This window comes from Rhizobacter sp. P2_G4 (assembly GCF_056403575.1).
Genome location: NZ_JBFUFG010000006.1, coordinates 56,050 through 113,720 on the forward strand (window position 1 = coordinate 56,050; position 57,671 = coordinate 113,720).

Below are 57,671 nucleotides of genomic sequence, written 5' to 3' on the forward strand. Positions count from 1 at the left end.
CTACCTCGAGAAGTTGATGGCCAAGGACTGCACCGGTGCGGCCGCCATCGCCCACGTCAACGACGGCTTGTCATGGTTGCGCGACCGCCGCGCCGCCGGCTTCGAGGTGCCGATCCGCATCGAGGCGGCCATGATGCTCATCGCACGTGGCGCGCTGCGCGGAGCCGCGGACTTGCTGGCCCAGCTGACCTTCAACGAACAGCAGGTGCATCGCAGTCGTTACGCGCAGGAGCTGCAGTACTGCCTCGCCAAGATGCACCAGCACCAGGGGCGGCACGCCGATGCGCTGCGCCTCTACCGGCACCACACGCAGCAAGTTGTGCAAGCCCTCAAGGGCAATGCCGCACCCGGCAGGACGCCGAACTTCCTGCAGCAAGCCCAGGAGGCGGGGCAGGGCGATGCGGCCCGGGGGCGCCTGCCACTGCGCTACCGCCGCGCTTATCAGTACGTGATGGACCACCTCAGCGACGAGCACCTGTCGGTGCGCCAGATCGCCGCCCATGTCGGCGTGACGGAACGGGCGCTCCAGCTCGCCTTCCGTGCCCACCTGGGCATGACGCCGGCCGAGCTGATCCGCACGCGGCGCATGGAACGCATCCAGGGCGAGCTGCGCGAGCACGGTGGCCGCGAGGGCGTGCTGGAAGTGGCGTCGCGCTGGGGCATCACGAACCGCTCCACGCTGGTCCACAACTACCGCAGCCAGTTCGACGAGACACCGACGCAGACGCTGCGCGGCGGCGCCGACGTCTGGACGATCAAGCAGTAACGGGTGGTGCCATGAACGCTTCGTCAGTCAAACCGGCCCTGAGCGCATTGGCATTGCAAGCAGTCGCCCAGCCGATACTGCGTTTGAAGTTTCTTTTGTCCCAGCACCTCAAGCGCAAGAGCGCGAGCGGCCCCGTCCGCAGCGGGCGCCACCGGCCCGGCAGGTCGTACGCAATCCCTTCGCCGCGCGTGCGCCGCATGCGGCATGAGCTCAGCGAGCTGCTCGACCGCTTTCCTCCGTCGCGTCTGGCCTTGCGGCACCTGGCGCACCTGGAGCTGGCCCTTCAGCGTGGGGACGCTGCATTTGGAATGTTGTCTGCCGGTGCACTCAACCAGGCGCTCACGCAGCTCGAGTCGCTGGTCACCGACTGGACGCCGCCCGGCATCTCGGGCCTGCGGGCCAGGTTGGTCGTTGCCATCATGGGCCGCGAATCCGTCGGCCCCGATGCCAGCGGGTTCCGTGCGCTGTCGCAGTTCTACGAAGAGAAAGGGCTCGAGGTGGAAGAGGTCAGCGACTCGGTCTTCATGGAGATCGACGAATCGTGGACACGCACCGCGGCCAAGGCAGCCCAGAGCGCATCGGCATGACACTGCACCGGCAGGGCGTTCAGTGCGCCGTTCTCACGGCATCTTCGTTGGCAGCAGCGGTGTGAGAGGCAGCGCGGGGATGGCGGAAGGCTGCGTGTCCGCGGCAGCGGCGTAGATGGCCGCCAGCTCGGCGCGGTAGGCCGGCGTCTCGCACTGGATGGTGCGCGCGTAGCGCTGCTGCGCTTCGTGCGCGGCAGCGAATTGTCCAGTGGCGAACTTGAAGCGCGCATCCACCGCCATGCCGGCAGGGTGCTCGGTGAGCCAGGGGTCGAGGTCGCGCAGCAGCCGCTGGGCGGCGTTCACGTTGCCGCCTTCCAGCTGCAGCCAGGCCGCGTCCAGGCAGGCGTGGGCGCGCCACACGCCCATCGGTGCGGTGTCGGCGGCCTCGGTCAACAGGGCGAGCGCCGCTTCGGTGTCGCCCCGCAGATGGGCTTGCTGGGCTTGGCAGTGCAGCAGGCCACCGCGCAATTCGGTGTCTCCGGCATAGGTGGGGAGCTCGCGCGCTTCGGCCAGAACCGCTTCGGCTTCGCGCAGGCGCCCGCACTGGATGAGCGAGGTGGCCAGCCAGGGCAGCTTCTCATGGGCGATGAGCCAGGAATGCGCGCTCTTGTGCGTGTCCACCGTCATGCGCATGAGGTTCGCCGCCCGTGCATGCTGGCCCTGAGACGCCGCGTCGTTGCCTCGCGCCATCACCAGCAGCTGCTGCAGCACCGGAGGCAGTCGCGGTTCGAATGCCTGCATGCTCGCCAGCACGCGGGCCGACTCGCGCGTCGCACGAAGTTCCCGGTAGAACCAGCAGAGCGAATCGGCGGCGGCGGCGACGTAGCGCAGTTCGGAGGACGACTGGGCCTTGGCGAACGTCTCTTCAGCATGCGCGATGGCCGCCGACCAGAGCCCCACTTCAGCGCAGGTGTGGGAAAGATTCAGCGAGCCGACGATGAAGAGGCTGTTGAGCCGGTATTCGCGGCTCAGCGCGACCGCCTTTCGCCCGAGCTGAAGCGACTGAAGAGGGTTGCCGCTCTTGGTGTGCGCGAGCGCGGTGTAGATGCTCGACTGGATGCCATGGACCTTGTTGCCGGCTTGCTCCTGGAAGCCGCGGACAAGGTCGAGGTCTGCAAACGCCCGCTCGAACTGGCGCTGCATCATGGCATTGCCCGCGCGCTGGATGAGTGACTGCACGAACCAGTCGTGGGGTCCGTAGGGAGCAGCCTGGCGCAGCGCTTCGTCCAGGTGGTAATTGGCCGCCTCGTACTGGGCGTTGCTGTTGCAGGCGATCGCCATGGCATGGTGAGCCATGGCCTTCAGATGCGCATCGCCGGTCGTCTGTGCATGGATGAGCAGGCGCCCCGAGATGCGCATGGCTTCATCGTCGCCAAGGTGGGCGAGTACCCGCGCATGTTCGAGCTGAACGCCGATGTTGTCCGGGTCGATGTCGAGGACGACCTGCAGCAGGTTGACCGCGATCTTCCACTTCTGCTCGCCGGCGGCTTGCATGGCGCGGGCCAGGCTCTGGTTGGCCAGCGGGTCGCTCGAGTCGAAGCTGATCTCGTCGGCAGTGTCTTCGGGAAAGAGCGCCGTCGCCACCTCGCGGGCCAGCTGATGGCCGAGTTGCGTGATTTCCACGTCGAGCAGGGTCCCGATGCCAACGCCGCGCGGTGGCGGTGGGTCGATGCCGTAGTCAAGGCGGAACTGTTCACCATCGCGGCTGATGGCCACGTGCACCACGTGGTGCACACCGAGCAGCCGGTGCACGACGCTCACGCGCTCTTCGAGCGTGGCTTTCGAATTCAGACTGCCGAGTGCCGTGAGCAGCGAAGGCGTGGACGCCATCGCGACGCGCGCATCGGCGCTCAGTGCCTTGGCACTCAGGGACATCAGCCCCAGCTCGATCCAGTCGAACTCGGCCTGGCCGGTGCGGTTGCCAAACGGCAGCAGGGCCACCGAGACCGTGCCGGCCGCGAACGTCGGTGCGACGGGCATGGCTTCGACATCCGCTGCGTGTTCCAGCTCGCCGACGAAGTGATAGCCCCTGCGGTGCACCGTGCGGATGAGCGCCGGCTCCTTGTTGTCGCCGATGGCCAGGCGGGCCTTCATCACGGCGCGCGCGACGACGCTGTCGGAGACGAACTCGTGCTGCCACAGCTTCTCCAGCAGCTCGTCCTTGGTGACGACGCGGTGGCGTTGCTCGATAAGGTAGACCAGCAGGTCGAAGGGCCGCGGCTCCAGCACCTGCGGGTGCCCGTTGAGCAGCACTTCTCTGCGGGTGGTACTCACCTCGCAGTCCTTGAATCGATACACGGTAGGTTTCACTTGGAGATGTCGATCGCCCTGATATGTCGGCCGCACGCGGCGGGAATCACATCACCGTTGAGAGCAACGGCACAGCCGCAAGTATCGGGCTGGAAGAGGGCACCTTCCGGGCTGCTGCCGAATAGAGGGTGGCCAGTTCGGCATGATCGACCGGCATCTCGGTCTGAATCGTGCGGGCGTAGCGCTGATGCGCCTCGTGGGCGGCAGCGAATTGTCCGGTGGCGTACTTGAAGCGCGCATCGACGGCCATGCCCATCGGGTGCTGGTTCAGCCAGGGGCCGAGGTCGCGCAGCGTCCGCCGCGCGGCGGGTACGTTGTCGGCTTGCAGGTGCAGCCAGGCGGCGTCGAGGCAGGCGAGCGCGCGCCAGAGGCCCATCGGTGCGATGTCGGCGGCCTCGGTCAACCGGGCCAGCGCCGTCTCGGTGTCACCGCGCAGCTGGGCATCGGTCGCTTGGCAGTGCAGCCAAGCGGCTTCGAGTTCCGGGGTCCGTTCGATGACCGGTGGCGTGCCCATGTCACGGTGCAAGGCTTCGGCGTCGTCGATGCGGCCGGCTTGCACCAGCGATGCAAAGAGCCACGGCAGCGTGTCGTGGAGATTCAACATGCTGTCGGAGCGGCGGTGGATGGCAATCGCTTCGCGCAGGCACGCGGCCGCGGCGGCGTGGTCTTGTGCCACGGCGGCGAGATGGCCGCGTGCTGACATGAGATGCGCATGGCACACGGTCAACTGGTCATCGTTCAGTGTTTCCATGGTCGCGACGACGCGGGCGATGTTCTGGTGGTCGCGCATCTCGCGGTAGATGCGGCACAGGGTCTCCCCTGCCACCATGGCCCAGACCGCGAAGCCCAGCGATTTCGCTGCAGCGAGCGCTTGTTCGCCGTACTCGGCGGCAGCTTGCAGCAGACCCATCGCCAGGCTGATCTGCGCCAGGTTGACGGATGAAGCGATGGAGGTGCTGGTGGGCGGGCTGTGGCGCAACAGGTCGGCGGCCTGGTGCGCCAGGTGCCAGGCCGTGACGAGATGCCCGGTCCTCGCGGCCATCAAGCCCCGGTTGTTGTGCATCAGCGTCAGCAGCACCTGGTTGCCGACTTGCTCGCTCAGTTGCTGCAGGCGATCCAGCGCCTGGCCGGCGAGCACAAAATTGCGCCGCAGCAAGGCGATCGCCGAGAGGCGCACCAGCAGCTGTTGCAGCCAGTCTGCGGGGGGCCGTTCGCCGGCCAGCCGCAGCGCCTCGTCGAGATGGCACTGCGCCGGTTCGAGCATCCGCCTGGAGAAGTGAAACCGGCTGATGACATCGTGAGCCATCGCGGCCAGCAGGTTGTCATGCGTGGCTGCCGTCTGGTGGAGCAGGCGTTCGGCCATGCGCAGGGCCTCGTCGTCACCGAGGTGGGCGAGGGCGTGTGCCCGCTCGAGCTGCGCGCCGAGGTTGTCGGGGCCGATGTCGAGAACCACCTGCAGCAGGTTGACCGCGAGCTTCCACTTTTGCCTGCCAACCGCTTGCATGGCCCGCGCGAAGGCTTCGGTGGCCAGGCGGTCGCTGGAGCCGAGGGGAACGGCGACGGTGGCGTCTTCCGGGAAGAGGGCCGCTTCCACGTCGCGGGCCAACAGCTGGCCGAGCTGTGTGATCTCCACGGCCCGCAGGGTCCCGTTGCCGACGTCGCGCGGCGGCCTCGGGTCGATGCCGTAGTCGAGGCGAAACCGTTCGCCGTCGCGGCTGATGGCCACGTGCACCACATGGTGCACGCCGAGCAGCCGGTGCACGACGCTCACGCGCTCTTCCAGCGTGGCCTGTGGGCTCAGGCTGCCGAGCGCAGTGAGCAGCGAGGGCGTGGACACCATCGCCAGGCGCGCGTCGGCGCTCAAGGCCTTGGCGCTGAGAGACATCAGCCCCAGCTCGATCCAGTCGAACTCGGCCTGGCCGGTGCGGTTGTCGAAAGGCAGCAAGGCCACCGAGACGACGCCGGCGGCGAGCGCCGGTACGGCCATGAAGCTGCGTGGCTGAGGCGCGGCTTCGTCGTCAGAGACTTGTTCTACCTCGCCGACGAAGCGATAGCCCTTGCGGTGCACCGTGCGGATGAGCTCGGGCTCCTGGTTGTCGCCGATGGCCTGGCGGGCCTTCATCACGGCGCGTGCCAGCACGCTGCCGGAAACGAACTCGTGCTGCCACAGCTGCGCCAGCAGCTCGTCCTTGGTGACGACGCGGTGGCGTTGCTCGATCAGATAGATGAGCAGGTCGAACGGGCGCGGCTCGAGCACCTGCTGTTGCCCCTGCAGCAGCACTTCTCTGCGCGAGGTGCTCACCTCGCAGTCCCGGAATCGATACACGTTGCGGTTCATTCTTTTCCGCTCTTTGCACAGAGGCTGAACTCAGCCGCGCAGGCGCGGCGCATCAAGGATCGAGGGCCTCGCCGGCCTACGCGGCGGATATCGTGACCCAGTAGCTTGTGCGCTCGAGGATGCGCACCGGCTGGGTCTGAGCCAACGCGCGCAAGGTGCTGTCGGTGTCGTCCAGCGAGAACACACCGCTCACGCGGATTCCGGCCGCTTTCGGGTCGATGCGAAGCACGCCGGTGCGATAGGGCTGCAGCGCAGCGACCAAGTCACCGAGCGGCTCGTTGTCCATCGCAACCAGGCCTTGCGTCCACAGCGCTTCGGTTCCGCGCGCTGCGAGTGTTTGCGGCGCTACCGACGCGCTGAGAAGAATCTGGCGGTTCTCGGTGGCCTGCACTTGCTGACCCGCGTGGGTCGTGGCGACCACGGTGCCCCTGAGCACCGTCACACGCGTCTGCCGATCGAGTGCGTGGGCCACGAACCGGGCACCGTCTCCTTGTATGCGGCCTTGCGGCGTCTGCACGAGCAGCGGAAGCGTCTTGTGAATCGTCGCATCGGCAAGCAAGCGGCCTCGGCGCAGCGTCACGGCGCTCTGCGTGTCGTCGAGCGCCAAGTCGACGGCCGTGCGGGCGTCGAGCAGCAGCGTGCCGCCATCGGGCAAAGGCATCTGCCGGCGTTGTGCGATGCCGGTGCGCTGGTCCGCCAGCACGTCGTATTCGCGAGCGGCCTGCAGGCCGAGCAGGCCGCTGGCACCGATGCCGGCGCACGCGAGCGCGGAGCGCAGCACCGCGCGCCTGCCGGCGCGCGAAATGGTTTGCTGGATCACGGCGCCACGCACGCCGTGCTGGGCCAGCCGCTCGAACGGGCCCAGCGCCTGCGCGATGCGTTGGGTGGCTGCTTCGTGGCTCGGGTGGCTGGCGCACCAGGCCTTGAAGGCATCGATCTGATTGGGGCTTGCTTCGCCGGAGCGCAGCAGCACCATCCATTCCACTGCTTTCGCGACGCTGGGGTCTAGGCTGGCCATGGATTTGTCATCCTTGCTTGCGGGAAAGTTTTTGTATTCAGGCGGTGGCTGCCGCGATGGCCGACAGCGCCTGCGTCATGTACTGCCGAACCATGCTGGCCGAGACGCCCAGCTCCTTGGCAATCTCGGCGTAGGTCATGGCGTCGAGCTGGCTGTAGAGAAAAGCGCGCCGAGCTTTGACGGGAAGCAAATCGAGTGCCGCCTCAACGGCGAGAAGCGCCTCGATGATCAGGGCACGCTCTTCGGGCGAGGGGTAGGTGGGTTGCGGCGCCAGTGCGAGCGTCTGCAGGTAGGCCTGCTCCAGGTCACGCCGACGCCAGGTGTCGAACAGCACCCGTTTGGCAATGGTCGTGAGCAAGGCGCGCGGCTCTCGAACCTGATCGAGCTGACGGTGCTGCGCCAACTGCAGGAAGGCCTCGCTCGCCACATCTTCGGCGCCGTGCACGGAGCCGGCCTGCCGGCGCAGGTGGTCGCGCAGCCAGGCGTAGTGCTCACGAAAGATGCTCTGAAGTTGACCCCGCATACGGCTTGTTCTGGGTGAGGCGAATGGAAGTTGCGAAGGTCTGGCGCCTAACCAGTTCGAGAGAAAAAATGCCGTAACCACGTGACTGTCGAGCTGGCGAAACGCGACAAAGAAAACCGTTCACAGCGGTAATCTTGTTACGCCGTATTGTTGCCGCCCGCTCTGTCAGAACGAAGTCAGTGCGAACCCCGAACCGCGCATTTCTTGTGCGATTTGTCACCAAAGGTTGCTGGGGACGTTTCCGATGTGCCGCACTTCGTCACTCCACTGACTGGACCTCGAGAGTGCAATTTCTTTGCCTGGACCACTGTCACTTTTTGAGTCTCGTTTCACATCCCTCATGAGAGCCCATCATCAACTTTGTCGGAACGGGGATTTCAGTGAAGCTTGCAACACTGTTCGTTAACAAGGCAAAACAATTGACCATCGCCAGGGGCCTTGGGTCCCAGGGCATCGACGTGGTCCCGGCGCAGTCGGTCGGCGGGTTGCTGCAGCTGCTCAGGCGCTCGGACGTGCAGGCGGTGCTGCTCGAAGACGCAGACACCGAACTCATCGACTGGCTCGCGATGCTGGAGATGCGAATGGCCGGCGCGGTGCCGGTCATCGTGGTCGGGAGCTCGGCCGGGCTGGGCATGGCGGAGGCGCTGCTGCACGGCGCCACCGACTACGCCGAGTACGACGGCTCGGTGGACCAGCTCGTTGCGCGACTGCGCGCACGCGTCGGCACGCGCACCGCACCTGCCAAGCAGGCCATGGAGATCGGGCCGTACTCCCTGTGCTCGGTCAGTTCAGCCGTGTGGCGCGACGGCGTGGAGATCAATCTGACCGCCCGAGAGTTCGCGCTTGCCTGGGTGCTGTTTTCGAATGCCGGCCGCGTGGTCAGTGCCGCCAGCCTGTCGGCTCGCGTGTGGGGCCGATCCAATGACGTGTGCAAGCGCACGCTGGAGCAGCACATCTACAAGCTGCGCCGCAAACTGTCCGCCGAGTCATCGCGTGAACTGCTGCGGATCCATGCGGTCTACAGCGTCGGCTACCGCCTGGACCTGATGGTGCAAGGCACGATGTGGGAACCGCCGGCTGCGCGCGAAGTGGACTGGGAGCCGCCGCGTGTGCGTTATGCAGACCCGATGGCGCCTGCTGCGGGGGCGATGACGCAAGACGAGTTCACCGAGGGTCCGATCTCCCAATGGGCGTCGTAGTCGGAACATTGACTCGCGTTCGGCGAACGAATTTGCAAACCCGATTACCGGCTGCGCGAAATTACTACGCGCGAATCCAGAAATAGTCTCCGGCGCAGATGCCGGCGAACATCTCGTCTGTGGAGCTCAAGATGTTGTTCTGCCAGTAGCGGCCGTGTTCTGCGTAGTGGGTGAGCGTCTCCGCCAGCCATGTGCCGTTGATTGAATCGCTCATCGGCACCCGCACGATCAGCACGATGCCGCCTGTGTCTGCGTTGAGGCCGAGCTGTGCCTGGTCTTGCGCGTAGATGCTGAGGTTGGCTTCCAGCAGCAAGCGGAAGATTCGCAGCGTGCGGCCGGCAGTGACGATGCCGTAGTAGAAGTTAAGGTACATCGCGCCCGGGTCGTTCTCGAAGTTGGCGAACTGGACTTCGAAGCCTTCGATCTCCATCGTGCCGCGCTTGAGTACCGCCGCCGTGTCCGGCAGGCCGGTGGCCTCGCACAGTTCGCCGATGAGCGATTGATAGCGCTCGTAGCTCATGAACGCGTCGCCTGCATGTGGCGCGATGAACCGAGCAGCTCGAGGCGGTCGCACGCCTGGTCGCGCTGCTCGTCGAGCCTGGGCCGATCTGCGTTGAGCAGGGTGAGCGGCAGCAGCAGGTGGCGATCCTGTTCCTTCTCGCTGATGGGAGTGGCTGGCGTGGTGCGTGCGCTTTGGGAGCCCTTGCTTTCCGATTTTTCTACCAGCACCTGCTTGACGCGTTCGAGCGTGATGAAAGTACCTCGCTCGCGACTGCGCAGGTAGGCACGAACCGCCGTCAACTGGAGTGCCTGGGCGGATGCCTTCGTGTCGCCGGTGGCCGCGTCAGGAGTGATCGCCTGCAGAACCTCGAGCAATGCGCGGACGTGTTCCGTGCCGGCCGTACCGGCGCCTGTTCCAGCATTCGTGTCGCTGCTCCTGCAAAGCACTTGCGCGGGCGAGCCGCAGACTTGCTCCAGCACCGTCTCCAGCGTCTTGGCCGACGGTGTCGGCTCGGGCATCAACCGCACCTGCGGCCGCGATCGTGATCTACGCTGCCCTGTCTGGTCGTGGCCAGCGTCATCGGGCATGCCGTCCGTGTTCGCGCCGCGAGTTCCCTCGTCTTCATCCATGGCGCCGGTGCGGGTCGACAGGGTCGCCGATGGGTCGAACTGCTCCGGCTCGTGTTCCGCAGCGCCGTTCTGCGCCGTGCGTGGTCTCTGCCGCGGGCGCAGTGGCACGGGCCGCCGCGGCGCCGGAGGTGGGCCGTTGCGCGGGTGGCGGAACACATAACCGCCGAATTGCCCGTGGCCGGGATTCGCGTGGCCCTGGTTCGCGGTGTGCTTCGGCTCATGCTCGGCGTGCCGGGTGGCCGCAGCATGAGCTGTCGATCCATGGCGAATCGGAGTGTGGCTCATTGGAACATCGCACCCAGCAGGTTGTCGGCGAACCGCAGCAGCGTGGCGCCGGCCCACGGAGCGCAGAGGGCCACGACCACCGTCACGGCCAGCAGCTTCACGCCCTGGGAAATGCTCGAATCCTGCAGCGAGGTGACGGCCTGCACGAACGAGATCAGCAGGCCGACGATGGCCGACACAGCCACCGCGGGCAGTGACAGCAGCAGGCACATCATGAGCGCTTCCGAGGTGAGCCGGATGATGTTTTCGTAGTGCATGTGCCGGCCTATCGGTAGGTGAGCACGAGCCCGTGGATCAGCTTCGACCAGCCGTCCAGCACCACGAACAACAGCAGCTTGAAAGGGATCGCCACGTTGGTCGGCGTGACCTGCGACAAGCCCATCGCAAGCAGCACGTTGGCGATCACCAGGTCGATGACGATGAAGACCAGGTAGAGCAGGAAGCCGATGCGGAACGCCGCGGCGAGCTCGGTCAGCAAGAAGGCCGGTGCGAGCACGAGCAGGTCGTCCTTCTTCAGCTGCTGTGCTCGTTCGGGTGGCCATACCGCGGCGGCCGATTTGAGGAAGAACGCTTTCTCGTTCGCGTTGGCGTGTTTTTCCAGGAAGCGGCGGAAGGGCTCACGCGCCGCGTCGGCCGCGCCGATGATCTGCTGCGCGTTCGATGGCGCGTTGGCACCGGATGCGAGCTGGATGTGGTCCGAGGCTTCCATCAGCACCGGCGCCATCACGTAACAGCTGACGATCAGTGCGATGCCGTTGAGCACCATGTTCGGCGGCACCTGCTGCACGCCGATGGCGTTGCGCAACAGCCCCAGCACCACGGCGATCTTGGTGTACGACGTGACCACCATGGCCGCGAACGGCAGCACGGCCATCGCCACCATCACCAGGAACAGCGAGATCGGATCGGCACTTGGCAAGGGCATCATGATGCTTCTCCTCTCGCTTGCTCTTGCGTGGCCTTGCCCGCAGCGAGGCCCATGCGCCGGATGCGCACGCCGAGCTGGTCGCCGATCGCCACCAGTTGGCCGATGCCCAGCGTCTGGCCATGGCAGACGAGGCGCACGCTGGCGTCCAGCAGGGCCACATCGAGCTCGATCACCGAGCCTTCGCCCAAGGCCGCGAGTTCGCCCAAGCTGACACGTGCGCTGTCGATCTCGAACGCGACGGGCACCTGCAGGTCGGCCAGCCCGTCGGTGTCGAGCGGCGCGCCGTGGCGCGACGAGGCCGCGTCTTCATCGACGAGGCGCGGCGCCGCGGTGACGTGCACCCGGGATTGTTCGACGTCGACGTCAGCGTGTGCTTGCATGGTGATTCCCAATCCGAACGAGAGAGAGGCGCGCCAGCGTGTGCCGGCGCGCTGTGTGGGGCTGCACAGAACGAGATCCCCGGGAGCGATGTCGCGCAACCGTTGCGAACTCAGGCGCCGCTCGAAAAGCCGCAGGCGTGTGGGCACCTGCAGGGCACGAAGTGGTTCGAGATCGGAGGCGACGCCCTGGCGCAGTTGCGTCTCCAGGTGCGTGGCCAGCGTGGTGTCCAGGCGCACGAGCGCCAGGTCACCACGGCCCGACGCCATGGCGGGCACGTCGCAGGTCGTCACCGCTTGCGGTGCGTAACGGCGCACGGCGCGCACCTCGACACCGGGCAGCACGCCGGTCAAGCGTGCGAGCAGTGGGGCGAGCAGCGCGGCGGTCACGTCGCGGGCCAGGTCGGTGTCGGGCAACTCGGTGGCCATCTGCAAGCCAGGCCACAGTTGCGGATCAAGCGCCACGTCGGCGCTGCCGTAGGCGCTGTTGAGGTCGATCGACAGGCGCTCGGTGCGTGGCCGGCCGCCGAATACGCGGCTCGGTGGTTGGTTCAGCACGCGGGCCAGCCAGGGCGCGAAGCGGCGATCGAAGCCGACGCGTGCGGCGCGGGCCACCGACGGCAGCATCGACGGCAGGCGTGGCGCGATGCTCGTCACGCGCACTGCAGGCCTGGGCTTCACCGACTCCTCAACTTTCATATGACCTCGATGTCGATCCCGTGAGGCAAGTTCGCCATGTGCTCGAGCTGTGACTGCAGCCTCGGCCGATGCAAGGAGATTAGGCGGGCCGCCCGCTGCGACTGCGTGGCGAAGCGAAGCGACAGCCAGTGGGGCGAAAGGTGCAGCCGCAGCTCGGTGTCCGGCAGCACTTGCGGGTCCATGGGCACGGTGACAGTCCAGGTCACGAAGGCCGGGTCGGCGCGGGTGCACAGCCCGGCAATCATCTTGGCCATCTGATCAGGCCAGGCGTCTTCTGCGGTGGTGAGGGCAGCACCGGTGCCGAGTGCGTCAGCGTCGTCGACGCGGTCAGGCTCCTCCTCTTCCGCAGAGAACGCGGGTGATGTGGCCTGCAGCGGTGCGGCGCGAAGAACGGCCTGCGGGTCTTTGGCAGAACGGGTGGGCGCGGTGCCGGCGCGCTGCGGCGTGTCGCGTGCTCGCCCGCCGAGTGCAGAGCCTGTCGTCGATGCGCTGCCAGCAGACGACTCTCGCGGCGCGGCGGGCGAAGAACTCGGCGCGGTGATGCTGCCGCGGCGCAGCGGCGCGCTCAGCGTGCGGCGAAAGCGATCGGCCGACTGCGCCATCGCCACGTGGTTGTCGCTTTGCGACTGCGGTGCCAACTGCGCGAGTTCCGACACCGCCAGGAAGCGGATCGGCCGGCGAGCATCGGTGCGAGACATGGAGGCCCGGCGTCAACGCGTGGCTCGTCAGGCGCTCACGCGGCCGATGGGCCGAAGCTCGACGAGGCTGCCCAGTTCCTGGAAGGAGTAGACGCGCAGCCAGTCCAGTCGCGCCTCGATCATCTTGCGCACGTAACGGCGGATGTCCATCGAGGTGACGAGCGCCACACCCTGCGATGCATCGCCCGCGATCTCGGCGATGCGCTCCGTGAGCGCCATGGCGTTCTCGGGCGGCATGGCGAGGTAGTTGCCGGCAGGCGTCGGCTTGATGCATTGGCGAATGGCCTGCTCGATGCCCGGGTCGAGCAGGATCGCGGACAGGTGGCCTTGCCCTGCCGACGCCTCGAAGGCCAGGTAGCGGCCGAGGTCTCCGCGTACGTATTCGGTCAGCAGCAGCATGTCTTTTTCTTTTGGGCCCCAGACGATCAGGCTCTCGAAGATGCTGCGCACGTTGCGGATCGGCACCTGTTCTTCCAGCAGTCGCCGCAGCACCTCGGCGATGCGCTGCAGCGGCAGGATCTTCTGCACTTCTGCCACCAGCCCGGGGTACTCGGGCGCCACCCGGTCGATCACCCACTGCACCTCTTGCACGCCCATGAACATGTGGGCATGGCGGCGCAGCACGCCGAACACCTGCGCGGCAATCACCTGCTCCAGGTCGAGGCAGCGCGCGGCGCGTTCGGCCTCCGGCACGGCGGAAAGAGGCAGCCACAGCGATTGCTCCTGGCCGAGCAGCGGGCCATGGCGCTGTGCATTCGCGGCGAGAGGTGACGATGTGTCGGTCAGCAACAGCAAACGGCCGGGCACCGCCACCTGGCTCACCGGGACGTCGTTGAGCAGCACGTCGAAGCGGTGTTCCGTCAGGTCTGACGACACCCACATCGCGGCACCTGGGAAGGGCAGCCCGAGATGCGCCTGCAGCTTGTGGCGCTCGCGTTCGAGTGCATCGTCCAGGCGGTCGGCCTCGAGCAGCCCGCCCAGCGGGCGAGACATGCGGATCGCCAGGGGCTTGGCGAAGTGCGGCGGGTTCTGCAGGATGGCCGGTGCCTCACCCTTGCCGCCCTCGCGGTGCAGCGCACTGATCGGCTTGGAGATGGCGCTGGCTTCTTCCTTGCGCTGGCGCTTGCCGAGCATGTACGCTGCGCCGGCCAGCGCCGCTGCCAAGCCGATGAATTGCAGCGTCGGAAAACCCGGAACCGCGGCGAAGGCCAGTGTCAGGGCGCCTGCGAGGTACATCGCGCGCGGGGTGCGCGTCAGCTGCGCGCTGATCTCCTGGCCCAGCGATCGCGGCTTCTTTTCGTGTTCATCGGCCACGCGGGTGATCAGCACGCCCGCCGCCACGCAGATGAAGAGCGAAGGGATCTGCGAGACCATGGCGTCGCCGATGGAGAGCACGGCGAAGCGGTTCGAGGCTTCGCCGGCCGTCATGCCGTGGTAGAGCACGCCAACGACGATGCCGGCGAGCAGGTTCACCATCGTGATGATCAGGCCGGCGATCGTGTCGCCCTTGACGAACTTCATGGCGCCGTCCATGCCGCCGTGCATCTGGCTTTCCATCGCCAGCATCGCGCGCTTGCGTTTGGCTTCGTCGCCGGTCATCAGGCCGGCGCGCAAGTCGGCATCGATGCTCATCTGCTTGCCGGGCATCGCATCGAGCGTGAAACGGGCGCCGACCTCGGCCACGCGCTCCGAGCCTTTGGAGATCACGATGAACTGCACCACCGTGATGATGATGAAGACCACGATGCCCACGACCAGGTTGCCGCCCACCACCAGGTTGCCGAAGGCCTCGATCACATGGCCCGCGTCGGCGTGCAGCAAGATGGCCTTGGTGGAGGCGATGTTCAGCGACAAGCGGAACAGCGTGGTGAACAGCAGCAGCGACGGAAACGAAGACAGCGCCACGGCGTTCGGAATGAACAGCGTCGTCATCAGCAGCAGCACGCTGACCGCCATGTTCAAGGCCAGCAGCGAATCGATGACCAGCGTGGGCAGCGGCAGGATCATCAAGGCGACGATGGACACGACCAGCGCCGCCATCGTCAGGTCATTGCCGAGGGTGGCGTTGAAGCGGAATGCCATGGGGTCTCCAGGAGTGCAGCGGGCGGCCCGATGGCCGGCTACCGCCTCGAAGCGTTCAATCTAGGGGGCCGGGGCGAGCAGCGCAGCGCCCATGCGAAGGCCGGCTTGCTTGAACGAAGCGCCCGTGCTGCTTGCGGTGTGCCGTTCATGGGGCGCGCCTTGGCGCCCCGCCTGCGATCACGCCGACTTGCCGTCGTCGACCATGGGTGCCTTGCCTTTGTCCGAGGCCGAGGCGGGCTGATCTCGCACGGGTTGTTCCTGGCCTGCCGAGGATGACTCCACGTGATCGCCCTTTTTCGGGGACAGGGACTCCATGTCGATGGCGACGTGCCCGGCTCCGGCCGGAGTGGCGTGGCCAGGGTGCAGCTGCTGAGCCGCTTCGTCCAGGCTCATCACGTGTGCCGTGTTTTCGGGCAGCGGTACGGAGCCGAAATGCCCCTGAACGGCTTTTGCCAACTGCAGCGTGGCGCCAGTGGAGTCTTGGCCCAGCTTCTCGTTCATGTCGCGGCTCGCCTTTTCGCCGCTTCGTTGAGCGAAGTATTCGATTGCACCGCCCCCCACGCCGCGCTTGAACTGTGTCCATGCGCTGATGTTGGCGTCCGACTCCCGCCGGTTGTTCTTTACGGAGATGGCTGTGTGCTGGTTCTTGGCTCCCACGAAGGCCATGCCGCCCGACAAGACGGCAATCCCCGCCGTTTGTCCGGTCGGCGCGTTCCTCGTGCCTCCGCTGGCGGCCGAGACCACCTTGCCGATGACCGAGGAGGCCGCACTTCCCAGTACTCCCAGGTGAAACGCCTGGCCGGCGCGCTGGATGGTCTGTGAAGAAAACTCCTTCATGGTGTACTTGGCCTTCACGTCTTGCAGCAGTTGCTGCGACAGCACGGACTTGTCAGACGCGATCAACAAGGTTTCGGCCATGCCGCCGGAACTCAGCTCCGAGAGCTTTCCGTCCTTGAGTTTGGCCGCGTCTGCCGACAGCGAGTCATGAAGACTTTGGAGGGTGGCCCTGGCCTCTGTAGACAGCGGCTTTGAAGGTGTATCCGCAGGAGGATTGAGCTGGCTGTCGATGGTCTTGATCTGCCTTCCCAACTCTGCCGAGACATGCTTCACGAGGGATTGCTCCCGCGATTGGGTGAAGCCGCGCAGTTTCTTGGCGTCGATGTCCCCACCATCGACCGGCTCGCCGCGCGCGAGTTTCTCCTTGCCGCCGTCGGTGAAGAGATCGCCGTACAGCAGGTTCAGCTTGTTGTTGTATTCCTGCTTCGCTTTTTCGTCGAAGCCGGCCGCTACGTGTTGACCAACCGTCATGACCACTGCGGCAACGGTCTGCATGGTCGGCGACAGTACTTTCGCGGCCAGGCCGGCTGCGGCCGTCGCCACGGCGGCGGGCCCAGGCGCCGGCGCGCTGGCTGGTGACTGGGCTTCCGACGGCGACGGACCGGTCTTGCTCACGAGGCCTGTCAGTCCAGCGACGGGCGCGCGCAAGGTTCGCGGAATGGCCTGCCACTTGTTGCCGCTCCATTGCCGCTCGTGCGCGCCTTGAGTCATGAGGAAATTGCGTTGCGTCTCGTGCAGCTTTGCTTCGGCGTTGAGCAGCCGCTCTCCTTGTTGCCGGAGCTCCTGCAGGTCATTGGGAGGGAGTGCCTCGAGCAGGGGTATGAGGGTGGCCTCGGTGTGGTCGTCGGCGCGAGCGAGGCCGAGCCGGCTCAGCGTGTTGCTCACTTCGCTGTGCAAGGCGCTGAACTGATCCACCTGCTGCTGAAGGTCCTTCGACAATTCGGGAAGCCAATGCTTGTCGTTGATGCTGGCCTTGCTATTGGCGATGACCGGGCCACCATGTTCGCGGATCGACTCACCGAGTGCTACCACCGCTGACTGCTGGAAGGCATTCGCCGCCGGGGTGGCCAGCATGGTCGCGATGCCGAGTCCGGTACCTGCCCAAGGAGTGCCTGCGGCGAGGGTGACAAAGGGCGCTGCGATGTACTGAACGGCATTGGTGGCGAAGCTGCCGGTCGGGTTGGGCAACCCGGAAAGAAGGGCGGAGCGGCGCAGTGCGCTCACGTCCTGATCACTCAGCCCTTGGGCGCTGTACCACTGTTTGACGTGGTCATCCGAGATGCCTTTCATCAGGTCCGCATTGGTCGCGGCGGCGGCTGGGCTCCCGCTGGAATGTGCGCCCGGTCCCGTGAGCCGCAAGCTGTTGACCAGCTGCGCCGCCACGTCGGTATTCACCTCACGATTCGTAGCCGTTTCGATCTTGGACTGCAACCGTTCCAAGGTGGCCGTTCGCTCGGTCCGGCTCACGTTCTCGACGACCGTCAACTCCCGGCTCACAGGCGATGTCGTCCCGATCTCTTCAACGCTGCCTGTCTCGTTGTTCTTCGGCACACTGCTCATGCGACGAGTCGGCGAGCCCGAAGACTCGGGGATCGGGTTGCTCTGGGACTTCAATCCCGGCAGGCTGCTGTCCGGTGATTTCGTCGGGGGCGGCGAAGATGCACCCTCGTCGTGGATGTGCACGGTGTGTTCGTGCAAAGAGGACGTGCTGGCGGTGTCGATGCGGGTCATGTCGGTGTCCTTTTGAGTGGCACCGAAATAGTGCCCAGGACTGAGCTACCGCATCGTCCTTGGCATGAAATGATGTTTATTGGTGCGAAGTTCGGTCGGGTCCTCGACGATGACGGCGGCGTTCGCGACGGGTCGCGCCGGTCGCACTCAGAACGCTAAAGTGGTCGCGATGCAGAAGCTACGTCGAGGCTCCAGCGGTATGGAGCCGGGCTCGGACTGGGGACCGTACAGCTGGCGGTCGAACAGGTTCTCGACCGAGAGGCGCAGTGACCAGCGCTCGGTCGCTCGCGTCCACGACAGGTCGAGCTGTGCGCCGCCGGGCAGGCTGAGCTGCCCTGGGTCCATGGCCGGATACGGTGCCAAGACCCAGCTGGACGAGTAGGCGCGAAACGAGATGCCCACGCTGTCGAGCGCCGGCTCGGCACCTGGCAGCCGATAGCGCGCCAACAGGTACATCGAGCGTTTGGGGACACCCGCCGCCGGCAATTCGACGCCCTGCTGCGGCGCAGAGTCAGGCCCCGGAACGACGTCTCGGGTGCGAATGAAGTTCAGGCCGAGGTGCATGTCCAGCGCGGGCGAGACGCGCCCCGACAACTCGGCCTCCACCCCGTTGGACGATCGGCCCGGGAGCGTGAAGAGGCCGGTGTCGGGCAGTTCGGCGGAGCTTTGCAGCGTGGTCAGCTGGCGCAGGCGGAAGGCTTCCAAGGTCAACGCCAACCTGCGGTCCAGCAGCTCCAGCTTCGTGCCCGCTTGCGTCTGGCGCAGCTTGCGCAGCGGTGCGGCGGTACCGTCATAGAGCAGGTAGTCGGTGCCCCGGAGATCGACCTCGGCGGAATACTGCGTGCCGGCATAGACCGACACCGTGGGCGTGATCTGGTACAGCAAGCCGGCATCCCAGTTCGTGACCTTCGGCTCCTGCGTTTCCAGACCGTAGTAGGAGTTGGTCTCCGATGACCGGCTGCGCTGCGCAGCCAGGCGGGCGATCCAGTTGCCCAGGTGGATCTGGTCCTGCAGCAGCATGGAGCGCTTGTGTACCCGCACGGCCGTGGGTTCGCTGTCTTCGTAGTACGCCGCCGGCAAGGGAGTGGTTCCGGGTTCGAAGGCGTGCGGATCGACATCCCAGCTCGCAGATCCCAGATCGCTCTGCGCGTGTCCGCGGTCCAGATCAACTGCCATCAGGAGCTTGTGCTTCAGTGGCCCCGTGGTCACGTCGCCGAGCAACCCCCATTGCATGCCCAGACTGCGTGCGACGGTCCGGTCGCTCACTCGGTCGACGCCGGCTGCTTCGTCCCCGTCGGTCCAGTAGAAGTGGCGGCGATAGTCGCTGTCCACGCGCTCGTGGCGGCCTTTCCATGTCATGCGCCATTGCGCCGACAGCTGCCAGCTGAGGTCGAGCTCGACGTCGGTGGAGTGCCAGCGCCGCCCATCCGTGGCGTCGATCGCGCCGAAGTGGCTCGGCTGCACAGGCGAGTAGGTGCCGTCCGCGAGCTCCATGCCGCCTCGGCTGTTCGGGGCGGGTGCCAGGCGTTGGTTGTCGGCTTGCAAGGTGAGCGTTGCCTTGAAGTCTGCGCCGCGGTAGCCGAACACGCTGAGCAGGCCGTCGGCGTATTGCGCGTCGTAGCCACCGTCGGTGCGGCCCGTGTGGCTGCTGTACGCCATGGCGCGCCAATAGGTTCGTGGTGCCAGTTCGCCGGCGGCATCGAGGTCGGTGCGCAGCGTGCCGCCGTTGCGAGAGCTGAACCCTTGCTTGACCTCTGCGAAGGCCTGTGTCTCGATCGACCTGCGCACGAGATTGACGACGCCGCCGCGCCCGCCGAACTCGGCCGCGCCGCCGATGGCGCCGCTTGGGCCCTTGAGCACTTCGATGCGTTCGATGAAGGCGTTGTCGATGGACAGCCCGCTGCGCGTGGTTCGCATGCCCGACAGCAAATACTGCGCAGGGAGGCCGCGCACCATCAGCAAGGGCGTCATTCCCTCGCCCACGTCGGTGACGCCGGCCACGTGGTGCAACGCGTCCGTCGTGGTGGCGTTGAGGCCTTGCAGGTCCAACGCGTCCCGGGTGATCACAGACACGGATTGCGGCAGCTCCGAGAGAGGCGTGTCGCTGCGCGTGGCCGTCGAGGAGGTCGACGCTCTCAACCCGTCTGTGTGGGATGCCTCGGCCGAGGCGAGAACGAGCACCGCGTCCAGTTCGTAGACGGGCGTGTCCTGCGGTGCTTCTCGCTGCGTGTCTTCGGTGGGCGGTGGCGTCTCGCGTGCCACAGAGGTTGGCTGTTCGGTCGTCGTTTTTGCCGCCGGCTTCGCGGCAAGGTGTGGCTGCACTGTCACTGCGCCGTTCGGCGTCACGTCGATCGAGAGGCCGCTTGCACTGAGCGCCTGCATGAAGGCCTGCATGGGCGTGAACTCGCCTTGCACCGGCGCAGCCGCCACGCCTTCGACGAGGCTCGGGTTGAACGACACGATGGTGCCGCACTGCTTGCCGATCTCGATCAGCGCGTTGCCCAGTGGCCCGCCCGGGACGTTGAACGCGATGGGTTGCTGCGCCATGAGGGCGAGAGCCGGTGGCGGACACGATGCGCAAAGAGCGGCGACCACGGCCATCTTTGCGAGCGCTTTGTGCAGGCCCGCCGGCAAGCAGATGGCGGCGATGTCCGCCAGCTCGTGTGCGTCGACGATCGCATCACGCCATGCATTGATCTGGCGGCGCGGCGGCAGGGCATCGGTGGTCAAGACCTCGGGCATGGCATGCCCGTCTTGCGTTGCAGTGTTCATGGCTTCGCTGCAGGGGATCAAGGTCGGCATCGCTGGGAAGAAGCTGTTTCCCACACCACGGCCGACTCGGTGCACAGCGTAGGAGTTCAGCCCGACCAAGTTCTCTCGCAACGATGATCATTCGATGACGCAGTCATCACGCTCTGCCCAAGATGCAGCGATTCGTGAATGAATCATGACCAAGCCGAGGTGCGGCCAGCCGGTGCTCTTGACCGGCCGCGCGTGGCGCTTCAATTCATGAAGCTGGCGGTGACGCCGAGGTTGCGTCGAGGCTGCAGCGGTATGTAGCCCGGCGCCGACTGCGTTCCGTAGAGCTGGCGGTCGAACACGTTCTCGACCGAGACGCCCAGCGACCAGCCGTCTGCCGCGCGCAGCCATGACAGGTCGAGCTGTGCACCGCCCGGCAGGCGCAGCTGCGCCGGACCGACAGACGGATTCGGCGGAACGGCCCAGCTTGAAGAGTAGGCGCGGAACGCGAGACCCACGCTGTAGCGGGACGGTTCTGTGCTGGAGAACCGATAGCGGCTCAGCAGGTACACGGAGCGCGCTGGGACACCCGTTGCCGGTACCTCGATGGCTTGCGGCGCCTCGGACTCAGAGCCCGGCACCACCTCATGCGCACGAATGAAGTTCAGGCCGAGGTTCATGTCGAGCGCGGGTGTGACCCGACCCGACAGCTCGGCCTCCATCCCATTGGCGGAACGGCCGGGAATGCTGAACACGCCGTTGCCAGTCAGTTGCGAGGAGGTTTGCAGCGTGTCGAGCTGCCGCAGCCGAAAGGCTTCGAGCGTCAGGGCCAGTCGCCGCTCCAGCAGTTCGAGCTTGGTGCCGGCTTGCGTCTGGCGCAGCTTGCGCAAAGGTGCTTCGGTGCCGTTGAAGAGTTGAAGGTCTGCGGACCGGCCGTCGACCTCGGCAGAGGACTGCGTACCGGCATACACCGAGGCCGCCGGCGTGATCTGGTACAGCAGGCCGGCGTCCCAGTTCGTGACTCTGGGTCCCTGCCGGGGAACGATGTCGTAATACTCGGGCGACTCGGCTCGTTGAGCCGCGAGCCGGGCGATCCAGTTGCCCAAGCGGATCTGGTCCTGCAGCAGCACGGCCCGGTTGCGTTCGCGCTTGTCGCGCGTGGTCAGGGTTTGCGCGTCGCCGGTGTCCGGCGTCGCGGGCAAGGGTGTGGTTCCGGGTTGGTAAGTGGCTGGGTCGACGGCCCAGCTTGCGAACCCGTCACCGAACTGCGAGCGCCAGCGCGAGAGATCGAATGCCACCAGGAGCTTGTGCTTGACCGGCCCCGTGGCAACGTCGCCGACCAGCCCCCATTGCATGCCGGCGCCGCTTGCGTCGGTCTGGTGGCGATGCAGATCGACGCCTGCCGCCGTCTCGTCTCCGACGATCCAATAGCGGTGGTGGTTCAGGTCGCTGACCAACTTTTCCTGTCGGCCCTTCCATGTCATGCGCCATTGCGAAGACAGCTGCCAGCTGAGGTCGAGCTCGATGTCACTGGAGCGCCAGCGCAGACCGTCTTTTGCATCGACTGCGTCCACATCGCCCGGTGCGACCGGGGTGAAGCCGTTGCTGCTGGGCATGCCGCCCCGGCTGGTGCGTGCCGGCGCGATGCGTTGGTTGTCGGCTTGCAGCGTGAGCGTTGCCTTGAAGTCTGTGCCGCGGTAGCCCAGCACGCCGAGCAGGCCACCGGCGTGCTGAGCGTCATAGCCGCCGTCGGTCTGGCCGCTGCGGCTTGCGTAAGCCACGGTGCGCCAGTACGTGCGGGAGGCGAGCTCGCCTGCAGCGTCGAGGTCCGGGCGCAGCGTGCCGCCGTCGCGAGAGCTGAGTCCCTGCTTGAGCTCCACATAGGACTGTGTCTCAATCGACTTGCGTACCAGGTTGACCACGCCGCCGCGTCCGCCGAAGTCAGCCGTGCCGCCGATCACACCGCTGGGTCCCTTGAGCACTTCGATGCGATCGACGAACGCGTTGTCGATCGACAAGCCGCTGCGCAGCGTGCGCATGCCCGACAGCGAGTACTGTGCGGGAAGGCCGCGCACCATCAGCGACGGCACCAACCCCTGCCCCGAATCGTTGACGTGCGCGGTGACGCCCGTGACGTAGCGCAAGGCATCCGTTGTCGTGGCGTTGGGGCCTTGCAGGTCGAGCGCGTCGCGCGTCACCACCGAGACGGCCTGCGAGAGTTCCGACAGCGGCGTGTCCGTGCGCGTGGCCGTGGAGGCGGTCGACCCTCTCAGGCCGTCGTCCTGGGAGCCGGCCGATGCGACCACCAGCACCGGGTCCAGCGTGTAGCGCGGCGGGTCTTCGGTGGGAAAGGGCTCGTGCATGAGCTGGGCAGATTGCGCCGCGTTGGCTTTCATCACCGGCTTCGCGAGGATCGGGAACACGGTCACCGTGCCGTTCGGTGTCACGTCGATCGACAGGCCGCTCAAGCCGAGCACCTGCATGAAGGCCTGCATGGGTGTGAACTCGCCCTGCACGGGTGCGGCGGTCTGCCCGTCGACCAGGCTGGGGTTGAACGACACCATGGTGCCGCTGCGCTTGCCGATCTCGATCAGCGCGTTGCCGAGCGGCCCGCCCGGGATGTTGAAGGCGATGGGCTCCTGACCCATGGCCGCACGCGCCGCCGGTGCAAACGACGCACACAGCGCGGCGATGAGTGTCATCTTCGCAAGCGCTCGGTGCAGGCCGAGCGGGAATCGCTCGCACGCAACCTGAGGCAGGGCATTGGGCACAACAAGCCCGGCTGGATATGCGGTGTTCATGGTTGGGCAGCAGTGAGTCAAGGCTGGCACGGCAGGGAGAGGGGCGGCCTCCACAGCCGGCCCGTTCAACACAGCGTACGAGGGCGCCTTGTTTCACATCTGACCCAAATATGATGATTCCTTGACGAACCGATCACGGCGCAAAATTTGCCGACTCGCCGGTGCCAGAACGCGGCCGGCCTCAGTCCGGAGCGGGTGCGGTCAACGGCCGGTGTTCTCTGCGGGCGACAGCGTCTTCAGGTAGCCCACCCAGCGCAGCACGCCGGCCACGGCCTCGAACAGTTCCTCGGGCACCGGGTCGTCCACGTTGAGTTTGTGCAGTGCGCGCGCCAGCGGCGGGTTGCCGACGATGGGCACGCGAGACTGCTCGGCGATCGCGCGGATGCGCATGGCTTCGGCGTCCATGCCTTTGGCCACGATGATGGGCAGCGGCGTTTCGCCGGGCTCGTAGCGCAGCGCAACGGCGTAGTGCGTCGGGTTGGTGACGACCACCGAGGCGCCCGGCACGCGCTTCTCGGGCGGCGAGGTGGCCATCTCGCGTGCGAGCTGCTTGCGCTGGCCCTTGAGTTGCGGGTCGCCGTCGCTCTCCTTGTGCTCGCGCTTGATCTCGTCCTTCGACATCTTCTGGTCACGCTTGAACAGCCAGATCTGCAAGCCGAAGTCCACCGGCCCGATGACGATGAACACGACGCAACCGGCCGCCAGCAACTTGAGCATCGACTTCCACGCAAGCACGCCGACGCCGGCCGGGTCGAAATAAGTGGCACCGACCAGCAGCGGGATCAGGCCGACGATCAGCTCCCACAGCACCGCGCCGAGCGCCACCGCCTTGGCGAGCATCTTCAGGAAGTCGATGATCGAGCGCACCGAGAACATCTTCTTCAAGCCCGATGCCGGGTTGAGCTTGTCGAAGTTCGGCGACAGCGGCTCGAACGAAAGGTTGAAGCCGACCTGGCCGAAAGACGCCACGAACCCGATCGCCACCGATGTCGCCACCAGCGGCAAGATGGCGATGAAGCCGGCTTTCAGCAGCTCCGTCATCACGGCGAAAAGTTCGGAATCGCTCTTCACGAGCACGCCTTGCCGCAAGGCGAGCTGCATCGAGTTCGACAGCTGGTCGAACATGGAGTCGCCGGTCACGATCAGGCAGATCAGCAAGCCCACAAGGCTGGCCGCCGCGTTGACGTCCTGGCTCTTCGCGTTCTGGCCTTTCTTGCGCGCGTCGTCGAGCTTCTTCTGTGTTGGCTCTTCGGTCTTTTCGCCGGACATCTCAGGTTCCCGTGGCCCTCGGGCTCAGGCCGTCAGGTCCAGCCCGAGGATCAGCATGTCGAGGCTGCAGCCTTCGGCCCACACGACGCCGGGCAGTGAGCCCCAGGCTGCAAAGCCATGGCTGCGGAACAAGCCGCGGCTCGCATCGTTGTCGTGCCAGATGTAGGCCATGAGCCGGTCGATGTGCCAGCGCGGCGCTTCGCGCATCGCATGGCGCAGCAGCGCGCTGCCGATGCCCTGGCCGCACCGGCCGCCCGCAACGTACACGGCCACCTCGGCCGCATAGCCGCAGGCCGGGCGGTCCGAGAAGCCGAGCAGGCTCAACCAGCCGACGGTGTCTCCATTCACCGTGGCGACCCACAATGGGCGGCCAAGGCGGCGGTGCTGCTCCATCCACGGCACGAGCGCGCCCTCGTTGAAAGGGGCGAGCCGGCTGGCCGCCAGCCGCCGGCCATGCACTCGGGCCTCGCCGTCCGGCTCCGCAGGCGCGGCCTGGGGCAGCGAGTCGTTGTAGATGCGCGTGATGGCCGTGACGTCGTCGCTGATCGCGGGGCGGATCGAGACCGCTGTGGCGGGTGCCAGTCCGCCGCGCGTTGCTGCGGATGCGGTGTCCGCGGGGCCGGCAGGCAGCAGCAGTTCGTGGTTGCTCATGGCGTTCATGGGGCGAGGCTTGAATGGCTGGAAGCCTGGGTGAGCGTGTGCGCATGCCATGCCGGCGGTGCGCTCAGCAGCGCTGCGCGCCGCTGTGGTTGCACGCTCAAGATGGACACCTCGCCCTGGGTGATGAACACCTCGAGCAAGGCACCGAGCGAGTTGGCGGCCGTGAGGCGAACCATTCCTTGCTCTCCCGTGGATCGGACGAACTGGGCGACGAACGTCTGCATGGATTTCCTCCTGGGGCAATGAGGCCAATCTATGCAGCACGAACGCAGCGAGCGGGTGGATCTGCGAAGCCGTCCACCGCGTCGCGAAGAACGCGCAGCGCGGCGTTGCCGATGGGCCCAGGTGCACGGCGCATCGCACGAACGGCATCTCGGCCTGCCTGCTTCGTTATGTGGCGTGCGGCTTCGCCGATGCAACGCTGCCGCTGCAGGGGCTCTCCTAGGCTGCTATGCGAAGGAGTCCCGGGCGCCGGCGCAGTCGGTCCTGTTCATCGGAACCATCCTCGATGGTGGTTTCACCCACAAGGAGAGCACACATGTCCATTCAATCCATTGACGCAATCTCGAGGCCGGGGTCGATCGACCGCTGGCAATACGCCAACAGCTTCTCGAACATGCCGCCGCAGATGTCATCGCCGATGTCGTCACAACTCGGGCCTCTGATGCAGCAGATGATGATGCTGATGCAGATGGTGCTCGGGGCGGCGCAAAGCCTGGGCGGTGACGCAGGAGGCGATCCCTATGGGGGCGGCGGCGCGAACCCCTACGGTGGCGGAGGCGCGAACCCTTACGGCGGTGGCGGTGCGGACCCGTTTGGAGGTGGCGGTTCCAATCCATACGGCGGCAGTGGTGGCATGAACCCGTACGGTGGTGGCGGCGGCATGAACCCCTACGGCGGCGCTGGCGGCATGAACCCGTACGCCGGCAATGGCGGCACGAGCCCTTTCGGTGGAATCGGCGGCGCGGACCCGACACAAGGCCTCAACGGCGCAAACGGGTCCAACCCGTTGTCGGCCCTGATGGCGAGCTTGACCGAGCTCTTCAATGCGCTTGCGCCGCTGTTGCAGGCACTGAGCCAGAACAACGCCCTGAAACCCAACGATGCGGCCAATGACCTGGCCAACAAGCTGGGCGGTGCGGGTGGCGCCGGTGGCGGTGGCAACAGTGGGAGCGGTGGCGGCAGTGGGGGTGGCAGCGGCGGCGGAGGCGGAGGCAGTGCGGGCACCGGTGGCAGTGGGCATGCTGGTGGCAGCGGCCATGCCGGCGGCAGCGGCGGTTCGGGCGGCAAACACTCCGGCACCACCGCGGCACCGCCACCTGGCGGCACACACGCGTCGCCCCCACCGTCATCGAGCAGCCCGGTCGGTTCCGTCAAGCCCACGGAGATTCCGCCGGCCAAGGGCACCGTCGTCGTCAACGAGCCCATCGTCATCAAGGCCGGTCAGACTTTCGACGGTGGCGGCAAGCTCTACCAGGCGGGCCCCGCGCTCGGCGATGGCGGGCAGAGCGAGACGCAGAAGCCGGTGTTCATTCTCGAGCCGGGTGCGACGCTGCAGAACGTCCAGGTTGCAGGCGGCGACGGCGTGCACACCAAGGGCGACGCGACACTGAAAGACGTGTGGTGGAAGGACGTCGGCGAAGACGCGATGACGATGAAGGGCCCCGGCAACGTCAAGGTCATCGGCGGTGGTGCCTACAACGCGACCGACAAGATCTTCCAGATCAATGCCGGTGGGTCGTTGTCCATCGACGGCTTCACTGCCGACACCTTCGGCAAGGCGGTGCGCACCAACGGCGGCAAGGACTTCCCGATCACCATCGACGTCCGGAACTCGGTGTTCCGCAATGGTGACGAGGCTGTCGTGCGCACCGACGCAAGCCAGGCGAAGGTGAACCTGGAGAACGTGACGGTCGACAACGTGCCCAACGACGTTCTGACTTCTTCGTCCTCTACCGAGGTGACCGGCGCCCAGACCCCTGGGCACAAGGCCTATACCGGCTGATTTCTTCGAGAACCCCCCATGTCCATCACTGCAATCGACGGCGTCTCATCGGCGCGCCCCGCCAACAAGGCCTACGAGCTCTACGCCGCCAGCCTGGCGGAACAGCCCTCACCAACTCAGGATTTCAACTCGCCCTTTCAACAGATGATGGCGATGCTGATGCAAAACTTGCTCGGCGGTGCCGGGCAGGGCACAGGCAACGGGAGCGGCTACGGCAACAGCTACGGCAATGGCTACGGGCAGCCGGGTGAAATCGGCGGCACGCCGGGCCTGGGGGCACCTTCGTTCAACGGCATGGGCAACGGCAATGCGCTCCAAGGCCTGCTGAGCAGCTTGCAAGAGCTGCTGCAGGCCCTGGCGCCGCTGCTGCAGGCCTTGGGCGGCAATGGCATGCAACCCAACGGCCCGGCCGCCGATGTAGGCTCCAAGCTGGACGGCAGCGCAGGCGGGGGCGGCGGCATGCCTTGGGACCAAGCGCCCGCCCCCGCACCCGATCCGGCGCCTGTGCCTCCGCCCCCACCACCGCCGCCTGTACCAGCACCAGCACCATCAAGCAGTGCTCCGCCCAGCAGCGCACCGTCTGGCAGCGCGCCTTCATCGAGCACCCCGGTGTCGGCCAGCAGCCGCCCAGGGCCCGTGTTGCCGCCGCATGCGGGCGAGGTCGAGGTGAACAAGCCCATCATCGTGGGGCCGGGCGAAACCTTCGACGGCAAGAACCAGCTCTTCCGCGCGGGACGGGGGCTCAACGGCGGCGGCACGGCCGAGTCGCAGGACCCGATGTTCATCGTGGCGCCTGGCGGGACGATCAAGAACGTGCAGTTCGACGGGCGCAACGGAGGGCAACTCCTGGGCGATGGCATCCACCTGATGGGTGACGCCAAGGTGGACAACGTCCACGCCGTGCACGGCGGACCTGACGACATGATCACGATCGACGGTCCTGGAAACAGGGCGCGCGACGCCCAGCTGGCCGGCCTCGACGCGAAATCCATCCCGTCCGGGCCTGCTGCTGTGGAGATCACGAATTCTTCGTTCCGCCACTCGCACGACAAAGCGATCCAGATCAACGGCGATGCGAACCTGAAGATGAAGGGCATCTACGCCGATGACGTGGGCCAGCTCGCGGTCACCTTGGGCGGCAAGCCGATCACGGCGCATGTGTCGATCGAAGACTCCACCCTCAATGGCGTGCGCTCGCACACCTTCCGCTTCGACTCGCGCAACTCGACCCTCGACATCAGGAACGTCGACACCGACAACGGCCGCATCCAGGTGATGGCAGGTGACCCGAGCAAGGTGAGCGGCGCCACGACGGTGATGGCTTCGACCGATCCGGCCTGAACGCGTGCGAACGCCAAGGTCACGTTCGATAACGTGGAGCTGAACAACGTGAACTTCGATGCACGCGGGCCGCGCGGCATGGAAGTGATCGGCGGCGAGAAAGTGGGCAGGTTGTAAAGATTTCGTGCTGCAAGCATCGAGATGCGCGCGGCGATCGCAAAGTCGGGTGATCGCTGCGCCGATGTGAAGCACACTGGCGGCCCTTCAGCAGCGATTCCCTCGAACAGACCGACATGCCGCAAGAAATCTTTTCCCAGCGCCGCCGCCTTTTGTTGACGGCGGCATGCGCCGGTTTCGTGTCCGCCTGCGGCAGCGATGGCGGCACCGATGCATCCACCGATTCGGCCGCAGCGCGCAGTTCGGCCACCGACATCACCGCGGCCATCCTGGCCAACCTCGACGTCACGCTGGCCGGCGATTCGATCATCCGCCTGCCTGCAGGAACCACCACCTACACCGGCGTCATCTCGGGCAAGGGAACGCTGATCCTGGCGGCGCAGGGCGGCACCGGCAGCCCGAGCACGCTCGTGATCACGAAGACCAGCACCTTCACGCTGCCCGACGCGCTGCAGGTGCAGACCGTCACCAAGACGACCTACGCCGGCATGGGCTATGCGCTCAGCATCACCGGCAGCAACCCACCGGTGCTCACCATCGACCCCAGCGTCACGCTGCAGATCGGCACCAACACCAGCGCCGACAACAACCCCAACATCATCGCCACGTCGGACAGCAAGAACACGGCGAGCTTGATCAATGGCGAGATCAACCTCAACAACATCCTCAACAACGGCACCATCGCGCTGAGCAGCGCTCAGTTCATCCTGCTCGGCGAGATCAGCGGCAGCGGCTCCATCAAGCAGCTGGCTGACGTGTGGGGCGGCAACTCGATGCGCGGCGTTAACCCGTTCTCGGGTGTCCTGTCTCTGGCTCCAGGGCAAGACTTCGGCAGCAACCATGTGGCGGCTTCGCTGCCCAACGCGAAGGCGGTGCTCAACGAAGGGTCGTGGCTCGTCTGGAGCCCGCCGGCCAGCGTGGTCACCGTCACACAGAACATCTACGAAGCGTCGTTCGGCAACGACATCAACTTTCACCCGATCGGCAACTCGACCATCGTGATGTCCGGTGTCTACAGCCACACCGACAACAGCCCGCACAACAGCCCCAACCTGGTCAACCCCGGCTTGAGCGATCCGGGCCTGAACCTCGCCAAGGTGATCTACCGGGGCGGCGCGAATGACGTCAACGGCAACGACGGCAGCTACCGCGGCGTCAACATCGAAGCCGGGGGCACCGTGCAGTGGGGCGACGGCACGCACAGCCGATTCTTCCTGCCGTCGGCACCATCACCGGCCGAAGTGGACCCGGCTGCGGGCAAGAAGAACGCTTACATCAACCTGCACCGCGGCGGCACGCTGGCCTTCAACTACAACGGCCCGGTCACCTTGAACGTCGGCATCACCGGCGGCGGCGGTGGGCCGAACCGCACCGGCAGCACCGGCTTGGGCAACGTCGCGATCGTGTCCACCGCGGGCAACGACGTCACCTTCGCGCAGCCGCAAAACTACAACGGCACCACGACCATCGGCGCCAACGCCATCTTGCGCCTGGGCACCGGCGTGCCGGTGCCGCTGAACTACATCACCGTCAACGCGACCAACAACACCAAGACGACGGTGCGGCAAGCGACCTACAGCGGCGACGCCAGCCTGTTGACCGCCGAGTCTGCCAACGGCGTGTCGACGAACGCGATCGTCAACAACGGCCAGCTGATCGTGCAGAACACGTCGACGGCCATCACCCTGTCGCAGATCAGCGGCGCGGGTTCCTTCAGGCACGACGGCGCGGCCACCACCACGCTGCTGAACAACACCTACAGCGGCGGTACGGCGATCAACGCCGGCACCGTGCTGGCGAGCAGCGCCAATGCGTTCGGCACCGGCCGGGTCACCAGCAGCGCGGGCCTCGCGCTGACGGCTGCACAGCATGAGCTGGCGCTGGGCGGCTTCACGCAAGGTGCGGGTGGCGCGCTCACGCTGGCCATCGGCGGCACGAGCGCGGGTGTCGACCACGACCACCTGACGATCACGGGCACCGCCGTGCTGGGCGGCAAGCTCACGCTCAATTTCACGGGCAGCTATGCGGCCGGGCAGAAGTTCGTGCTGGTCAATGCCACGGGCGGCATCACCGGCGCGTTCAGCTCGGTCGTCAGCAACGGCGCATCGGTGGTGAGCGGCCAAGACGGAACGAGCTTCTACGTGACTGTGCAATAGCGTGGTTGCTGGCTGAGGGTGATCTCGCCCTTGCGCTGGCGCGGCAATTGACTAAAGATGGTGCCCACTTGCAAAGCGCATGGGCGGCCACCACGGATGCGCCCTGAACAGGGGAGAAGGGTGGATGTCATTGCGTTGGCGGATCGCAAAGGCTGCGCTTCGGTGGCCTGACCTGCGATTGCGTACCCGCTTGGCGGCATTGCTGGTGGCGGCATCTCTGCTGCCGCTGGCGCTTTCCGCCTTTCTCGACATCCGGCAATCGCAAGCCCAGTTGCTCGACAGCACGAAGAGCCTGCTGCGCTCTGGTGCCGAGCAGATCGCCCGAGAACTCGACGAATTCCATCGGGGCCGACTGCAGACGGTCGAGCGCATCGCGCGCTTTCCCGAGACCAACGCGTTCTGTCAGGCCGACGCCGCGCACCGTGCCGAAACGGCCCAGGCTCTCTTCGGTTTTCTGTCGACATTCCCGGCCAGCGATTCGGGCATCAGCGGTGCGGCGCTGCTTGATCGCAGCGGGCGTGTCGTGGTCGCGACGAACCCGGCGATGAACGGCTCCGACCTGTCGTTTCGCCCCTATGTGCAGGGCGCGCTGGCAGGTGCGACCTCGCTGTCGGGCATCTACCTCACGGTGGCGAAAGGCGGCGAGTCGCCGTCGATCGCCTACGGTGCCCCGATGCGCGGGCCCGATGGGCAGGTCGCTTGCGTGGCCATCCTGCTGGTGCGTGCCACGGCGATCTGGGAACGCATTCGCGCGTCGCATGGCATCGCCGGCCCGGGCAGCTACGCGGCGCTGTTCGACAACCAGGGCGTTCGCATCGCCCACAGCTACAGCGACGAGAGCGTGTTCCACCCGGCCGGGCGGCTGGATCCGGCGGTGGTCAACAAGATGGTGGCGGAGCAGCGCTTCGGCGCGCGCACGCGTGCGCTGCTCGAAGATGTGCGCGCTTTCCCCGAGCAGTTCCAGCGCGCCCGCTCCGATGTGCTCGACCGAGAGATCTTTCTCGGCTTCGCGCCCGTCAACCAGACGATGAACTATGGCGTCGGGCGCCGCTTCGAGACGGCGCCGTGGACGCTCTTCTACATGGTGCCCGAGGCCAACGTGCAGGCGCAGATCTCTCGCCACACGTGGCTGCAGATTGCGCTGGCGCTGGCCATCATGGGGGTGGCCTCGGCCATCGGCCTGCTGTTCGCGCGCAGTATCGTGCGGCCCGTGGCTGCACTCAGCGCAGCCACCTCGTCGATCGCGGCGGGTGACTTGTCGGCACGCGTGAGCGATGTCGGCGAGGGCGAGCTGGGTCAGCTTGCCGGCAGCTTCAACACCATGGCCGCGCGCATCCAGGAGCAGTCGCGTGACCTGCAGAGCTCGCGCGATGAACTCGAACAGCGCGTCACCGAGCGCACCGCCGAGCTTGCGCGCAGCACCGAGCAGCTGCGCGCCGAGATGGTCGAGCGGCGGCGCGCCGAGGCCGCGATCCGCGAAAGCCAGGAGCTGCTGCAGGCCGTCATCGACAACACGGCGGCCGTGATCTTCGTGAAAGATCTGCAGGGCCGCTACCTGATGGTCAACCGCCGCTACTGCGAGCTGTTCCAAGTGAAGGAGGCAGACGTCGTCGGCAAGAGCGACCTGGAACTTCACACCGCCGAACAGGCCGCTGCCGCACGTGCAGTGGACATGCGCGTGGCCGCCGCACAGGCGCCGGTGGTCACCGAGGAGACGGTGCTGCTCGATGGCGACCCGCGCACCTACCTCTCGGTCAAGTGCCCGCTGCGCGATGCCGGAGGCCAGGTGCACGGCGTGTTCGGCATCTCCACCGACATCAGTGACCGCAAGAACGCCGAGCTGCGTCTGCAAGCGCAGCTCGAACGGATGGAGCTGCTCGATCAGATCACCAGTGCGATCGGCGAGCGGCAAGACCTTCAAAGCATCTACCAGGTGGCGATCCGCAGCCTCGAAGAGCGCCTGCCGGTGGACTTCAGCTGCGTCTGCCGCTACGACCCGATGGACAACCAGCTGACCGTCACGCGTGTCGGCGTGCACAGTGCGGCGCTCGCGCTCGAACTGGCGATGCCCGAGAACGCCACGGTGCCGATCGACGAGAACGGCCTCTCGCGCTGCGTGCGCGGCCACCTCGTCTACGAAGCCGATCTGGCGGAGGTGCCGTTCCCGTTCCCGCAGCGCCTGCTGAAGGGCGGCTTGCATTCGCTGGTGGCGGCGCCGTTGCAGTCGGAGAGCCGTGTCTTCGGCGTGCTGATCGCGGCACGCCGCAAACCCGATTCGTTCAACAGCGGCGAATGTGAGTTCCTGCGCCAGCTCAGCGCGCACGTCGCACTCGCGGCCAAGCAGGCCGAGCTGCATGCATCGCTGCAGCGCGCCTACGACGACCTGCGGCAGACCCAGCAAAGCGTGATGCAGCAGGAGCGCCTGCGCGCGCTCGGCGAGATGGCCAGCGGCATCGCCCATGACATCAACAACGCAATCTCGCCGATCACGCTCTACACAGAGAACCTGCTCGAGCGCGAACCGAACCTGAGCGCGCGCGGGCGCGAGCAGTTGCAGACCATCGCGATGGCGATCGACGACGTGGCGGCCACGGTGGCGCGCATGCGCGACTTCTACCGCCAGCGCGAGGCGCAGACCGCGCTGAACCCGGTGCAGCTGAACGAGATCGTCGGCAACGTGGTCGAGCTCACGCGTGCCCGCTGGCACGACATGCCGCAGCAACGTGGCGTGGTGGTTCAGCTCGACATTGATCTCGCCGCCAGGCTGCCCGACGTTCTGGGCGCCGAGTCCGAGCTGCGCGAGGCGCTCATCAATCTCGTGTTCAACGCGGTCGACGCGATGCCGGCAGGCGGCACGCTGACGCTGCGCACGCGTCGCCCAGCCGCAGACGGTCAGCCGGTGTTGCTCGAGGTCGCCGACACCGGCGTCGGCATGGACGAGCCAACCCGCCGCCGCTGCCTGGAGCCCTTCTTCACCACCAAAGGCGAGCGCGGCACCGGCCTCGGGCTGGCGATGGTCTATGGCGTCGTGCAGCGCCACGGTGCCGACATCGAGATCGACAGCGCGGTCGGGCAGGGCACGACGATCCGCATCGCCTTGCCGCCCGTGTCGGGCGCTGTGCAGCCGCGCGTTGTATCGCCTCCGGTGGCTGCCCCCACGGCGTCGCTGCACGTGCTTCTCGTCGACGACGACCCGATCATGCTCAAGACGCTCAGCGACACCTTGGGGTTGGACGGCCACACCGTCACTGTCGCCTCGGGTGGGCAGGCCGGCATCGATGCGGTGCTGGCCGCGCGCAGTGCAGGGCGCGGCTTCGATGCCGTGATCACCGACCTGGGCATGCCTTACGTCGATGGGCGCCGCGTCGCCGCGGCCGTGAAGGAGGTCGACTCCGCAACGCCGGTGATCATGCTCACCGGCTGGGGCCAACGGCTGGCTGCCGACGGCGACATTCCGGCACACGTCGACCAGATGCTCGCCAAGCCGCCCAAGCTGCAAGACTTGCGCGCGGCGCTCGCACACGCGACCCGGCCTCAACCCGAAGACTCGTGATCGCACCGGCACTGGGCCTGTCGATCAAGCGGCTCCGCGCGTTCGGTTTGGATTGAGCGCAGGGCATCGCCATGCGCCTGCAGCAGGGTCCGTGTCTACAGGGTTATTTCTGACTTCTTGCTGCCATCTCTGAGGCATAGGCTCTCGCGCTTGCCTGGTTCCGGTCCGGCAACACCCGAGCCGATTTCAACAACGACAGAGGAGACTCCCATGCGGAAATTCATGCGTGCTGGCCTGTGGGCGCTCGGTGCCCTGATGGTCACCCTGGCCTCGGCCGCGCTGGCCACCAACTACTCGCTGTGGATCAACGGCCGCACCGGCGGAGGCGTGCTCGGCAACTACGCCGACTTCAGCTACTGGGGCCCTTCGTCCACCGAGGCCGGCGTCAACAAGAAGTCGGTCAACTGGGACGGCCGCAGCCACGTCTCCGACCAGAACTACCTGGTGCGCAACGCGCTCGACTGCCACTGCACCGGCACCAACTGGTGCTATGTGGCGGCGCACAGCGCAGGCGACCTGATGATCGGCTACACGCTGTCGATGTACGGCGGCAGCACGCGCTACAAGAAGACTGCGGTGGCCGGCGCAGACGGTGTGTGCAGCAACAGCGATGGCAGCACCCAGACCGGCTGGAACATCAAGTGGGTCGACGTCGCCGCCGGCGCAGGCGGCGGCAGCGAGCTGGCCGATGCCGGCGACTGGGCCGTGTCGGAGCCGCTGGTATCCGACCTCAAGACCAGCACCGCGCGTGCTCTCTACGACCACAACAACACGCGCGCCGCGTGGTTCTACATGTACGCCGGCGCGAAGGGCACGCTCTACTCGTTTGTGTTGCCTGGGCAAGACGATGAGGTGGTGGCCTACCACTCCAGCGGTGGGGTCTCAGGCAGCTCCGGTGGCAGCTATTGCAACCCCGGTGACTGGTTATGCAATGACTTGACCTTGGGCACCGCCGCCAACCAGGGCGGCCGCGCGAAGTGGAGCAACCATTCGGTGGTGTTCCGCGACGACGCCGAGGCCTACAACCACTACACCAACAACGCATGGGGCGGCGTGGTGTCGAAGGTGCGCGCCGACATGGTGGCCAACGCACGCTGAGGTTGGCATGTCGCGGCCTCTTCTCTTCGTCGTTGCGGGTGCCGCGGTGGCGGTGCTCGTCGGTGTACTGCTGCCGGGCGGCGACACCACGGCAGTCGTTCCGTCGAAGCCCGTGGCCGTGGCCCAGGCGACAGTGCCTGCATCGGCCGCGAGGCCGGGGCCTACACCATCGTCGCCCTACACCGTCGACGGTCTGCGGGCTCGGCAGGCGCTGCTCACGCTCTGGCAAGGCCGCCTCAAGCGCGCCGAAGACACGCTCGTGAGCTACCAGCGTTCCACCCGCTACCCGCATGAGGCGAGGCCTCTGTCTGAGCACCCCGACCAGGTGCGCCCCTTCGACCCGATTGCCGATGACATTCCGCTGCGCACGCCGGGCGGCGAGCCAGCCAAGGGTGTGCGCGTGCGGACCACGCAAGACCGCGTGTTCGCGAGCGGAGCCGAGTCGGTGCGCTTCACCGTGCGCGCGGTCGACAGCGAAGGCAAGCCCGTGCCGCTGCTCGTGACCCGCGCCGCGGCCTTCGATCTGCCCGACCCACGCCAGGTGGCAGGCAGGCCGCAGGCTCCCGTGAACTTCGTCGACGCCGGCAGCGGAGACGGCACGCTCAGCGCCGTGCTGCAGCCGTCCACGCAGGGCTTTGCCGACTTCGCCGGCACCATTCGCCTGCAGGTCTACCTGAACCAGGATGGGCAGCTGGGCAACGTCTACTTCGACGTGGTCTATCAGCCGCTGGTGCCGGCCGAATGGGCTGGCGCGCGCGAGTCGCTGAGCAACGGGTCGCTCGATTTCTACCTGAAGGCCCGCGTGGCGCAACCCGGCCGCTACGTCGTCAGTGCGCGCGTCGACGACGCAAGCGGCAAGCCCTTCGCGCTGTTGAGCTTCAACGACGAGGTGGGCGTGGGACCGCAGGAGTTTCGGCTCACGCTCTTCGGCAAGCTGGTGCGCGACACGGCACCGGTCTTTCCCCTCACGCTGCGCGACGTGCAGGGCTTTCTGCTGGTGCCCGACAAGTTCCCGGACCGCGCGATGATGCCCCGCCTGCCTGGTGGCGTGTACACCAGCCGCAGCTATGCGCTCACGAGCTTTGCAGACACCGAGTGGAGCAGCGAAGAGCGCGACCGCTACCTCGCCGAGCTGAACAAGGACGTGAGCGAGTCGAAGCGTCAGGTCGAGGAGCTGACGCGCTGATCAGGGTCGCGCCCGCTCTCTCTCGGGACGAGACCGATCAACCCAGCACATAGGTGTCGAGGAACCGGTTGCGAAACTTGCCATCGGGGTCGAAGGCGTGCGCCAAAGCCCGAAAGTCCTCGAGGCGCGGGCAATGCTTGTGCACCTCGGCCGGCGGCATTCTGAACACCTTGCCCCAGTGCGGGCGCGGTTCGAACGGCGCCAAAGCCGCTTCCAGCTTCGCGAGCAGGCCCTGCACCGCGGCCCAATCGGGCTTCCAGGTGAAGTGGAAGGCAACGCTGTCTCGCCTGTAGGCGGGGCTCATCCACAGTGAGTCCTTGGCGACCGTGCGGATCTCGTTGACCAATACGAGTTGAGCGATTTCACCGTGCAGCGGCCGCAGCGCATTGAATGCCGCGACCGCGTGATGTCGGGGAAGTAGGTACTCGGTCTGCAGTTCGTCGCCGTGGCTCGGCAGGAAATCCATCCGGAAGTGCGGAAGCCGTTCGTGCGCCGGGCCGGGCCGGGACAGTTGATCGGTGCAGTGGACGCTGTCGAGTCCGGGTATGGGATGCTGATTCGTTGTGGCGGGCCGCGCCCCGAACAGCGGGGTCTGCGGATCGCGGGTTGCCGGGTCCCCGACGCGGTTCTTGCACCACACCATGTCGAACGCTGCCTGCTGCCAGTTGGTAAAGAGGCTCACGCTGTACGCGGCAGCCATGAGTTCTTCGAACTCGGCCAGGGCTGCATCGAATGCGAGGTCCAGGTAGACGTCCTGCCTCACCTCGAACGCTGGGATGACATCGAGCGTCACCGACACGACCACTCCCAACGCACCGAGCCCCACGACGACCCCGTCGAATACATCGGCATCGGTGGCGCGTGAGAGCTTGACCAGTTCACCGTCGGCCTTCACGAGTTCGAGTGCTGCGACAGACGCCGCGAGAACGGGGTTCGCGACGCCTGATCCATGTGTGCCGGTCGCAAAGGCGCCGGCCAATGAGATGTGGGGAAGCGACGCCAGGTTCGGGATGCTGAAACCGCGCGCGTGGAGGTACGCCCCGAGCTCACCAAAGGTGACGCCGGCCGCAGCGTGAACCGTGGAGGTCGTGGGGTCGAGACTGATCGCCGAGGGCAGGGAATCGAGCATGAGAATCGTCCCGGCGCTGTCGGCGATGCCGTTGAACGAGTGCCCTGTGCCAAGCACCTTGACGTGATCGCGGTCACGCACCGCTGCCTGAAGCTCGGCGACCGAACCTGGCTGCAGGACCTCGCGGGCAGAAAACCTGAAGTTGCCGGCCCAGTTGGTGAGAGGTCTGGTCATTGCAGGCGCTAATGCACGTCCAGCAGATTCAGGAACGCTCGCGCAGCACCGTTCACCGGATTGGCGCCATCGCAACGAAGATGCGCGACGACGAGTTCCCAGCAGATCTCGGGCTCGATCAAGCCTGCGATCGCGATCCGCGGCCCGCGCATTTCGGCAAGCGGCCTGGGCAGCAAGCCGATGCCGAGGCCCTGGGCGATCAGATCGATGAGCGTCTCGATGTCGGTGACGTCGAACACGGTTCGCCTCTGAATGCCAGCCTGCGCGAACGCACGATCGATGAGTGGCCGCGTGCCCCAGCCGACCTCGAAGTCAACGAACGGGTAGTTGAGGAGCTCTCGCAGCAGAACGCCCTCTCGCTTCGCAAGCGGATGGTCCGGGGTCGTGGCGACCACCATGTCCTCGCAGGCGATGACTGCGGTGAAGATGTCGTCGGGCGGGTCGAGCAAGGGCAGGAATGCGAGATCCAGGCGCCCGTTCTGCACCTGCTCCAACAAGCTTGCCGAGTCACCTTGCCGCAGCCGGACTTCGATGCCCGGGTTGAGCGCGTGAAAACGCGCAATGAGCGACGGCAGATCGAGAAATGCCGGCAGGCTGTGAACCGTGCCGAGGGAGAGGGAGCCCGCGCGCAGCCCTTCGATGTCGGCGATCGTTTCGCGGCCTGCATCGAGGACACGCAGTGTCTCGCGGGCGGTGGCGAGAAACGCCCGCCCGGCTGGCGTCAACCGCACCAGCCGTGCGCCGCGGACGAAGAGCTTCGCATGCAGCTCGTCTTCCAGTGCGCGAATCGACGTGGACAACGCCGACTGGACGATGTGAACACGCTGTGCCGCCCGAGTGAAGCTCTGCTCCTCGGCGACTGCCAGGAAGTGCTGGAGATGGCGCAGTTCCATAAACCCTCAGTCCTTAATCTACGGCATAGATGAAGTCGATCTTCATTGGCCATTGGACGCGGTGGCAACCGCCGACGACCATATGAATCACAGAACGGGCGGCATGAAGCATGAGCGCTCGTCACGATCAACGCAAGAGTCACTGGAGAAAGTCATGGCGGGAAAGCTTGCGGGAAAGGTTGCCATCATCACCGGAGCCAGCGCCGGGATCGGCCAGGCGAGCGCACGGCTGTTGGCGCGTGAAGGCGCACGACTCGTGCTGTCTGCTCGGCGTGGCGAGCGCCTTGACGCGCTCATCCAGGAGCTGCGCTCACTCGGTGGCGAAGGTATTTCGGTGATCGGCGACGCCCGGGACGAGGCGACGGCCGTGCGCACGGTCGAGGCTGCCATGTCGGCGTACGGGTGCATCGACATGCTCATCAACAACGTGGGCATCGGCAACTACAAGAAGCTGATCGACACGAGCCTCGACGACTACGTGGAGATGATGGACGTGAACGTGCGGTCCACCTTTCTCTTCTCGCGGCACGTGGTGCCGGTGATGATCAAGCAGGGCGAGGGCCTCGTCCTGTTCATCTCGTCGATGGCCGGCGTGTACGGCTTTCCTGGCGAGGCGGTGTATTGCGCCACCAAGTTCGCACAGGTCGGATTCGCCGAGGGGCTGGACAAGGAGTTGCGGCCCTATGGGATCAAGGTCGGCACGATTTGCCCAGGCGGCGTGAAGACCGAATTCGCGCTGGGAAAGGGCCGTACGGAAGCAGGTGTCAAGCAGTCTGAAATGCTCGAAGCCGAAGACGTCGCGGCGGCCGTTCTCTTTGCGTGTTCACAGCCGGCGGGTTCTCGTGTCATTCAAGTGCAGATGCGCACGATGGCCGAGGCGCTTGCATAGCGACCGGCTATTCAGTCAATTCCAAGGCGCTCGCGTCAAGGGCTGTCCGACGGACTCACGTTCGGCTCGTGCGCTGCGTCATTTCAACAAGAGGAGACATCAAATGAAGTATCTGAAACGCTTGGCGATCGCAGCGGCGGCCGTCGCACTGACGGTCGGCGGCACGGCCTCGGCGCAGACCAAGCCGAAACTGGCCTTCGTGGTGAACGGGCCGTCCGACTTCTGGAAACTGGCGGAAGCCGGTGTCCGCAAGGCGCAGAAGGAGCTCCCTAACCACGAGCTTCTGTTCAAGTATCCCGAGCGAGGCGATGCGGCCATCCAGCAGCGCCTTCTCGAAGACCTGATGGCCGCCGGCGTCGCCGCTGTCGCCGTCTCGGTGCTCGACCCCAAGACGCAGATCGACATGCTCAACAAGATCGGGTCAAGCGTGCCCCTGCTCACCTTCGACAGCGATGCGCCCAGCTCCAAGCGGCTCGCATACATCGGCTCGTCGAACACTGACCTCGGCCGCAACGCCGGCGAGATCGCCGCCAAGGCAATGCCCAAGGGCGGAAAGTGCATGGGCTTCGTCGGCAACACGGGGTCCGACAACGCCCGCGAACGCATCGAGGGCTTCAAGGAAGTCGCAGGCAAGCACAACATCCAGATGGTCGACGTGCGGACCGACGACCACGACCAGGCGCGCGCCCGTGCCAATGTGGACGACGTTCTCGTCGCGCGCCCGGAGATCAACTGCATGGTCGGCTTCTACTCGTACAACCCGCCGCGCATCTACGAGGCGCTGCGGGATTCGGGCAAGCTGGGCAAGATCACCGTCATCGCCTTCGACGAAGACCCGATCACGCTGGGTGCGGTGAAGGAGGGCGCGTTTGCAGGCACGGTCGTTCAGCAGCCATACGAATGGGGTTACCAGGGCATGAAGCTGCTGGCTGCCGTGCAGAAGGGAGACAAGTCCAAGGTGCCGGCCAACGGGCTGATCATCATCCCCGGCATCATGGTCAACAAGGGCAACGTCGACAAGTTCCAGGCCGATCTCCAGGCCAAGCTGAAGTCTTGATGCACCGCGGAAACGTGCCGTTTCTCAAGCTCACCGGGATAGGCAAGACCTATCCCGGTGTCGTGGCTTTGTCTGACTTTTCCATGGACGTCGGGCCTGCCGAGGTGATCGGCCTGGTCGGCGAGAACGGCGCGGGCAAATCAACGTTGATGAAGGTCCTGGGAGGTGTCACCTCGCCCGATTGCGGCAGCATCGAGATCGACGGGGTCGCCCGCGAGTCCTTGACGGTGTCCGATTCGATGCGCGCCGGCATTGCCTTCGTCCACCAGGAACTGAACCTGTTCGACAACCTCGACGTTGCGGCCAACATCTTCATCGGGCGCGAACCCACCAAGTTCGGCGCATTGCGGCTTGTCGACACCGAGCGGCTGCATGCCATGGTGCAGCCGTATCTGGATCGGTTGGGCGCCAACTTCTCGGCCGCCTCCCCGGTGGCCAGCCTGTCGCTCGCGCAGCGGCAGATGGTCGAGATTGCGAAGGCCCTGAGCTTGAACTCCAGGCTCGTGATCCTCGACGAGCCGACCTCGAGCCTGCCGATCTCCGAAACCGAGAGCCTGCTCAAGGTGATTGCCGGCCTCAAGGCGCAGGGCATCGCTTTCATCTTCGTCTCGCATCGTCTGAACGAAGTGGTGCAGGCGTGTGACCGCGTGATCGTGCTGCGCGACGGGCGCCTCGCGGGGCATCTGGCCCGTGAAGCGATCCACCACGACGCGATGGTCAGGCTGATGGTCGGGCGCGACCTCAAGGTCGCCTATGTTGGCCCGGCCGGGCAGCCTGGCGAGGTGGCCTTGTCGGTGCGTGACCTGCGCACGAGCAGCCACCCACTGGAGGCCGTCAACATCGAGTTTCGCCGCGGCGAGATTCTCGGGCTCGCCGGCTTGGTCGGCGCTGGTCGAACCGAGCTCGCACGTGCCATCTTCGGTGTCGATCGCCTGGCCGGTGGCACCGTGATGCTAGACGGCGCGCCCGTTCGGTTCACGGGTGCGGCCGACGCGGTGAAAGCCGGCGTCTTCCTCGTGCCGGAAGACCGCAAGGCCATGGGCTTGCTGCTCGACTTCGCGATCAGCGAGAACATCACGCTGCCCGACCTGCCTGCGTATTCGCGCGCCATGATGGTCTCGGACGAGCGCGAGCGTGTGCAAGCCGAGACGAGCCGCGCGGACCTTGGCATCCGCACGTCGAATGTGCAGGCGCGTGCGGGGTCGCTTTCCGGCGGCAACCAGCAGAAGGTCGTGCTCGCCAAGTGGCTGGCGATGAACCCGCGCTTCATCATCTTCGACGAGCCCACCCGCGGTATCGACGTGGGTGCCAAGTCAGAGATTTACCGGCTCATGCGCCGCCTCGCCGACAAGGGCGTTGCGGTGCTGATGATTTCGTCCGACATGGAGGAGGTGATCGGGGTTTCCGATCGGGTTGCGGTCATGCGCAGCGGACGGATCTCGGGCATTCTTGCGCGTGCGGAATGCAGCGAGGCCAACATCCTGAAGCTGGCGATGGGCACGGACGAGATGGCCGAACGCGCACCCTGACATTCACAGGGGAGATCCCATGCTGAATCTCAAGAAAGACACCGGGCTCTTCGTTCTGATCATGGTGGTGGGTGCGGTCGTCGCGCTCATCAACCCGCTCTTCCTGTCGCCGATCAACATCGCCAACACCGCCAACCTTGTCGGGCTGTTCGGCATGTTCTCGATCGCGCAGGCCTTTGTCATCATCACCGGCGGCATCGAGCTGTCAGTCGGCTCGATGATCGCGCTGCTCGGCGTGATCTTCATCGACCTCATCGCCAATCTCGGCGTTCCGTGGCCGCTGGCCGTCCCCATCGTGCTGGTGATCGGCGTCATCCTTGGCCTCTGCCACGGGCTGCTCATCACGAAGAAGCGCATGCAGCCTTTTGTCGTGACGCTCTGCGGGCTGCTGATCTACCGCGGCATCGCCCGCTTCTACACCCAAGATGCCACGGCCGGCTTTCCCTTCGGCGTGCGGTTCGAGACACTCGAGTTCATCACCACAGGGCGTACCGATCTGCTGGCCCTGGCCACCGGCGGCGCGATGACGTCCATTTCGATCCCCCACTCGTTCTTCTTGATGCTGCTGCTGGCGGCGGTGATGTGGGTGGTGTTGCACCGATCCGTTTTCGGTCGGTACCTTTATGCCGTGGGCAAGAACGAGGAGGCGGCGCGCTTTTCCGGCATTCGCACCGACCGCGTGGTCATCGCTGCGTATGTCATCTGCGCCGTGCTGACGGCCCTGGCATCGATCTTCCTTGCCATGTACACGCGCTCGATCCTGCCGAGCTCGCACGGCAACTTCTACGAGCTGTATGCGATCGCGGCCGCGGTGCTGGGGGGCTTCTCGCTGCGTGGTGGGGAAGGGTCGATCGTCGGTGTGGTGCTGGGCACCATCCTGCTTCAGATCCTGCAGAACCTCGTCAACCTTCTGGGCATCCCTTCGTCCCTGAATTTCGCAGTGAGTGGCTCGGTGATCCTGATCGGCGTGTTGGCGGACCAGGAATACACCGAATTCCGCAAGCGCCGCGAACTGGTCAAGACCCGGCTTACAGCGCCCGAGCCAGCCTCCGCCAAAGTGCCGGAGGCCGTTGAATCGACGAGCTGAGCAAGGCTGTAGAGCGCGGGACGCGCGGCCCCGTCAAGGCAGGTTGTCGCGCAGGAAGATGTCCACGCCGATACGTTCCTGATCCGGCAGAACGCGCTCTCCGGACAGCGCGGCCAAGGCCAGGCGGCACGCCGAGCGAACTTCATGGCCGGCATCCTGGTTGATCACCGCGTCGGCCACGCTCGTCAGCAAGGCCTTGCGGGCATGGGCGGTGAGTTCGTGGCAAATCCAGACGATGCTCGTCGCGCGCCCGCTGCGCTCGAGCGCCGCCTGGATGCCCCGATTGCCGGCGCCGATGCTGTAGAGGCCCGCGAGATCGGCTTCGTGCTGCAGCAGCCCGCTCACGAGCGGATCGGTGCGGCTCGATGAATCGTGACCTTCGATCACCGGCAGCAGCCGCAGGTGGCCGTACTCGGCCGCCATGACCTGCTCGAAGCCGAAGAGGCGCTCGGCGTGGTCACGCAGTGCCCTGCTGCCCATGACGATGCCGACGCTGCCTGCTCGCGGCCCGATGAAGCGGCCGAGCAAGGATGCGGCGGTGCGGCCCGCGGTCACGTTGTCGATGCCGATGAAGCGGCTGCGTCGGGACGCGGGTACGTCCGACACCAGCGTGAGCACAACGATGTCGTGCGCAACGAGATCGTCGATCGCCGCGCGCACCAACGGGTGGTCGACTCCCATGACGACCACCGCGTCGCAGCGATCGCGCAGGCCAGCGAGGTGATGCGCCAGCGTTTCCGCCGAGAAGACGTCGGCCCGCTGGATCGTCGCCGTGGCGCGCTGCTCGGCGAGCCAGGGCATCAACGCATGCACCTGGCGGTCGATCATGTCGACGAATGTGTTCGTGCCCGAGGGCAAGACGAACACCAACCGCGCACGGCTTTTTCGCGCCAGGCGCGCGGCGGAGGGGTCCGGCCTGTAGCCCAGTCGCTCCACCACGGCCTGCACATGGGCGACGGTGCGCGGGCGCACTCCCGCGCGACCGTGCAGCACGCGATCCACGGTGGCGAGGCTGACGCCGGCGGCATCAGCCACGTCGTGCAAGCTGGTGCGTTTGGCGTCGGACATCGCAATCATCATACAGATTGAGGTGCGTAACTCAGGACTCGCACGCCCGGCAAACCGATGGAAACGATCTCGAACAATGCCCCCGGACGACAGGCACGAGGCGGACACGATGCGTGACCGATGGGCGGATGTCGAGGGCCGCGATCGGGCGGCATTACCAGCGGCGTACGGGGCGCTTCGCGCCGGCGCAGCCGCGAGGAAGACCTGCGGGAAACCACCAGCGCCATGCTGAGGTGCGCACCTCACAATCTCGATCACGATGCGTTGGCGGCATTCAGCCATTGCATCGCAGCACCCGGTGACGTGACGTGCGGGGCCGCCGAGAGCGGCGCGGAAGAAGCAAGGCAGGCCGTTGAGGTGTTCGCGGCAAAGGCAGTCAGTAGTCCGGGCAAACCGATGCGACGCGCATGGCGCGACTGACAGGAGCAGCGATATGAACAAGGCTTTTCTGAAGTGGGTGGGTGTGGCGCTGGCCGCGCTCTTGGTGGCTGGACCGAACCTGGCCCAGGCCCAGAAGAAGACGCTGGCCGTGGTGGTCAAGGGACTCGACAACCCGTTCTTCACCGTGCTCGGCGACGGCTGTGCGCTGTGGAACAAGGAAAACCCGAAGTCGGAGTACACCTGCCTCTACACCGGCCCAGCCTCGAGCGCCGATGAGGCCGGTGAGGTACAGATCGTCGAGGACTTGATCAACAAGGGCGTGGCCGGCATCGCGATCTCGCCGTCCAACGCGCCGGCCATGGCCAACATGCTCAAGGCCAAGCAACCGAAGATGCCGATCATGACGATCGACGCCGACCTCACCGCGGCGGACCGCGCGTTGCGCAAGACCTACCTCGGTACCAACAACTACGACATGGGCGTGCTGATGGCCAAGCACCTAAAGCAGCTCAAGCCGAAGGGTGGCAGCGTGTGCCTGCAGCTGGGCAACCCCGCCGCCGACAACATCAACGCGCGCGCCGCCGGCTTTCGCGACACGATCAGCGGCAAGAAGGGAGTCGACCGGCTGAAGGGCGACAGCGGCTGGACCGAGATCGAGGGTTGCCCGCTGTTCACCAACGACCAGATCGACCTGGCCAACCAGCAGATGGCTGACGTGTTCACGAAGAACCCCAAGCTCGACGCCTTCATCTTGATCGGTGGCTGGGCGCAATTCGGCCCGCAGGCCTACGCGCAGGTCACCGACCAGGTGATGCCCAGGCTCAAGTCCAAGGAGATGATCATCATCGCCGGAGACACGCTGCCGCCGCAGCTCGATGCGCTCAAGGCCGGGCGCAGCCACGCGCAGATCGGCCAGCGCCCGTTTGAGATGGGTCACCGCGCGCCGGCGGTGCTGATCGACCTCATCAATGGAAAGAAGCCAGCCGATCCGCTTTACACGGGGCTGGACGAGTGCACTCCGGCCAACCTCGGCAAGTGCCCGGCGAAGTAATGCGAATGGACGAATGACACGCGCAAAGGACGCGTGCCATTCGCCGACGGGCGCCAAAGGGCGCCGCTGGTCACCACTGAACGAAGGACCCGACGCAGCATGGCGATCCTGGAACTTTCGGGTGTCTCGAAGCACTTTGGAGCGATCCGCGCGTTGACCGACGTCTCGCTGACCCTTCGGGCCGGCGAGGTCGTCGGGCTGATGGGGGACAACGGCGCGGGCAAGTCCACGCTGGTCAAGATCATCGCGGGCAACTTCCCGCCCAGCGCCGGCACCATGACGATGCAGGGGCAGGCGGTGCACTTTCACAAGCCGTCTGACGCGCGTGGCCAAGGCGTCGAGATCGTCTACCAGGACCTGGCGCTCTGCGACAACCTCACCGCAGCCGAAAACGTGTTTCTTGGCCGCGAGCTGATGCGCGGGTTCGGCCCCATCCGCTGGATCGACTACCGCACGATGTTCCAGCGCGCGGGCGAGCTGTTCGCCGAGCTGAAGTCGGAGACGCGGCCGCGCGACATGGTGCGCCGCATGTCGGGCGGCCAGCGCCAGGCCGTGGCGATCGCGCGCACGCGGCTGTCGGACCCGAAGATCGTTTTGATGGACGAGCCGACAGCAGCCATCAGCGTGCGCCAGGTGGCCGAGGTCCTGAGCCTCATCCGCCGCTTGCGCGAGCACCAGATCGCGGTGGTGCTGATCAGCCACCGCATGCCCGATGTGTTCTCGGTGGCCGACCGAGTGGTCGTGCTGCGCCGCGGCGAGAAGGTAGCGGACAAAGCCATCGCGCAAAGTTCTCCTGAAGAGGTCACCGGCCTCATCACTGGCGCCATTGCGACGGCCTGAGACGCGACGGCCTGACCCATCGACCCTCCCACGACCAAAGCCCTCCCATCATGGAAGTCACTCTCGAACAGGCGATCGGCAAGCGGACACATCGCCACTGGTTCTCTTGGCTCGTCGGCCAGCAGACCTTCTGGGTGTCGGTGGCCGCGTTGCTGGCCTTCGTTTCGCTGACGCTGGCCAGCGATGTGTTCGCCACGCAGCAGAACCTGTTCAACGTCACGCGCAACTTTGCGTTCGTCGGGATCATCGCGATCGGCATGACCGCGGTGATCATCATCGGTGGCATCGATTTGTCCGTCGGTGCGGTGCTCGTGCTGTCGGGCATGGTGGTCGGCATGACGATGAACGCTGGCATGTCGATCTGGCTTGCCGTGCCGCTGGCGCTCGCCGCTGCGTTGGTCGTCGGTGCCTTCAATGGCGTGTTGATCGCCTATGTCGGCGTGCCGCCCTTTGTCGTGACCCTGGGAATGCTGTCGATCGCGCGCAGCCTGGCGATGGTGCTTTCGAACAACCGGATGGTCTACTCGTTCGGCCCGGACCAGCCGGCACTGCTGACGCTGGGCGGCGGCTTCGTCGAATTGGCGCTGCCCTTCGTCGACTCGATCCGGGTGCCGAACCCACTCGTCTTCCTGTTGGTGCTGCTGGTGATCGCCAGCCTGACGTTCCGCTGGACGCGGTGGGGGCGCTACCTCTTCGCGATCGGCGGCAATGAGCGCGCGGCCGTCGTGAACGGCGTGCCGGTCAAGGTGATCAAGGTCAGCGTGTACATGGTGTGCGCACTGTGCGCCGGGCTGGCTGGGATTCTCGAGGTCGGCTGGCTCGGCACGATCACCACCGGCCTTGGGCAGGGCATGGAACTGTCGGTGATTGCGGCGGCCGTGATCGGCGGTGCCAATTTGTCGGGCGGCATCGGTACCGCGTTTGGCGGGGTGATCGGCGCGGCGCTGATCGAGGTGATCCGCAACAGCCTCACGCTGCTGGGCATCAGCACCTTCTGGCAAGGCACCTTTGTCGGCAGCTTCATCGTCATCGCCGTGCTGTTCGATCGCCTGCGCGCGCGCAACATCAACGAGTGAGCGAGTCCGCCGCAAGGCGGTCAAGCAGATGGTGGGGCTCCATCTGCTGGGGAGAAGTCAGCCCGGGTACCAGATGTGGCGCGGATCGTCGGCCGCGCGCTCGTAGTCCCAGGCCGCATCGGCCAGGCGCTCCATGTCGTAGCGTGGCCGCCAGCGCAGCAGAAAACGCGCCTTGCTGTTGTCGAGCCAGGTCGAGTGATAGCGCTCGCGGATCGGCACCAGCGGGCAGCCCCGCGTGCGATTGAGGTGATCGCCCAGGCGCACGTAGTCGACCGGCTCGTTCATGCAGATGTTCATGAGCTGCTGGCGTGCGCGCGGCTCGTCGATCGCCGCGAGAATCGCAGCGACCAGATCGTCCACGTGCACGAAGTTGCGCAACAAGCCGGCACCCGCCTGATCGAGCAGCACGGGGATCGCACCGCGAGCCGCGTACTCGGCCGCAGCCTCTTCGCCGACCAGGTCACACCAGCGTGGCCCGCCGAACACATCGGGGCCGAAGCTCAGGTGATAGCGCAGGTCGTCCTTCTCCATGATCCAGGGCGCGCGCAGGCAGCAGCCGTTGAGGTCGTACTGCAGGTAGTATTGCTGCAGCATCGTTTCCTCGAGCACCTTCGACAGCGCATAGCAGCCGGGGTAGGCGCTGTGCGGCTGCGTCTCGACCACTGGCACCGGGTGCGGATAGTGGAAGTGCCCGACAGACGCATCGCCGCCGATCAGGATGAACTGGCGGAACGTCGAACTCGTGCGACAACCCTCCAGCAACCAGAACAGCCCCTTGACCGACACATCCATCGCGTCGTCGGGCGTCTCCTTGCTGGTGGCCAGGTGCAGCACGTGCGAGACACCGGCGAGGGCATGCCGTACGGCGTCGCGGTCCTGGATTGCGCCGAACACCGACTCCACTCGCTCGTGCTCGGGCATGGCTCGCTGGTGGCACAGCGCGCGCACTCGCCAGTGGGAAAACGCGGCCTCGCCTAGCAAGTGAGCGATGAAGGTGCGGCCCACCTTGCCGGTGGCGCCGGTGACGAGCATCAGAGGAGAGCTGGTGGTCGAGGTCATAAGCGATGAAGCTCCAGACTCGGCGCCGTCGCAAATGATCACGCCGCGGTCGACGATTTGGCCTGACCAGCGCGGCACAGCGCTGCTGGGACATTCCCTGAGGTACGCCCCTCATCTCGCATTACCTCGCGGCTCAGGTGCCGCCAGCCGACTCAGTAGTCAGGCATCGAGCCGCCGCTTCACGCGTGGCTGATGRCTACTTCTCGTCCGGCACATAGGGTGAGTGCAGCACCGTGGGCTTCTGCGACTTCTTTCGCGTGCGGATGTTCAGCAGCTCCACGCCCAGAGAGAACGCCATCGCAAAGTACACGTAGCCTTTCGGAACGTGCTGGTCGAAGCCTTCGGCAATCAGCACCACGCCGACGACGACCAGGAACGACAGCGCGAGCATCTTGATCGTTGGATGGGCGGATACGAAACGCCCGATCGCATTGGCGAACAGCATCATCAGGCCCACAGATGCCAGCACGGCGGCGATCATCACTTCGATGCGGTCGACCATGCCCACGGCGGTGATGATCGAGTCGAGAGAGAACACCAGGTCGACGATCAGGATCTGAAGAACCACCGCCGAGAACGTCGCTTTCACCGCACCCGATGCATGACCGGTCTCGCCCTCGAGCGACTGGTGGATCTCGCCGACGCTTTTGTAGATGAGGAACAGTCCGCCGGCGATCAGGATCAGGTCTCGCCCCGAGATCTCGTGCCCTGCCACCGTGACCAGCGGCGTGACCAGCCCCATGATCCACGACAGCACCAGTAGCAGCCCGACGCGCATGAACATCGCCATGAAGAGCCCGAGCCGGCGCGCGCGCTCGCGTTGAACGGGGTCCAGCTTGTCGACAAGAATCGAGATGAAGATGATGTTGTCGATGCCGAGCACCAGCTCAAGGGCGGTGAGCGTGGCGAATGCGATCCAGGTTTGCGGATCCAGAAGAAATTCAGGCATCGGTGGCGTTCGTGAATTGAGAGCGGCGCCGATCTTATTCTGGGTCTTGGTCTGGCTGATGAATCTCCAATCGCGGCATGCGGCTCGGAGCCGCGTTCACACCTCACTGACTCGCGGACTCGCGTTGCTCAGCCGGTGCCGGCTGTACGAGGCCAACGCCGCCAGCCACAGCAAGCCGGGGAGCAACACAAGCGTCACCGCCGGGTGGTCGAACCCTGACACCGTGCTGAACGAGGCGACACCGGCCCTGTCTGCAATCCACACCGCGGCCAGCGCAAAGGCCGCGACCGAAGCAGCGCGCCGAAAGGTCGCGTAGAACGCAGGGCTCGAGCGGCTCAGCATCAACAGCGGCGGCATCACGGCCAGCACGACGACCAGCTGCATTGCCTCAATGCCGACGTTGAACGCCAGCAGCGCCTGCGCGTGCTGCCAGGCCGTGAGGCCTGCACCCGACAAGCTGGCCGAGAACGCGAAGCCGTGCACCAGCCCGAACCCGAGCGCCATCACCACCTCGCCGGCGGCGAACAGCGGCCGGAACGCGTGCACCGCAGCGAAGGCGATCGACGCCGCCACGGCGACCTCCACCGGCTGCGACGGCGGCGACAGCCAACCGCTGCTGCCCAGGCCCAAGGTCAGCGAATGCCCGAGGGTGAAGGCCGTCACGACGAGCGAGAGTTGCCGGAGCGCAGAACGCACCGGGCGCACGGCATCCCAACGACCCGCGCGCACGCTCAGCGGCGCGACGATGACCAGCATCAGCAGGAACAGCAGGTGATCCGTTCCTTCGGCGATGTGCACCGCGCCGCCTTTCACGAGGCGCAGCAGGCTGGAGCCGGCGCGCGCTTCCTCCAGCGGGATGGGCAGGCTGGACTGGCCGTAGTGCAGCTCGCCCAGCGGCAGGGGGGCCTCGCCGACGAAGCCGCCCGCCCAGTCCTTGCGCAGGAAGACCTGCACGCGGTGCGTGCGGACCTCGTGCGTGACCACGTCGTAGAGCAGCGTGGGCGATCGCTTGTCGGCACCGGCCGGTGCGCGCAGCTCGAGCACGGCCTCGAGCTCGGCCGACGCATCGCTGCCCACGACCTTGAGCTGGGGACGCAGCGCCTGCCAGCCGTCATTGCCGCTGCGCGCACCGACGTGCTGCAACAGGTAGCGTGACAGGGCCTCGCCGTGTTGCGTCAACACCGTGTCGGCATGCTCGGCCAGCGGCTGGCCGAAGGCGAACTCCAGCCGATTCAGCGGCAGCTGCAGCGTCAGCTGCAGGCCCGCCGGTGTGGTGTCGATCCAGACCCGACTCTCGGGCATGGGGTGGGCCGCGGCGAGCGCGGCCCACAGCCCGAACAACAGGCCGATCAGCGCGGCGCGCAGGCTTCGCATGCCGAGCTCAGCTGATGCACTTGCCACCGTAGTCGGCGTACTTGTCGCGCCAGATCGTGTGGTAGTGGATGTCGCTGCTGAAGATCACGCCCTTCTGCACTGAGAACTCGATCCACACACGTGGGCCTTCGATGCGGAAGTAGTTGCCGTTGGTGGTGACGGTGCCGCTGCCCGAATACGCCACGTAGGTCGAAGYCAGCGAGGTGTCGCTGAGGTAGGTGCCCAGCAGGTCGTCCGCGTACTCGGTGGCTTGCGTGTTCACGTAGGCCTTGATGGCGGCCTGCACCAGCGCCTGGTCGGTCGACGACAGGCTGGAGTACAGCAGGCCGTGCTCGGTGACGCTGGAGTAGCTGCGCGGGCAGGTGCCGTCGATGTTGCCCGAGCCGTTGGCGCCGAACAGGATGTCGCTGTAGGTGCCGGAGAGCTTCGCGCTCGAATACGAGGTGAGCGACGCGCCAAGGTTGGACATCGCCGTGCGCTGCGCTTCCATCGGGTCGTAGGTGGTGCCGTCCTGCCTGAACGAGCCCTTGGGTTCGACGCCCAGGAACAGCGGCGTCGGCGACTTGTAGCTGCCGTTGAAGGCGATGTTGTAGGTGAGGTGGTGGCCCGTCAGCTGCAGCATCCAGAAGTCGGTGGCCGACGGCGTGCCGAGGAAGGCAATGTAGAAGTAGCTGTTGCCGTAGCTGCTGGTGCCGCCACCGTTGGCGGCGAGGTAGTCGTCAGCCGCCTGCATGCCGATGTGCAGGGTGTTGCCAGCCGAACTGAGCGCCGTGGCGATCATCGTGCGGGCAGCGGTCTTCTGGGCGGTGCTCAGGCTGCCCCAGGTGACGCCGTTGCGCGCGACCAGCTGCGCTGGCAGGTTGGACCACTTGCGCGCAGTGTCGAGGCTCCACGACAACTGCACGGTGGACTGCTGCGTGCTGCTCAGCGTGTTGTAGAACGTGCTCGCGGCGGTGGTCACGTCGGCGCTCAGCGTGGAGCTGGTGGTCGTCGTCACCGTCAAGGTGGCCGCACTGCTGGTGGCCGAGCCGATCGAGTTGGTCACCACGACGTCATAGCTGCCGGCGTCCGAGCTGGCCACCGTGCTGATCGCGTAGCTGGCCGAGGTCGCCCCCGAGACGGCGGTGCCGTCCTTGCGCCATTGGTAGCTCAGCGTGCTGGTTCCGGTGGCCACCACGGTGAAGGTGGCGCTGGCGCCCACGGCCACCGACTGCGAGGTCGGTTGCGTCGTGATCGTCGGCGCGCCGGTGGCCGAGGTGACCGTGAGCGTTGCCGCGGAACTGGTCACGCTGCCGGCGCTGTTGCTGACGACCACGTCGTAGCTGCCGGCATCGCTGGATGCCGTGGCGCTGATGCTGTAGGTGGCCGAGGTGGCGCCGCTGATCGACGTGCCGCCCTTGCGCCACTGGTACGTCAGCGTTGCGGTGCCATCGGCGACCACTGTGAAGCTCACGCTTGCGCCCTCGGTCACGCTTTGCGACGTGGGCTGCGTGGTGATCGTCGGCACGGTGGCTGTCGAACTGCTGTCCGAGTCGCTGTTGCCGCCGCATCCGGAGACAAAGCTCGCAAGCGCGAACCAGACGATGAACAGGAAACGAGTTGTCATGAAATCCCCTCTCAGTGGTACTGAAGACACGATGGGCCGACCGGCCAGAAACGGGGTCGGCTTCTTCGCGCGCAGGGGATCAAGGACGATGCAAACAGCGCTGCTCGCAACGCATCAACGAACCCCAGGCGACGTTGACGCGAGGATTGCATTGCATCGTTGCCAAGACATTACCGAAGTCTGACGATGTTGATACAAGGCGATAACGCGCTCGGCGGCGCGATTACCTGGGGTTATCGCTGCGGATGTGCAGCGGGAGATTCAACTCAGTTTGCCGTTGCTTCAGCTGCGATGCACGCTCGCACGGCATCGGCTTCGACAGGCACTTCGGCCAGGATCTGCTGCGTTTCTGACGAAGCGCTGAGGAGACCCAGATGACGCTCGTGCGCTTCCTTGGGCGTGAACTGGCGGGTGGTGATGCGGACGGTGCGCCAGGCTGGCTGCTCACCTGAGGCGCGTGCGGCCTCGATGGCGTCGCTCGCGTCCTGTCCCAGGTGCATCCGGTACAGCGCATGGGGGCCGGGGACCACTTGCACTTCGGTCCGAGTTGCCGACACCGCGTATGAAGCAGGGCAGGCGGCGTTGTCGCCGAGCACCGTGCACTGGTACTGGCGGAATGCTGTGTTCTCCTGTGCGACAGAGGTCGTGGGCAGGGCCAAGACCGTGGCAATCAGGGCAGGTGCTGCAAAGACGATGGAAGCTCGGCGGAGTGTGGTTGTGAGGCGCATGAATGTTCTCGCTGGTGTTGAGGGGTGAGGGTTGAGGGTGGCTTGAAACTAAGAAGAATTCTGGGTGTTGGCAGGGGCTTGGACTAGTCGGCTGGGGCGGCAAGCGCCTATGAGGCTGACTCATCAATCGGGCTTCATTGCTTGATGGTTGGACAGGTCGAGCGTCGTTCTGAGAGGCTCAGTTCTCGACGCGCTCGATGCGCACTTTCATCGAGCCTTCTTTGGCCCATGCAGACACCCCACCGTCCATGCGGCCGAGGCGGATCACGCCTTTCGCGTAGGGTGCGTCTCGGTAGTAGATGACCAGGTTGTTCCAGGGTGCGTAGTAGGCGATGTCGGCCACCACGGGAGCGGCACCTGGGGGTGCACCTGTCGTTGTCAACTTGCGTGGCAGCGAGACCATCTTCTCTTGCGAGGCATAGTCTTCCAGCGTCAGTGACAGTGGCAGCATCGAGGCGAAGTTGGCCGCCGTTGGTGAGCCTTCCAGCGTGGCGGCGAACGCCGATGTGCCATGCGTGATCCTGATGCGGATGGACTTGATGTTCTGCGGCTTCATGGGTGCGGCTGAGTCGGGCGGTGATGCTGCCCGTACAGCAGCTTGCGCGAGCAGGAGCGCCGAGCAGAGGAGTGCGTGGAGTGCCACGCGGGCGGTGATGCGCATGGGGTGCCTCATGGTGTCGAGGGCAAGAGGCGGCGGCCGGTGCCGATGGCCATGGCACCGAAGGCCATCAGCGCGGCGCCGCCCACCATCGTGGCGACGATCGAGAAGTGATCGAGCAGCAAGCCGCCGAAACCTGCGCCGAGCATGATGGCCAACTGGATCGCGGCGACCATGAGGCCACCGCCTGCTTCAGGCTCGTCGCGGATGCCTTGCGTGAGCCAGTTGAACCACGACACGGGGATGGCCGCATTCAAGGCACCCCAGGCGAACATCAGCAGTGCCAGGGCCCAGAGCTGATGTCCGGCGAGCAGCATGCCGATCGTCACGACACCCAGTGCCAGCGGCAGGCCCTTGAGCAAGCGATACAGGTGCCGGTTCAGCAGAGCGCTCGCGGCATACGTGCCCACGAAGCCCGCCGAGCCGAGCGCCAGCAGCAGGAGCGAGAGCTGGGGCAAGGTGGCCTGCACGCGGTTCTCGAGAAAAGGCCGGAGGTAAGTGAAGGCGGCGAACGCGCCACCGAAGGTCAGCATGACGCCAGCCATCGCGCGGGCGACGTTGGGCCGGCGCAGCAGCGCGAGCACCCGCCCTGCGGGAACACGCTCGGTCGACCTCATCGACGGCAGGCTGACCCACTGCCAGACCATCGTGACCGCAGCCAGGGGCACCAGTGCCCAGAAGACGCCTCGCCATCCGATGAGGCCGCCCAGGTAGCTTCCCAGCGGGGCCGCAAACGCCGTTGCCGCGGCGTTGCCCATGTACAAGACACCCAGCGCCTTCGGCACCGCATTCGCCGGAACGAGGCGCACGATGGTGGCAGTCGACAAGGACCAGAATCCGCCGATGGTGATACCGAGCAGGGCACGCGCCACCATCAGGAAGCTGAAGTTCGGTGCGGTGGCGATCAACGCAAGCGAGACGAGCATCGTCGCGGTCAAGCCAGTCAGCACGTGGCGTCGGTCCATCCGCCCGGAGACGGTTGCGATCAGCAGGCTCGTCACCACGGCAAACAACCCGGAGATGGAGATGGCCTGCCCGGCCAACCCTTCGGTGGCGCCGAGGTCGTGAGCGATCGGCGTCAGCAGGCTGACCGGCATGAATTCGGATGCGATGAGCAGCGCGACGCACATCGTCATGGAGCCGATGGCGCTCCATGCGGCGCGCGCGGATTGGGGAGTGGTTTCGAGATCTCGATGCATGACGGAATGCTAGGCAGTGCCACGCTGCACGGATCACCTGGAATGGCATGGGCCCATGAGGTGAGCTCATGAATGACAGCGCGTTTAGCGCCGTCTACTCAATGGCCTGGCGACCCGGTGCGAGACCTACACTCGCACGCACTCGAAGGAGCGGGCGATGCGAGAGAACATCAACGAGATTCTGGATTTTCTGGCGGTGGCGCGTGAGCGCAGCTTCACGCGCGCCGCCGCCAAGCTGGGCGTGTCGCAGTCCGCACTGAGCCATTCGGTGCGCTCGCTGGAGACGCGGCTGGGCGTGCGATTGCTCACGCGCACCACCCGCAGCGTATCGGCCACCGAAGCGGGCGAGCGCCTGGTGCAGTCGCTGTCTCCTCGGTTGGAAGAGATCGAAACGGAAATCGCTGCCGTGAGCGAGCTCGGCGAGAAGGTGGCCGGCACCATCCGCATCACGGCCATCGATCACGTGGTCGATTCGGTGGTGTGGCCGCGCATCGCCCCCGTGCTCGACAAGTACCCCGACCTCAAGGTCGAGATCAGCACCGACTACCGCATGGTCGACATTGCCGCCGAGCGCTTTGACATCGGCATCCGCTGGGGTGACCAGCTCCAGCAGGACATGGTCGCCGTGCGCCTGACGCGCGACGAGCCCATGACCATCGTCGCAGCCCCGTCCTACTTCCGCAAACACGGCGTGCCGACGAACCCGCAGGACCTGTTGCGCCACAACTGCATCACGCTGCGGCTGGTCACCAGCGGCGGGTTGTATGCGTGGGAGCTTGAACAGGGAGACCGGCGCATCGAGGCGCGAGTCAGCGGTCAAGCCACGTTCACCAGCGCCTATCACATGCTCTATGCGGCACTCAGTGGCAACGGCGTGACATTCCTTCCCGAAGACATGACGCAGCCGCACATCGACGCAGGGCGGCTGCAGCAAGTCATGGCGGACTGGTGCCCGAGCTTTCCGGGGTTGCACGCCTACTACACCAGCCGGCGCCACCCATCGCGTGCGCTGCGAACAGTGATCGACGCGTTGCGAGGGGCAGGGGCGCCCGACGCGGATTCCGAAGGCTGACGCGCCGCCGCACCGCGGGGCGGCAGGCAGCGGGCTCGCACCTGCAACGGCGCTTACGCCCGGCCCGTGACTAAAGCAGCTTGTCGGGCGTCGCCGGCAGTTCACGCAGGCGCTTGCCGGTGGCGTGGTAGATCGCGTTGACGATGGCCGGAGCCACGCCGACCATCGCAATCTCGCCCAGCCCCTTCACGCCGAGCGGGTTCACGTGCGTATCCTCCTCGGGAACAAAAATCACGTCCATCAGCGGTGGTGCGTCGGCGTGCACGGGCACGGCGTACTCGGCGAAGTTGGCGTTGGTCACACGCCCATTCCGTGGATCGACGATGGTGTGCTCCATCAGCGCCATGCCGATACCGCCGATCATCCCGCCGATGCACTGGCTGCGCGCGAGCTTCGGGTTGACGACACGGCCCGCGCCGTAGGCGCCGACGATGCGGCGCACGCGCGTCTCGCCCAGGTCAGAGTCGACCGCCACTTCGACGAAGACCGCGCCGAAGGCGTGCATCGAGTAGCGCTCGGATGCGCCCTTGTCGGGGCTCGTCGTCACCGTCGCCTCGATCGGGCGTTGCAGTCGCCGCATCGCCTCGGCAATGTCGCTCGTCTGCGTGTGCTTCAGCGCGTCGTCGCGCACTTTGCGACAGGCGGCCTGCACCGCACTGCCCACGCTGGCCATGGTCATCGAGCCGCCATGCACCGGTGCCTTCGGCAGCTTGGTGTCGCCCAGCATGAACTTCACGCGTTCGACGGGCAGCCCCAGCGTCTCGGCAGCCACCTGGGTCATCGAGGTCCATGTGCCTGGGCCCATGTCACTGGTGGCGCTCGAGACCTCGGCCGTGCCGTCGGGTAGCAGCCGCGCGCGTGCCGTGGCCGGCACGTAATTCATCGGGTACGTGGCGGCTGCCATGCCCCAGCCAATGAGCCAGCGCCCGTCGCGCATCGACCTTGGCGTGGGGTTGCGCTGGCTCCAGCCAAAGCGCTCGCCGGCCAGGCGGTAGGCCTCGCGCGTGGAACGGCTCGAGAACGGCAGCTTCGCGAACTCGTCCTGCTTCGGCTCGTTGAGCAGGCGCAGCGCAACCGGGTCCATCTTCAGCGCCACCGCCAGTTCGTCCATCGCGCACTCGAGCGCAAACGTGCCGCTCACCTCGCCCGGCGCGCGCATGTAGGTCGGCGTGTGCACGTTCAGGCGGGCGATGCGCCCGCGGGTGTAGACGTTCGGACACGAATGCAGGAAGCGCGTGGCGTTCAGCAGCGCCTCGGAGAACTCCTCGTAGGTCGATGTCTCCTGATAGCCATCGTGGAGGATGGCCCCGAGGCGGCCGTCGGACGACGCGCCCACGGCCACGCGCTGCACCGTGTGCGGCCGGTAGCCCACGCCGTAGTACATCTCGCGCCGCGTCAACATGAGCTTGACCGGCCGC

45 protein-coding genes (2 of these 45 only partly in view) are annotated in these 57,671 nt (G+C 66.1%); 17 read left to right on the forward strand and 28 right to left on the reverse strand.

The window, feature by feature from the left end; genetic code table 11:
- Together AC1DYS_RS21205 and AC1DYS_RS21210 are read left to right on the forward strand one after the other, a co-directional pair.
- A protein-coding gene (locus AC1DYS_RS21205) for a helix-turn-helix transcriptional regulator (protein WP_477902816.1) crosses the window boundary here: on the forward strand, window positions 1-766 show its 3' portion. The gene continues 707 nt to the left of window position 1, outside the view; 766 of the gene's 1,473 nt are visible here — the last part of the coding sequence; its start codon lies off the left edge, out of view; the stop codon is at window positions 764-766.
- A gap of 11 nt (window positions 767-777) precedes the next feature.
- Entirely contained in the window at window positions 778-1,353 is a 576-nt protein-coding gene (locus AC1DYS_RS21210) for a hypothetical protein (RefSeq protein WP_477902818.1), read from the forward strand.
- A gap of 33 nt (window positions 1,354-1,386) precedes the next feature.
- On the opposite strand, the gene AC1DYS_RS21215 is transcribed toward AC1DYS_RS21210, so the two are convergent.
- The 4 genes from AC1DYS_RS21215 to AC1DYS_RS21230 form a co-directional block, all read right to left on the reverse strand.
- Window positions 1,387-3,627, reverse strand: coding sequence for a winged helix-turn-helix domain-containing protein (locus AC1DYS_RS21215; RefSeq protein ID WP_477902820.1), 2,241 nt, complete (start codon window positions 3,625-3,627; stop codon window positions 1,387-1,389).
- 82 nt (window positions 3,628-3,709) lie between these two features.
- Complete coding sequence (locus tag AC1DYS_RS21220; RefSeq protein ID WP_477902822.1) at window positions 3,710-6,001, reverse strand: winged helix-turn-helix domain-containing protein; 2,292 nt, start codon at window positions 5,999-6,001, stop codon at window positions 3,710-3,712.
- 76 nt (window positions 6,002-6,077) lie between these two features.
- Window positions 6,078-7,019, reverse strand: coding sequence for a FecR domain-containing protein (locus AC1DYS_RS21225; protein WP_477902824.1), 942 nt, complete (start codon window positions 7,017-7,019; stop codon window positions 6,078-6,080).
- 37 nt (window positions 7,020-7,056) lie between these two features.
- Complete coding sequence (locus tag AC1DYS_RS21230; protein ID WP_477902826.1) at window positions 7,057-7,542, reverse strand: sigma-70 family RNA polymerase sigma factor; 486 nt, start codon at window positions 7,540-7,542, stop codon at window positions 7,057-7,059.
- 419 nt (window positions 7,543-7,961) lie between these two features.
- Between AC1DYS_RS21230 and AC1DYS_RS21235 the strand changes: the two genes are divergently transcribed.
- Window positions 7,962-8,741: a winged helix-turn-helix transcriptional regulator gene (locus AC1DYS_RS21235; RefSeq protein ID WP_477902828.1), complete on the forward strand. Its 780-nt coding sequence runs from the start codon at window positions 7,962-7,964 to the stop codon at window positions 8,739-8,741.
- A 64-nt stretch (window positions 8,742-8,805) separates the two neighbouring features.
- Here AC1DYS_RS21235 and AC1DYS_RS21240 read toward each other — a convergent pair whose 3' ends face one another.
- The 13 genes from AC1DYS_RS21240 to AC1DYS_RS21300 all read right to left on the reverse strand — a co-directional run bounded on the left by AC1DYS_RS21240 (window position 8,806) and on the right by AC1DYS_RS21300 (window position 25,202).
- Entirely contained in the window at window positions 8,806-9,261 is a 456-nt protein-coding gene (locus AC1DYS_RS21240) for a CesT family type III secretion system chaperone (protein WP_047483379.1), read from the reverse strand.
- Window positions 9,258-10,157 carry a hypothetical protein gene (locus AC1DYS_RS21245; protein ID WP_477902830.1) on the reverse strand — a complete coding sequence of 300 codons (900 nt, stop codon included), beginning with the start codon at window positions 10,155-10,157 and terminating at the stop codon, window positions 9,258-9,260. Before AC1DYS_RS21245 ends, AC1DYS_RS21240 begins: the two co-directional genes overlap by 4 nt.
- Window positions 10,154-10,414, reverse strand: a complete 261-nt coding sequence (sctS, locus tag AC1DYS_RS21250; protein ID WP_047483383.1) for a type III secretion system export apparatus subunit SctS — start codon at window positions 10,412-10,414, stop codon at window positions 10,154-10,156. The genes AC1DYS_RS21245 and sctS overlap by 4 nt, the downstream gene beginning before the upstream one ends.
- Before the next feature lie 8 nt (window positions 10,415-10,422).
- Window positions 10,423-11,040 carry a type III secretion system export apparatus subunit SctR gene (sctR, locus tag AC1DYS_RS21255; RefSeq protein ID WP_477903287.1) on the reverse strand — a complete coding sequence of 206 codons (618 nt, stop codon included), beginning with the start codon at window positions 11,038-11,040 and terminating at the stop codon, window positions 10,423-10,425.
- A gap of 41 nt (window positions 11,041-11,081) precedes the next feature.
- The gene (sctQ, locus tag AC1DYS_RS21260; RefSeq protein ID WP_477902832.1) at window positions 11,082-12,161 is read right to left on the reverse strand and encodes a type III secretion system cytoplasmic ring protein SctQ; all 1,080 of its coding nucleotides are present in this window, start codon (window positions 12,159-12,161) and stop codon (window positions 11,082-11,084) included.
- On the reverse strand, window positions 12,158-12,859 hold the full coding sequence (locus AC1DYS_RS21265) for a type III secretion HpaP family protein (RefSeq protein ID WP_477902834.1): 702 nt from the start codon (window positions 12,857-12,859) through the stop codon (window positions 12,158-12,160). Before AC1DYS_RS21265 ends, sctQ begins: the two co-directional genes overlap by 4 nt.
- A gap of 27 nt (window positions 12,860-12,886) precedes the next feature.
- A complete protein-coding gene (gene sctV, locus AC1DYS_RS21270; protein WP_477902836.1) occupies window positions 12,887-14,941 on the reverse strand; it encodes a type III secretion system export apparatus subunit SctV in 2,055 nt (684 codons plus the stop codon).
- A 177-nt stretch (window positions 14,942-15,118) separates the two neighbouring features.
- Entirely contained in the window at window positions 15,119-17,509 is a 2,391-nt protein-coding gene (locus AC1DYS_RS21275) for a type III secretion system effector protein (protein ID WP_477902838.1), read from the reverse strand.
- Between the two features lie 147 nt (window positions 17,510-17,656).
- Entirely contained in the window at window positions 17,657-20,281 is a 2,625-nt protein-coding gene (locus AC1DYS_RS21280; protein ID WP_477902840.1) for a TonB-dependent siderophore receptor, read from the reverse strand.
- 230 nt (window positions 20,282-20,511) lie between these two features.
- The gene (locus tag AC1DYS_RS21285) at window positions 20,512-22,950 is read right to left on the reverse strand and encodes a TonB-dependent siderophore receptor (protein ID WP_477902842.1); all 2,439 of its coding nucleotides are present in this window, start codon (window positions 22,948-22,950) and stop codon (window positions 20,512-20,514) included.
- A gap of 300 nt (window positions 22,951-23,250) precedes the next feature.
- On the reverse strand, window positions 23,251-24,318 hold the full coding sequence (gene sctU / locus AC1DYS_RS21290) for a type III secretion system export apparatus subunit SctU (RefSeq protein WP_477902844.1): 1,068 nt from the start codon (window positions 24,316-24,318) through the stop codon (window positions 23,251-23,253).
- 24 nt (window positions 24,319-24,342) lie between these two features.
- Entirely contained in the window at window positions 24,343-24,969 is a 627-nt protein-coding gene (locus AC1DYS_RS21295) for a GNAT family N-acetyltransferase (RefSeq protein ID WP_477902846.1), read from the reverse strand.
- 5 nt (window positions 24,970-24,974) lie between these two features.
- Window positions 24,975-25,202: a hypothetical protein gene (locus AC1DYS_RS21300; RefSeq protein ID WP_477902848.1), complete on the reverse strand. Its 228-nt coding sequence runs from the start codon at window positions 25,200-25,202 to the stop codon at window positions 24,975-24,977.
- A gap of 314 nt (window positions 25,203-25,516) precedes the next feature.
- Between AC1DYS_RS21300 and AC1DYS_RS21305 the strand changes: the two genes are divergently transcribed.
- From AC1DYS_RS21305 to AC1DYS_RS21330, 6 genes are all read left to right on the forward strand, one after another.
- Window positions 25,517-26,983, forward strand: coding sequence for a pectate lyase (locus tag AC1DYS_RS21305; protein WP_477902850.1), 1,467 nt, complete (start codon window positions 25,517-25,519; stop codon window positions 26,981-26,983).
- A gap of 18 nt (window positions 26,984-27,001) precedes the next feature.
- Entirely contained in the window at window positions 27,002-28,324 is a 1,323-nt protein-coding gene (locus tag AC1DYS_RS21310) for a pectate lyase (RefSeq protein ID WP_477902852.1), read from the forward strand.
- 233 nt (window positions 28,325-28,557) lie between these two features.
- Entirely contained in the window at window positions 28,558-30,597 is a 2,040-nt protein-coding gene (locus tag AC1DYS_RS21315; RefSeq protein WP_477902854.1) for a beta strand repeat-containing protein, read from the forward strand.
- A 178-nt stretch (window positions 30,598-30,775) separates the two neighbouring features.
- Window positions 30,776-34,150: a PAS domain-containing protein gene (locus AC1DYS_RS21320; protein ID WP_477902856.1), complete on the forward strand. Its 3,375-nt coding sequence runs from the start codon at window positions 30,776-30,778 to the stop codon at window positions 34,148-34,150.
- Between the two features lie 210 nt (window positions 34,151-34,360).
- Window positions 34,361-35,248 (forward strand): hypothetical protein, encoded by an 888-nt coding sequence (locus AC1DYS_RS21325; RefSeq protein ID WP_477902858.1) that lies wholly within the window; start codon window positions 34,361-34,363, stop codon window positions 35,246-35,248.
- 7 nt (window positions 35,249-35,255) lie between these two features.
- Window positions 35,256-36,434 carry a hypothetical protein gene (locus tag AC1DYS_RS21330; RefSeq protein WP_477902860.1) on the forward strand — a complete coding sequence of 393 codons (1,179 nt, stop codon included), beginning with the start codon at window positions 35,256-35,258 and terminating at the stop codon, window positions 36,432-36,434.
- A 37-nt stretch (window positions 36,435-36,471) separates the two neighbouring features.
- Here the strand turns inward: AC1DYS_RS21330 and AC1DYS_RS21335 are convergent, their stop codons facing one another.
- Together AC1DYS_RS21335 and AC1DYS_RS21340 are read right to left on the reverse strand one after the other, a co-directional pair.
- Window positions 36,472-37,737 carry an FAD-binding protein gene (locus tag AC1DYS_RS21335; RefSeq protein ID WP_477902861.1) on the reverse strand — a complete coding sequence of 422 codons (1,266 nt, stop codon included), beginning with the start codon at window positions 37,735-37,737 and terminating at the stop codon, window positions 36,472-36,474.
- 8 nt (window positions 37,738-37,745) lie between these two features.
- Window positions 37,746-38,630, reverse strand: a complete 885-nt coding sequence (locus tag AC1DYS_RS21340; RefSeq protein ID WP_477902863.1) for a LysR family transcriptional regulator — start codon at window positions 38,628-38,630, stop codon at window positions 37,746-37,748.
- A gap of 61 nt (window positions 38,631-38,691) precedes the next feature.
- On the opposite strand from AC1DYS_RS21340, the gene AC1DYS_RS21345 reads away from it, so the two are divergent.
- The 4 genes from AC1DYS_RS21345 (at window position 38,692) to AC1DYS_RS21360 (ending at window position 43,192) form a co-directional block, all read left to right on the forward strand.
- Entirely contained in the window at window positions 38,692-39,519 is an 828-nt protein-coding gene (locus AC1DYS_RS21345; RefSeq protein WP_477902865.1) for an SDR family oxidoreductase, read from the forward strand.
- A gap of 103 nt (window positions 39,520-39,622) precedes the next feature.
- The gene (locus AC1DYS_RS21350) at window positions 39,623-40,576 is read left to right on the forward strand and encodes a sugar-binding protein (protein ID WP_477902867.1); all 954 of its coding nucleotides are present in this window, start codon (window positions 39,623-39,625) and stop codon (window positions 40,574-40,576) included.
- The gene (locus tag AC1DYS_RS21355) at window positions 40,576-42,105 is read left to right on the forward strand and encodes a sugar ABC transporter ATP-binding protein (RefSeq protein WP_477902869.1); all 1,530 of its coding nucleotides are present in this window, start codon (window positions 40,576-40,578) and stop codon (window positions 42,103-42,105) included. Before AC1DYS_RS21350 ends, AC1DYS_RS21355 begins: the two co-directional genes overlap by 1 nt.
- Window positions 42,106-42,124: 19 nt before the next feature.
- Window positions 42,125-43,192, forward strand: a complete 1,068-nt coding sequence (locus tag AC1DYS_RS21360) for an ABC transporter permease (RefSeq protein ID WP_477902871.1) — start codon at window positions 42,125-42,127, stop codon at window positions 43,190-43,192.
- A gap of 33 nt (window positions 43,193-43,225) precedes the next feature.
- Here AC1DYS_RS21360 and AC1DYS_RS21365 read toward each other — a convergent pair whose 3' ends face one another.
- Entirely contained in the window at window positions 43,226-44,701 is a 1,476-nt protein-coding gene (locus tag AC1DYS_RS21365) for a LacI family DNA-binding transcriptional regulator (protein ID WP_477902873.1), read from the reverse strand.
- Here AC1DYS_RS21365 and AC1DYS_RS21370 point away from each other — a divergent pair.
- The 3 genes from AC1DYS_RS21370 to AC1DYS_RS21380 all read left to right on the forward strand — a co-directional run bounded on the left by AC1DYS_RS21370 (window position 44,694) and on the right by AC1DYS_RS21380 (window position 47,608).
- On the forward strand, window positions 44,694-45,692 hold the full coding sequence (locus tag AC1DYS_RS21370) for a sugar-binding protein (protein WP_477902875.1): 999 nt from the start codon (window positions 44,694-44,696) through the stop codon (window positions 45,690-45,692). The genes AC1DYS_RS21365 and AC1DYS_RS21370 overlap by 8 nt on opposite strands.
- Window positions 45,693-45,791: 99 nt before the next feature.
- Complete coding sequence (locus AC1DYS_RS21375; protein WP_047483412.1) at window positions 45,792-46,532, forward strand: ATP-binding cassette domain-containing protein; 741 nt, start codon at window positions 45,792-45,794, stop codon at window positions 46,530-46,532.
- A gap of 50 nt (window positions 46,533-46,582) precedes the next feature.
- Complete coding sequence (locus tag AC1DYS_RS21380; RefSeq protein ID WP_477902878.1) at window positions 46,583-47,608, forward strand: ABC transporter permease; 1,026 nt, start codon at window positions 46,583-46,585, stop codon at window positions 47,606-47,608.
- 57 nt (window positions 47,609-47,665) lie between these two features.
- Here AC1DYS_RS21380 and AC1DYS_RS21385 read toward each other — a convergent pair whose 3' ends face one another.
- From AC1DYS_RS21385 to AC1DYS_RS21415, 7 genes are all read right to left on the reverse strand, one after another.
- Entirely contained in the window at window positions 47,666-48,667 is a 1,002-nt protein-coding gene (locus AC1DYS_RS21385; RefSeq protein ID WP_477902880.1) for an NAD-dependent epimerase/dehydratase family protein, read from the reverse strand.
- A 196-nt stretch (window positions 48,668-48,863) separates the two neighbouring features.
- The gene (locus AC1DYS_RS21390; RefSeq protein ID WP_477902882.1) at window positions 48,864-49,616 is read right to left on the reverse strand and encodes a TerC family protein; all 753 of its coding nucleotides are present in this window, start codon (window positions 49,614-49,616) and stop codon (window positions 48,864-48,866) included.
- A gap of 96 nt (window positions 49,617-49,712) precedes the next feature.
- Window positions 49,713-50,990 carry a HupE/UreJ family protein gene (locus AC1DYS_RS21395; protein WP_477902884.1) on the reverse strand — a complete coding sequence of 426 codons (1,278 nt, stop codon included), beginning with the start codon at window positions 50,988-50,990 and terminating at the stop codon, window positions 49,713-49,715.
- Window positions 50,991-50,997: 7 nt separating this feature from the next.
- Window positions 50,998-52,596: a DUF3500 domain-containing protein gene (locus tag AC1DYS_RS21400; protein ID WP_477902886.1), complete on the reverse strand. Its 1,599-nt coding sequence runs from the start codon at window positions 52,594-52,596 to the stop codon at window positions 50,998-51,000.
- Between the two features lie 266 nt (window positions 52,597-52,862).
- Window positions 52,863-53,324 (reverse strand): hypothetical protein, encoded by a 462-nt coding sequence (locus tag AC1DYS_RS21405; protein WP_477902888.1) that lies wholly within the window; start codon window positions 53,322-53,324, stop codon window positions 52,863-52,865.
- 178 nt (window positions 53,325-53,502) lie between these two features.
- Window positions 53,503-53,985, reverse strand: a complete 483-nt coding sequence (locus AC1DYS_RS21410; RefSeq protein WP_477902890.1) for a cyclophilin-like fold protein — start codon at window positions 53,983-53,985, stop codon at window positions 53,503-53,505.
- Window positions 53,986-53,993: 8 nt separating this feature from the next.
- Window positions 53,994-55,181 (reverse strand): MFS transporter, encoded by a 1,188-nt coding sequence (locus AC1DYS_RS21415; RefSeq protein ID WP_477902892.1) that lies wholly within the window; start codon window positions 55,179-55,181, stop codon window positions 53,994-53,996.
- Between the two features lie 157 nt (window positions 55,182-55,338).
- On the opposite strand from AC1DYS_RS21415, the gene AC1DYS_RS21420 reads away from it, so the two are divergent.
- Complete coding sequence (locus tag AC1DYS_RS21420) at window positions 55,339-56,253, forward strand: LysR family transcriptional regulator (protein WP_477902894.1); 915 nt, start codon at window positions 55,339-55,341, stop codon at window positions 56,251-56,253.
- Window positions 56,254-56,323: 70 nt separating this feature from the next.
- Here the strand turns inward: AC1DYS_RS21420 and AC1DYS_RS21425 are convergent, their stop codons facing one another.
- Window positions 56,324-57,671, reverse strand: the 3' portion of a protein-coding gene (locus tag AC1DYS_RS21425; protein WP_477902896.1) for a xanthine dehydrogenase family protein molybdopterin-binding subunit. Its footprint extends 800 nt past the window's final position; only the last 1,348 of its 2,148 coding nucleotides appear in the window; its start codon lies off the right edge, out of view — the gene reads right to left on this strand; its stop codon occupies window positions 56,324-56,326.

What these genes read in the sequence shown, in the direction of transcription:
- AC1DYS_RS21315 (WP_477902854.1), top strand. Translation starts at nt 28,558, where the DNA reads ATGCCGCAAGAAATCTTTTCCCAGCGCCGCCGCCTTTTGTTGACGGCG.
- sctQ (WP_477902832.1), bottom strand. Translation starts at nt 12,161, where the DNA reads ATGAAAGTTGAGGAGTCGGTGAAGCCCAGGCCTGCAGTGCGCGTGACG.
- AC1DYS_RS21335 (WP_477902861.1), bottom strand. Translation starts at nt 37,737, where the DNA reads ATGACCAGACCTCTCACCAACTGGGCCGGCAACTTCAGGTTTTCTGCC.
- AC1DYS_RS21340 (WP_477902863.1), bottom strand. Translation starts at nt 38,630, where the DNA reads ATGGAACTGCGCCATCTCCAGCACTTCCTGGCAGTCGCCGAGGAGCAG.
- AC1DYS_RS21220 (WP_477902822.1), bottom strand. Translation starts at nt 6,001, where the DNA reads ATGAACCGCAACGTGTATCGATTCCGGGACTGCGAGGTGAGCACCTCG.
- AC1DYS_RS21285 (WP_477902842.1), bottom strand. Translation starts at nt 22,950, where the DNA reads ATGACACTCATCGCCGCGCTGTGTGCGTCGTTTGCACCGGCGGCGCGT.
- sctS (WP_047483383.1), bottom strand. Translation starts at nt 10,414, where the DNA reads ATGCACTACGAAAACATCATCCGGCTCACCTCGGAAGCGCTCATGATG.
- AC1DYS_RS21310 (WP_477902852.1), top strand. Translation starts at nt 27,002, where the DNA reads ATGTCCATCACTGCAATCGACGGCGTCTCATCGGCGCGCCCCGCCAAC.
- AC1DYS_RS21240 (WP_047483379.1), bottom strand. Translation starts at nt 9,261, where the DNA reads ATGAGCTACGAGCGCTATCAATCGCTCATCGGCGAACTGTGCGAGGCC.
- AC1DYS_RS21330 (WP_477902860.1), top strand. Translation starts at nt 35,256, where the DNA reads ATGTCGCGGCCTCTTCTCTTCGTCGTTGCGGGTGCCGCGGTGGCGGTG.
- AC1DYS_RS21405 (WP_477902888.1), bottom strand. Translation starts at nt 53,324, where the DNA reads ATGCGCCTCACAACCACACTCCGCCGAGCTTCCATCGTCTTTGCAGCA.
- AC1DYS_RS21325 (WP_477902858.1), top strand. Translation starts at nt 34,361, where the DNA reads ATGCGGAAATTCATGCGTGCTGGCCTGTGGGCGCTCGGTGCCCTGATG.
- AC1DYS_RS21360 (WP_477902871.1), top strand. Translation starts at nt 42,125, where the DNA reads ATGCTGAATCTCAAGAAAGACACCGGGCTCTTCGTTCTGATCATGGTG.
- AC1DYS_RS21280 (WP_477902840.1), bottom strand. Translation starts at nt 20,281, where the DNA reads ATGAACACTGCAACGCAAGACGGGCATGCCATGCCCGAGGTCTTGACC.
- AC1DYS_RS21415 (WP_477902892.1), bottom strand. Translation starts at nt 55,181, where the DNA reads ATGCATCGAGATCTCGAAACCACTCCCCAATCCGCGCGCGCCGCATGG.
- AC1DYS_RS21355 (WP_477902869.1), top strand. Translation starts at nt 40,576, where the DNA reads ATGCACCGCGGAAACGTGCCGTTTCTCAAGCTCACCGGGATAGGCAAG.
- sctV (WP_477902836.1), bottom strand. Translation starts at nt 14,941, where the DNA reads ATGGCATTCCGCTTCAACGCCACCCTCGGCAATGACCTGACGATGGCG.
- AC1DYS_RS21265 (WP_477902834.1), bottom strand. Translation starts at nt 12,859, where the DNA reads ATGTCTCGCACCGATGCTCGCCGGCCGATCCGCTTCCTGGCGGTGTCG.
- AC1DYS_RS21370 (WP_477902875.1), top strand. Translation starts at nt 44,694, where the DNA reads ATGAACAAGGCTTTTCTGAAGTGGGTGGGTGTGGCGCTGGCCGCGCTC.
- AC1DYS_RS21305 (WP_477902850.1), top strand. Translation starts at nt 25,517, where the DNA reads ATGTCCATTCAATCCATTGACGCAATCTCGAGGCCGGGGTCGATCGAC.
- AC1DYS_RS21385 (WP_477902880.1), bottom strand. Translation starts at nt 48,667, where the DNA reads ATGACCTCGACCACCAGCTCTCCTCTGATGCTCGTCACCGGCGCCACC.
- AC1DYS_RS21395 (WP_477902884.1), bottom strand. Translation starts at nt 50,990, where the DNA reads ATGCGAAGCCTGCGCGCCGCGCTGATCGGCCTGTTGTTCGGGCTGTGG.
- AC1DYS_RS21350 (WP_477902867.1), top strand. Translation starts at nt 39,623, where the DNA reads ATGAAGTATCTGAAACGCTTGGCGATCGCAGCGGCGGCCGTCGCACTG.
- AC1DYS_RS21245 (WP_477902830.1), bottom strand. Translation starts at nt 10,157, where the DNA reads ATGAGCCACACTCCGATTCGCCATGGATCGACAGCTCATGCTGCGGCC.
- AC1DYS_RS21420 (WP_477902894.1), top strand. Translation starts at nt 55,339, where the DNA reads ATGCGAGAGAACATCAACGAGATTCTGGATTTTCTGGCGGTGGCGCGT.
- AC1DYS_RS21295 (WP_477902846.1), bottom strand. Translation starts at nt 24,969, where the DNA reads ATGAGCAACCACGAACTGCTGCTGCCTGCCGGCCCCGCGGACACCGCA.
- AC1DYS_RS21225 (WP_477902824.1), bottom strand. Translation starts at nt 7,019, where the DNA reads ATGGCCAGCCTAGACCCCAGCGTCGCGAAAGCAGTGGAATGGATGGTG.
- AC1DYS_RS21380 (WP_477902878.1), top strand. Translation starts at nt 46,583, where the DNA reads ATGGAAGTCACTCTCGAACAGGCGATCGGCAAGCGGACACATCGCCAC.
- sctR (WP_477903287.1), bottom strand. Translation starts at nt 11,040, where the DNA reads ATGGTGGCGATGGCCGTGCTGCCGTTCGCGGCCATGGTGGTCACGTCG.
- AC1DYS_RS21410 (WP_477902890.1), bottom strand. Translation starts at nt 53,985, where the DNA reads ATGCGCATCACCGCCCGCGTGGCACTCCACGCACTCCTCTGCTCGGCG.
- AC1DYS_RS21210 (WP_477902818.1), top strand. Translation starts at nt 778, where the DNA reads ATGAACGCTTCGTCAGTCAAACCGGCCCTGAGCGCATTGGCATTGCAA.
- AC1DYS_RS21375 (WP_047483412.1), top strand. Translation starts at nt 45,792, where the DNA reads ATGGCGATCCTGGAACTTTCGGGTGTCTCGAAGCACTTTGGAGCGATC.
- AC1DYS_RS21230 (WP_477902826.1), bottom strand. Translation starts at nt 7,542, where the DNA reads ATGCGGGGTCAACTTCAGAGCATCTTTCGTGAGCACTACGCCTGGCTG.
- sctU (WP_477902844.1), bottom strand. Translation starts at nt 24,318, where the DNA reads ATGTCCGGCGAAAAGACCGAAGAGCCAACACAGAAGAAGCTCGACGAC.
- AC1DYS_RS21300 (WP_477902848.1), bottom strand. Translation starts at nt 25,202, where the DNA reads ATGCAGACGTTCGTCGCCCAGTTCGTCCGATCCACGGGAGAGCAAGGA.
- AC1DYS_RS21390 (WP_477902882.1), bottom strand. Translation starts at nt 49,616, where the DNA reads ATGCCTGAATTTCTTCTGGATCCGCAAACCTGGATCGCATTCGCCACG.
- AC1DYS_RS21275 (WP_477902838.1), bottom strand. Translation starts at nt 17,509, where the DNA reads ATGACCCGCATCGACACCGCCAGCACGTCCTCTTTGCACGAACACACC.